Annotated in this window: 53 protein-coding genes (1 of these 53 cut by a window edge); 32 read left to right on the forward strand and 21 right to left on the reverse strand. The window is 65.5% G+C overall.

Features of this window, described 5'->3' with window-relative positions:
• Nucleotides 1-635: carbohydrate porin (locus AC0KUR_RS24390; RefSeq protein ID WP_473376518.1), on the reverse strand; the 635-nt coding region annotated here is incomplete at its 3' end.
• Between the two features lie 668 nt (nucleotides 636-1303).
• On the opposite strand from AC0KUR_RS24390, the gene groES reads away from it, so the two are divergent.
• On the forward strand, nucleotides 1304-1597 hold the full coding sequence (groES, locus tag AC0KUR_RS24395; RefSeq protein WP_004186661.1) for a co-chaperone GroES: 294 nt from the start codon (nucleotides 1304-1306) through the stop codon (nucleotides 1595-1597).
• 46 nt (nucleotides 1598-1643) lie between these two features.
• Nucleotides 1644-3284: a chaperonin GroEL gene (gene groL, locus AC0KUR_RS24400; RefSeq protein WP_021163332.1), complete on the forward strand. Its 1641-nt coding sequence runs from the start codon at nucleotides 1644-1646 to the stop codon at nucleotides 3282-3284.
• Nucleotides 3285-3470: 186 nt separating this feature from the next.
• On the opposite strand, the gene AC0KUR_RS24405 is transcribed toward groL, so the two are convergent.
• Nucleotides 3471-4337: a hydroxymethylpyrimidine/phosphomethylpyrimidine kinase gene (locus tag AC0KUR_RS24405; protein WP_034187260.1), complete on the reverse strand. Its 867-nt coding sequence runs from the start codon at nucleotides 4335-4337 to the stop codon at nucleotides 3471-3473.
• Between the two features lie 252 nt (nucleotides 4338-4589).
• Here AC0KUR_RS24405 and AC0KUR_RS24410 point away from each other — a divergent pair, with 252 nt between their 5' ends.
• The 8 genes from AC0KUR_RS24410 (at nucleotide 4590) to AC0KUR_RS24445 (ending at nucleotide 11193) form a co-directional block, all read left to right on the forward strand.
• A complete protein-coding gene (locus tag AC0KUR_RS24410; protein WP_004186709.1) occupies nucleotides 4590-4760 on the forward strand; it encodes a rubredoxin in 171 nt (56 codons plus the stop codon).
• Between the two features lie 104 nt (nucleotides 4761-4864).
• Nucleotides 4865-6166 carry a hypothetical protein gene (locus AC0KUR_RS24415; RefSeq protein WP_473376519.1) on the forward strand — a complete coding sequence of 434 codons (1302 nt, stop codon included), beginning with the start codon at nucleotides 4865-4867 and terminating at the stop codon, nucleotides 6164-6166.
• Between the two features lie 182 nt (nucleotides 6167-6348).
• Complete coding sequence (locus tag AC0KUR_RS24420; protein WP_034187262.1) at nucleotides 6349-6927, forward strand: YqgE/AlgH family protein; 579 nt, start codon at nucleotides 6349-6351, stop codon at nucleotides 6925-6927.
• Nucleotides 6924-7373 (forward strand): Holliday junction resolvase RuvX, encoded by a 450-nt coding sequence (gene ruvX / locus AC0KUR_RS24425; RefSeq protein ID WP_011351144.1) that lies wholly within the window; start codon nucleotides 6924-6926, stop codon nucleotides 7371-7373. Before AC0KUR_RS24420 ends, ruvX begins: the two co-directional genes overlap by 4 nt.
• On the forward strand, nucleotides 7360-7872 hold the full coding sequence (gene pyrR / locus AC0KUR_RS24430) for a bifunctional pyr operon transcriptional regulator/uracil phosphoribosyltransferase PyrR (RefSeq protein WP_034187263.1): 513 nt from the start codon (nucleotides 7360-7362) through the stop codon (nucleotides 7870-7872). Before ruvX ends, pyrR begins: the two co-directional genes overlap by 14 nt.
• A gap of 73 nt (nucleotides 7873-7945) precedes the next feature.
• Nucleotides 7946-8977 carry an aspartate carbamoyltransferase catalytic subunit gene (locus tag AC0KUR_RS24435; RefSeq protein ID WP_006476735.1) on the forward strand — a complete coding sequence of 344 codons (1032 nt, stop codon included), beginning with the start codon at nucleotides 7946-7948 and terminating at the stop codon, nucleotides 8975-8977.
• A 52-nt stretch (nucleotides 8978-9029) separates the two neighbouring features.
• Nucleotides 9030-10316 carry a dihydroorotase gene (locus tag AC0KUR_RS24440; protein ID WP_034187264.1) on the forward strand — a complete coding sequence of 429 codons (1287 nt, stop codon included), beginning with the start codon at nucleotides 9030-9032 and terminating at the stop codon, nucleotides 10314-10316.
• A gap of 19 nt (nucleotides 10317-10335) precedes the next feature.
• Complete coding sequence (locus AC0KUR_RS24445; RefSeq protein ID WP_034187265.1) at nucleotides 10336-11193, forward strand: lysophospholipid acyltransferase family protein; 858 nt, start codon at nucleotides 10336-10338, stop codon at nucleotides 11191-11193.
• 32 nt (nucleotides 11194-11225) lie between these two features.
• Here AC0KUR_RS24445 and AC0KUR_RS24450 read toward each other — a convergent pair whose 3' ends face one another.
• The gene (locus AC0KUR_RS24450; protein WP_473376520.1) at nucleotides 11226-12065 is read right to left on the reverse strand and encodes a symmetrical bis(5'-nucleosyl)-tetraphosphatase; all 840 of its coding nucleotides are present in this window, start codon (nucleotides 12063-12065) and stop codon (nucleotides 11226-11228) included.
• On the opposite strand from AC0KUR_RS24450, the gene AC0KUR_RS24455 reads away from it, so the two are divergent.
• From AC0KUR_RS24455 to AC0KUR_RS24520, 14 genes are all read left to right on the forward strand, one after another.
• Complete coding sequence (locus tag AC0KUR_RS24455) at nucleotides 12021-12272, forward strand: hypothetical protein (RefSeq protein ID WP_167361857.1); 252 nt, start codon at nucleotides 12021-12023, stop codon at nucleotides 12270-12272. The genes AC0KUR_RS24450 and AC0KUR_RS24455 overlap by 45 nt on opposite strands.
• A gap of 136 nt (nucleotides 12273-12408) precedes the next feature.
• Entirely contained in the window at nucleotides 12409-13470 is a 1062-nt protein-coding gene (rfbB, locus tag AC0KUR_RS24460; RefSeq protein ID WP_034187267.1) for a dTDP-glucose 4,6-dehydratase, read from the forward strand.
• 11 nt (nucleotides 13471-13481) lie between these two features.
• Nucleotides 13482-14375: a glucose-1-phosphate thymidylyltransferase RfbA gene (gene rfbA / locus AC0KUR_RS24465; protein WP_034187268.1), complete on the forward strand. Its 894-nt coding sequence runs from the start codon at nucleotides 13482-13484 to the stop codon at nucleotides 14373-14375.
• Nucleotides 14360-14911 (forward strand): dTDP-4-dehydrorhamnose 3,5-epimerase, encoded by a 552-nt coding sequence (gene rfbC, locus AC0KUR_RS24470; RefSeq protein WP_011544743.1) that lies wholly within the window; start codon nucleotides 14360-14362, stop codon nucleotides 14909-14911. Before rfbA ends, rfbC begins: the two co-directional genes overlap by 16 nt.
• On the forward strand, nucleotides 14904-15803 hold the full coding sequence (gene rfbD, locus AC0KUR_RS24475; protein WP_034187269.1) for a dTDP-4-dehydrorhamnose reductase: 900 nt from the start codon (nucleotides 14904-14906) through the stop codon (nucleotides 15801-15803). Before rfbC ends, rfbD begins: the two co-directional genes overlap by 8 nt.
• 1 nt (nucleotide 15804) lies before the next feature.
• Entirely contained in the window at nucleotides 15805-16704 is a 900-nt protein-coding gene (locus AC0KUR_RS24480) for a glycosyltransferase family 2 protein (protein ID WP_080287780.1), read from the forward strand.
• Between the two features lie 46 nt (nucleotides 16705-16750).
• On the forward strand, nucleotides 16751-17533 hold the full coding sequence (locus tag AC0KUR_RS24485) for an ABC transporter permease (protein ID WP_034187271.1): 783 nt from the start codon (nucleotides 16751-16753) through the stop codon (nucleotides 17531-17533).
• 10 nt (nucleotides 17534-17543) lie between these two features.
• On the forward strand, nucleotides 17544-18296 hold the full coding sequence (locus AC0KUR_RS24490; RefSeq protein ID WP_034187272.1) for an ABC transporter ATP-binding protein: 753 nt from the start codon (nucleotides 17544-17546) through the stop codon (nucleotides 18294-18296).
• 42 nt (nucleotides 18297-18338) lie between these two features.
• A complete protein-coding gene (locus AC0KUR_RS24495) occupies nucleotides 18339-20216 on the forward strand; it encodes a glycosyltransferase family 2 protein (RefSeq protein WP_034187273.1) in 1878 nt (625 codons plus the stop codon).
• Between the two features lie 97 nt (nucleotides 20217-20313).
• Nucleotides 20314-21756, forward strand: a complete 1443-nt coding sequence (locus tag AC0KUR_RS24500; RefSeq protein ID WP_034187274.1) for a mannose-1-phosphate guanylyltransferase/mannose-6-phosphate isomerase — start codon at nucleotides 20314-20316, stop codon at nucleotides 21754-21756.
• A 113-nt stretch (nucleotides 21757-21869) separates the two neighbouring features.
• Nucleotides 21870-22904, forward strand: coding sequence for a GDP-mannose 4,6-dehydratase (gene gmd, locus AC0KUR_RS24505; RefSeq protein WP_034187275.1), 1035 nt, complete (start codon nucleotides 21870-21872; stop codon nucleotides 22902-22904).
• Nucleotides 22905-22908: 4 nt separating this feature from the next.
• Nucleotides 22909-23799, forward strand: a complete 891-nt coding sequence (locus tag AC0KUR_RS24510; protein WP_034187276.1) for an NAD-dependent epimerase/dehydratase family protein — start codon at nucleotides 22909-22911, stop codon at nucleotides 23797-23799.
• The gene (locus AC0KUR_RS24515) at nucleotides 23796-23933 is read left to right on the forward strand and encodes a hypothetical protein (RefSeq protein WP_154233728.1); all 138 of its coding nucleotides are present in this window, start codon (nucleotides 23796-23798) and stop codon (nucleotides 23931-23933) included. The genes AC0KUR_RS24510 and AC0KUR_RS24515 overlap by 4 nt, the downstream gene beginning before the upstream one ends.
• Nucleotides 23934-23939: 6 nt before the next feature.
• Complete coding sequence (locus tag AC0KUR_RS24520; RefSeq protein ID WP_034187277.1) at nucleotides 23940-28874, forward strand: FkbM family methyltransferase; 4935 nt, start codon at nucleotides 23940-23942, stop codon at nucleotides 28872-28874.
• A 132-nt stretch (nucleotides 28875-29006) separates the two neighbouring features.
• Here the strand turns inward: AC0KUR_RS24520 and AC0KUR_RS24525 are convergent, their stop codons facing one another.
• Nucleotides 29007-30320: a sulfotransferase family protein gene (locus AC0KUR_RS24525; RefSeq protein WP_124607820.1), complete on the reverse strand. Its 1314-nt coding sequence runs from the start codon at nucleotides 30318-30320 to the stop codon at nucleotides 29007-29009.
• Nucleotides 30321-30917: 597 nt separating this feature from the next.
• On the opposite strand from AC0KUR_RS24525, the gene AC0KUR_RS24530 reads away from it, so the two are divergent.
• From AC0KUR_RS24530 to AC0KUR_RS24545, 4 genes are read left to right on the forward strand one after another with little or no spacing between them, the layout of a single operon-like run.
• Nucleotides 30918-31763, forward strand: coding sequence for a glycosyltransferase (locus AC0KUR_RS24530; protein ID WP_034187278.1), 846 nt, complete (start codon nucleotides 30918-30920; stop codon nucleotides 31761-31763).
• Nucleotides 31760-32725, forward strand: coding sequence for a UDP-glucose 4-epimerase family protein (locus AC0KUR_RS24535; RefSeq protein ID WP_473376521.1), 966 nt, complete (start codon nucleotides 31760-31762; stop codon nucleotides 32723-32725). The genes AC0KUR_RS24530 and AC0KUR_RS24535 overlap by 4 nt, the downstream gene beginning before the upstream one ends.
• Before the next feature lie 6 nt (nucleotides 32726-32731).
• The gene (locus AC0KUR_RS24540; protein WP_034187280.1) at nucleotides 32732-33748 is read left to right on the forward strand and encodes an MraY family glycosyltransferase; all 1017 of its coding nucleotides are present in this window, start codon (nucleotides 32732-32734) and stop codon (nucleotides 33746-33748) included.
• Between the two features lie 12 nt (nucleotides 33749-33760).
• The gene (locus AC0KUR_RS24545) at nucleotides 33761-35644 is read left to right on the forward strand and encodes a polysaccharide biosynthesis protein (protein ID WP_473376522.1); all 1884 of its coding nucleotides are present in this window, start codon (nucleotides 33761-33763) and stop codon (nucleotides 35642-35644) included.
• 95 nt (nucleotides 35645-35739) lie between these two features.
• Here AC0KUR_RS24545 and AC0KUR_RS24550 read toward each other — a convergent pair whose 3' ends face one another.
• Genes AC0KUR_RS24550 through AC0KUR_RS24570 form a run of 5 tightly spaced genes read right to left on the reverse strand, consistent with a single transcriptional unit; the run spans nucleotide 35740 to nucleotide 41168 of the window.
• A complete protein-coding gene (locus AC0KUR_RS24550) occupies nucleotides 35740-36846 on the reverse strand; it encodes an MraY family glycosyltransferase (protein WP_034187282.1) in 1107 nt (368 codons plus the stop codon).
• Nucleotides 36847-36873: 27 nt separating this feature from the next.
• Nucleotides 36874-37896, reverse strand: coding sequence for a UDP-glucose 4-epimerase GalE (gene galE / locus AC0KUR_RS24555; protein WP_034187283.1), 1023 nt, complete (start codon nucleotides 37894-37896; stop codon nucleotides 36874-36876).
• Between the two features lie 15 nt (nucleotides 37897-37911).
• Nucleotides 37912-39048, reverse strand: a complete 1137-nt coding sequence (locus AC0KUR_RS24560) for a glycosyltransferase family 4 protein (protein WP_124607818.1) — start codon at nucleotides 39046-39048, stop codon at nucleotides 37912-37914.
• Nucleotides 39049-39090: 42 nt separating this feature from the next.
• Entirely contained in the window at nucleotides 39091-39915 is an 825-nt protein-coding gene (locus AC0KUR_RS24565; protein WP_059557209.1) for a glycosyltransferase, read from the reverse strand.
• Complete coding sequence (locus AC0KUR_RS24570) at nucleotides 39912-41168, reverse strand: oligosaccharide flippase family protein (RefSeq protein ID WP_473376523.1); 1257 nt, start codon at nucleotides 41166-41168, stop codon at nucleotides 39912-39914. The genes AC0KUR_RS24565 and AC0KUR_RS24570 overlap by 4 nt, the downstream gene beginning before the upstream one ends.
• Before the next feature lie 255 nt (nucleotides 41169-41423).
• Here AC0KUR_RS24570 and AC0KUR_RS24575 point away from each other — a divergent pair, with 255 nt between their 5' ends.
• The 4 genes from AC0KUR_RS24575 (at nucleotide 41424) to waaA (ending at nucleotide 46293) form a co-directional block, all read left to right on the forward strand.
• Nucleotides 41424-42818 (forward strand): phosphomannomutase/phosphoglucomutase, encoded by a 1395-nt coding sequence (locus AC0KUR_RS24575; protein ID WP_049030306.1) that lies wholly within the window; start codon nucleotides 41424-41426, stop codon nucleotides 42816-42818.
• Between the two features lie 174 nt (nucleotides 42819-42992).
• Complete coding sequence (gene waaC / locus AC0KUR_RS24580) at nucleotides 42993-43988, forward strand: lipopolysaccharide heptosyltransferase I (RefSeq protein ID WP_034187288.1); 996 nt, start codon at nucleotides 42993-42995, stop codon at nucleotides 43986-43988.
• A gap of 24 nt (nucleotides 43989-44012) precedes the next feature.
• Nucleotides 44013-44897 (forward strand): Kdo hydroxylase family protein, encoded by an 885-nt coding sequence (locus tag AC0KUR_RS24585; RefSeq protein WP_473376524.1) that lies wholly within the window; start codon nucleotides 44013-44015, stop codon nucleotides 44895-44897.
• Between the two features lie 37 nt (nucleotides 44898-44934).
• Nucleotides 44935-46293, forward strand: a complete 1359-nt coding sequence (gene waaA, locus AC0KUR_RS24590) for a lipid IV(A) 3-deoxy-D-manno-octulosonic acid transferase (protein WP_473376525.1) — start codon at nucleotides 44935-44937, stop codon at nucleotides 46291-46293.
• Nucleotides 46294-46374: 81 nt separating this feature from the next.
• Here the strand turns inward: waaA and ureG are convergent, their stop codons facing one another.
• The 12 genes from ureG to urtA form a co-directional block, all read right to left on the reverse strand.
• Nucleotides 46375-47022, reverse strand: a complete 648-nt coding sequence (gene ureG, locus AC0KUR_RS24595; RefSeq protein WP_034187291.1) for an urease accessory protein UreG — start codon at nucleotides 47020-47022, stop codon at nucleotides 46375-46377.
• A 16-nt stretch (nucleotides 47023-47038) separates the two neighbouring features.
• Nucleotides 47039-47719 carry an urease accessory protein UreF gene (locus AC0KUR_RS24600; RefSeq protein WP_473376526.1) on the reverse strand — a complete coding sequence of 227 codons (681 nt, stop codon included), beginning with the start codon at nucleotides 47717-47719 and terminating at the stop codon, nucleotides 47039-47041.
• Nucleotides 47706-48353, reverse strand: a complete 648-nt coding sequence (gene ureE, locus AC0KUR_RS24605) for an urease accessory protein UreE (RefSeq protein ID WP_473376527.1) — start codon at nucleotides 48351-48353, stop codon at nucleotides 47706-47708. Before ureE ends, AC0KUR_RS24600 begins: the two co-directional genes overlap by 14 nt.
• Before the next feature lie 18 nt (nucleotides 48354-48371).
• Complete coding sequence (gene ureC, locus AC0KUR_RS24610; protein WP_034187294.1) at nucleotides 48372-50078, reverse strand: urease subunit alpha; 1707 nt, start codon at nucleotides 50076-50078, stop codon at nucleotides 48372-48374.
• A gap of 29 nt (nucleotides 50079-50107) precedes the next feature.
• On the reverse strand, nucleotides 50108-50413 hold the full coding sequence (locus tag AC0KUR_RS24615; protein WP_034187295.1) for an urease subunit beta: 306 nt from the start codon (nucleotides 50411-50413) through the stop codon (nucleotides 50108-50110).
• Nucleotides 50414-50421: 8 nt separating this feature from the next.
• Nucleotides 50422-50724, reverse strand: a complete 303-nt coding sequence (ureA, locus tag AC0KUR_RS24620) for an urease subunit gamma (protein WP_006406310.1) — start codon at nucleotides 50722-50724, stop codon at nucleotides 50422-50424.
• A gap of 236 nt (nucleotides 50725-50960) precedes the next feature.
• Nucleotides 50961-51836, reverse strand: coding sequence for an urease accessory protein UreD (locus AC0KUR_RS24625; RefSeq protein ID WP_034187296.1), 876 nt, complete (start codon nucleotides 51834-51836; stop codon nucleotides 50961-50963).
• Nucleotides 51837-52015: 179 nt separating this feature from the next.
• Complete coding sequence (gene urtE / locus AC0KUR_RS24630; RefSeq protein ID WP_059557193.1) at nucleotides 52016-52708, reverse strand: urea ABC transporter ATP-binding subunit UrtE; 693 nt, start codon at nucleotides 52706-52708, stop codon at nucleotides 52016-52018.
• Nucleotides 52709-52712: 4 nt separating this feature from the next.
• Nucleotides 52713-53570: an urea ABC transporter ATP-binding protein UrtD gene (gene urtD / locus AC0KUR_RS24635; RefSeq protein ID WP_049033579.1), complete on the reverse strand. Its 858-nt coding sequence runs from the start codon at nucleotides 53568-53570 to the stop codon at nucleotides 52713-52715.
• Nucleotides 53567-54754 carry an urea ABC transporter permease subunit UrtC gene (urtC, locus tag AC0KUR_RS24640; RefSeq protein ID WP_034187299.1) on the reverse strand — a complete coding sequence of 396 codons (1188 nt, stop codon included), beginning with the start codon at nucleotides 54752-54754 and terminating at the stop codon, nucleotides 53567-53569. Before urtC ends, urtD begins: the two co-directional genes overlap by 4 nt.
• 1 nt (nucleotide 54755) lies before the next feature.
• On the reverse strand, nucleotides 54756-56375 hold the full coding sequence (urtB, locus tag AC0KUR_RS24645) for an urea ABC transporter permease subunit UrtB (protein ID WP_473376528.1): 1620 nt from the start codon (nucleotides 56373-56375) through the stop codon (nucleotides 54756-54758).
• A 113-nt stretch (nucleotides 56376-56488) separates the two neighbouring features.
• Nucleotides 56489-56701 carry the final stretch of an urea ABC transporter substrate-binding protein gene (gene urtA, locus AC0KUR_RS24650; protein WP_049033581.1) on the reverse strand. 1095 nt of this gene lie beyond the right edge of the window, so only the last 213 of its 1308 coding nucleotides appear in the window; its start codon lies off the right edge, out of view; it ends in the stop codon at nucleotides 56489-56491.

The raw sequence follows: 56701 nt of genomic DNA on the forward strand, positions 1-56701 counted from the left end.
GCGGGCCAGCCGAACATCGTATTGACGAACGTGTTCGCATACGTGCTGACCATGAACTCCTGGTCCAGGCTCTGCTGGCCGATCTTCACGTCGACGCGCTTGTCGAGGAACGATTGCTGGTACCAGAGTTCCCACAGGCGCGTCGTGTCCTGCGCCTCGATGCCGCTCGCGGTGTTGAGCGTGCCGAGATTGCGCGCGCTCAGGTTGCTGCCGTGGATCTGCAGCGCGCTGACGTTGAAGGTGCCGCCGGGCAGGCCGATCGCCTTTTGCGTATCGACCGTCAGCGTCGCGGTCGTCAGCCCGTCATACGTGCCGCCGCGGTTCAGGCCGCCGCGCAGGTTCGCGAGGTATTCGCTGGTTTCGGTGATCTGCAGCGTCGCGCCGTACTTGCCGAGCCACGGGCGGATGCCGCCCATGTCGCCGAGCAGGCTCTGGCGCGTCCAGATGCCGGTCCACATGCCGGCCGGCTTCGCCTGGATCGCGAGGTCGGCCTCGGGCGCTTCGGGCTGCGCGTCGACCGACGCGGCGGCGAACGCAGCGCCGCTCGCGAACGATGCGCACGCGAGGACGGCCGCACAGGCGGCGGGGCGCATCCGGGTGCGGACGCGGTCTCCATGGAACGACGCAACCTTCATATCAAATTCCTGGTTCTAATTGGTTTGGAGTCCTGCTTGTCGGTCGCTGTCCCGACGCTCGGCACCGATCGGCCAGGGCATGAAGAAGAGCGCAACGCGGCGCATCGTAGGAGTGTCGAATGGGAATGTCAATGTAAACGAGAATGATTCGCATCTAAATTACTGAATGTAATGGGAGGGCTTACGGATGGGGGCCGACGGGTGTTTTTCGAAAGAAAAAACGTAAATATCGGCGTAATGAAAATGAATGCTTCGATGCGGGGCGATGGATCGCCGGCAGGGGGGGCGGGACGGGCACCGGGCGCGTTGTGGCTGACGGAATCGGCGCCTGCGCGGGTTTTTCGATGCGATGTCGCCGGTCGCAGGAACTCCGTGCTTACCCGGTGTCCAAACGGGGCTGGATGCGATTCGCGGGCCGCGCGGGCTCGCCCGCCAAGCCGGGTAGCGTGGGTCAGGGTTTTGTTTTAAAAGGATTTTTCGTGATTTTCGGGTATTTTCCCCGCTTCCGTGCCGCGTTGAAAATTCGTCCGGTTTCCCTTCTTGAATTTGTCAAAACCCGTCCATATAATTAGCACTCGCTGCACGAGAGTGCTAACAATTCTCTGCCGGGCGACAAGCCGGGCAGATTCCCTAAGCGTTCTTCAATCTCAGTCAAGAGAGGAGTGAATATGAACCTTCGTCCTTTGCACGATCGCGTGATCGTCAAGCGCCTGGATCAGGAAACCAAGACCGCCTCGGGCATCGTCATCCCCGACGCCGCTGCTGAAAAGCCGGACCAAGGCGAAGTCCTGGCCATCGGCCCGGGCAAGCGCGACGACAAGGGCGCACCGATCGCGCTCGACGTGAAGGTTGGCGATCGCGTCCTGTTCGGCAAGTACGCAGGCCAGACCGTGAAGGTCGACGGCCAGGAACTGCTGGTCATGCGCGAAGAAGACATCATGGCCGTGGTCAACGCGAAGTAAGCGTCCTCCGACGGTACATATTCCCAAGAATTCAAGGAGTTAGAAGATGGCAGCTAAAGACGTCGTATTCGGCGATTCCGCCCGTTCGAAGATGGTCGAAGGCGTGAACATTCTCGCCAACGCAGTCAAGGTCACGCTGGGTCCGAAGGGCCGCAACGTGGTGCTCGAGCGCAGCTTCGGCGGCCCGACGGTCACCAAGGACGGTGTGTCGGTCGCGAAGGAAATCGAGCTGAAGGACAAGCTCCAGAACATGGGCGCGCAAATGGTCAAGGAAGTCGCTTCCAAGACCAGCGACAACGCAGGCGACGGCACGACGACGGCAACCGTCCTCGCGCAATCGATCGTTCGCGAAGGCATGAAGTACGTCGCATCGGGCATGAACCCGATGGACCTGAAGCGTGGTATCGACAAGGCAGTCGCAGCGGCTGTCGACGAGCTGAAGAAGATCAGCAAGCCGTGCACGACGAACAAGGAAATCGCACAGGTCGGCTCGATCTCGGCGAACAGCGACACGTCGATCGGCGATCGCATCGCTGAAGCGATGGACAAGGTCGGCAAGGAAGGCGTCATCACCGTCGAAGACGGCAAGTCGCTGGCTGACGAACTCGACGTCGTCGAAGGCATGCAATTCGACCGCGGCTACCTGTCGCCGTACTTCATCAACAACCCGGAAAAGCAAGTCGCCGTCCTCGACAACCCGTTCGTGCTGCTGCACGACAAGAAGGTGTCGAACATCCGTGATCTGCTGCCGGTGCTCGAGCAAGTCGCGAAGGCTGGCCGTCCGCTGCTGATCATCGCCGAAGACATCGAAGGCGAAGCGCTCGCAACGCTGGTCGTGAACAACATCCGCGGCATCCTGAAGACCGTTGCGGTCAAGGCGCCTGGCTTCGGCGATCGTCGCAAGGCGATGCTGGAAGACATCGCGATCCTGACGGGCGGCCAGGTGATCGCCGAAGAAACCGGCCTGACGCTCGAGAAGGCAACGCTGGCAGAACTGGGCCAGGCGAAGCGCATCGAAGTGGGCAAGGAAAACACGACGATCATCGACGGCGCAGGCGAAGCCGTGAACATCGAAGCACGCGTGAAGCAAGTGCGCGCGCAAATCGAAGAAGCGACGTCGGACTACGACCGTGAAAAGCTGCAAGAGCGCGTGGCCAAGCTGGCCGGCGGTGTTGCAGTGATCAAGGTCGGTGCTGCGACCGAAGTCGAAATGAAGGAAAAGAAGGCACGTGTCGAAGACGCACTGCACGCAACGCGCGCAGCTGTGGAAGAAGGCATCGTGGCAGGTGGCGGCGTTGCGCTGATCCGCGCTCGCACCGCGATCGCAGGCCTGACCGGCGCGAACGCCGACCAGAACGCCGGCATCAAGATCGTGCTGCGCGCGATGGAAGAGCCGCTGCGCCAGATCGTCACGAACGGCGGCGAAGAAGCCAGCGTCGTGGTGGCGGCCGTTGCTGCAGGTACGGGCAACTACGGCTACAACGCAGCAACGGGCGAGTACGTCGACATGGTTGAAGCCGGCGTCGTCGACCCGACCAAGGTCACGCGCACCGCACTGCAGAACGCAGCGTCGGTTGCTGGCCTGCTGCTGACGACGGACGCAGCTGTCGCAGAACTGCCGAAGGAAGACGCACCGATGCCGGGCGGCATGCCGGGCGGCATGGGCGGCATGGGCATGGACATGTAATCGACCTCGGTCGATGGTGTCCGGGACGCGCAGCGATGCGCGTTCCAGCCAAAAGAAAAGACCCGCAGCGATGCGGGTCTTTTTTTATTGGTGCGAGGATCTTGATGTGCGTGCGGGGCGGCCGGAGGCGTTGCGCCCGCAGCGGCGCGGCAGGTGCGACGGCGGGGCATGCCCGCCGTGCTCGCGTTAATGCCGGTGCGACGTCCGCGATACCGGATCGGCCTTCACGGCCGGCGGCGTATCCGATTCTTCATTGCTGCGCGCCCAGAAGAACCGGTCGGGCAGGTAGGCGCCCATGCCGGGCCGGAACGCGTCGCGCACGGCCTGGTACAGGTACTCCTGCGCCTCGCGCACCGCTTCGGGCGGTTCCTGGCCGTTCGCGAGCAGCGCCGCGATGGCCGCGCCGAGCGTATCGGTGATGCCCATCAGCCGGTGCGGCGAGCGATCCCACATGTCCTCGCGAAGCTGGCCTTCCTCGCCGTACAGCGTGTTGACGAGCCGGTGCGAGCCCGTCTCCGACGACAGGATGTACTCGCAGCCCTGCGACAGCAGGTGCGACACGGCGGCGTCGAGATTCGGCGCCTCGGCGTCGCCGTCCGGCTGCGCGAGCGCGATCAGCGTGGCGTGATCGGCGACCAGCAGCGTGGTTTGCGGCGCCAGCAGGTCGGCGATCGACTCGCGCAGGTCGTCGGCCGCGAGCACGTGCTCGTCGTCGAGCGTGAAATCCGGCGCGAGCACGAGCGGCACGCCGTCGTAGTCGGCGACGACCTCGGCGATCGCACTGACGACTTCCGCGCGCGTTGCCGCGCCGATCTTGAACGCGGCGACCGGCATGTCCTCGAGCAGCATGCGCGCCTGGGCGGCGACGACTTCGGGGTCGAGGCCGGTCACTTCGTCGCAGGCGGCGGAGTCGCGCACGGTGTAGCCCGTCAGGACGGACACGCCGTGACAGCCCATGCTCGCCAGGGTCATCAGATCGGCTTGGAGGCCGGAGCCGCCGGTGGGATCGGACAGGCCGAAGGTGAGGACGATCGGAGGGGCGTTGCTGGACATGTAAAAATGGGGCAAGAGAAAAACGGAAAGCGACGGAGATGCGGACCGCGAGGCGAGTGGCCGTTTTCGGCCCTGTGTTGCCCGGCAGGCCGCACTTTTCAGCCATTATGCGGTGGAATCCGGCCCGCACGACGGATTTTTTAGCGCAGCGCAACGTAGTCGCCGTCCTCCAGCGCGATTGCTAGGCAGTCCGGCCCCGACACGGTACCATCATGGCTCCCGAATTTACCGACTTTTCCCGACGCGGCTAAGATGGAATACAAGAGCTGGATGTGCCTGATTTGTGGCTGGATTTACGACGAAGAAGCCGGGCTGCCGGAAGAGGGCATTGCCCCGGGCACGCGCTGGGAAGACGTCCCGATCAACTGGACGTGCCCCGAATGCGGCGCCCGCAAGGAAGACTTCGAGATGGTCCAGATCTGATCGGACCGCTGGCCCACGGACACTCCGCTCCGGCCTCGCATCGGCCCGGCGCTCGCGCGCCGCGGTTCGGGCGAGCGACTTGACGATGACAGGCGCGCGTGTCCATGACGTCCGATCCGGCGAACGTTCCCCACCCTGACGCACTGCCCAACCCGCGCGGCGGGGCCGTGCGCGCGGCCGACGCATGGCTTGCGGCGGCCGCCGACGCATTCGGGCGGCACGACGATGCGGCTGCGCCGCTGTCCGCCGCCGCGGCGGTGCTGGCGGAAGCCGGCTGGCTGCCGGCCGCGCGGTTCGCCGGGCAACTGGCGGCCGCCGCGCCGCTGGTCGCCGCCGAGCCGACGTCGGCCGGCTGGCGTGGCGCGCTGCGCGACTTCCGCGCGGCCGTCGGGCGTCACAACCTGCGCGAGCTCGCGTGCTCGCCCGTTCTCCTCGACCATTTCCGTGCACTGCGCGCGCAAAGCGCCGCCGACCTGCGTGCCAGCGCGCCGCCCGACGCGCTCGCGCTGGTCGGCCGCGCGGTGCCGCCGGCCACGTTGCGCGCGCTGCCCGACGCGTTAGCGGCCCGGTTCCGCGCCCGCTACGAGCAGGCGCTGCTCGGGCTGCTGCGCGCAGAGCGCGGCGCGCCCGACGCGGCGCTGGACGAACTCGATGCGATGCAGGTCGCGCTCGCCGACGACGGGCCATACGATTTCTGGCGGCTCGCGAACGCGTGCCTGCGCGCGCTGCGCGCAAGCGGCGCGCCCGAGCTGAAACGCTTTCTCGCGCGGACCAACCTGCTGCTCGCCGAACAGGTGCGGGGCCGGCGCAGCGCGCCGCCCGAGATCGTGCGAGAGACGGTGGCGCTGCTGTGGCGCGATTTCGCGCTGTTCGGCGCCGCGGCCGAGGACGTCGCGCTCGTCGAGGTGCTGCACGACTACGGGCTGACGGTCGACTGGCACGTCGCCGGCACGCCGGCGTCCGAGGCGTTGTGGGAAGCCGATGCCGCGCGGGCCGAGCACGATGCGGTCGCCGTCGCGCCGACCCGCGCGCTCGGCGTCGTGACCGTCAACGCGCATGCGTACGAGGATTTCCTGCAGACCGCCGATGCGTCGATGGCCGACCTCGCCGCCGATCCGGCCCGAGCCGACGCAGGCGCCGCCTGGCACGCGTCCGGCGCCGCCTACCGGGTCGGGACGGCCGCGTGCGCGCTCGGGCTCGGCCACGCGGCACTGCTGGCCGATACGCTCGGCCTCGCATGGCGCCGTGCCGCCCACGGCATGCCGCTCGCGGACGGCGGCCTCGACGCGCACGGCCACGCGTCCGACATGCTGCGCGCGGCGCTGCTGAAGATCGCGGCCGGCGTCGCGCCGCCGGACCTCACCGCGGCATCCGGCGCGCTCGGCACGGCGCTCGGCCGGACCTGACGAACGAGGGGACGGGCAGATGGCGGCGCCCCTTGTCGCGCGGGCCTGCAACACGCTGCCGACAGCACCCGCGCGCGTGTTAGAGTGCCGTGTGATCCGCGCGCGTCGTTGCCAGCGTGGCGCGGCGTTGCTTGTTGATCGCGGCCCGGTCAGGTCGCGGCGTCTTTGCTAAAATTCAAACCATGTCAAAGCCTTCCGATCGCATCAATCTCACCAACCAGTTCCTGATCGCCATGCCCAACATGGCCGATCCGACGTTCTCGGGAACGGTGGTCTATCTTTGCGATCACAGCGAGCGCGGTGCGCTCGGCCTCGTCATCAATCGTCCTACCGACATCGATCTCGAATCGCTGTTCAACCGTATCGACCTGAAGCTCGACATCGAGCCGCTGCTGCACATTCCCGTGTACTTCGGCGGCCCGGTCCAGACCGAGCGCGGCTTCGTGCTGCACGAGCCGGTCGAGGGCGCGAACTACAACTCGTCGATGTCCGTCGACGGCGGGCTGGAGATGACGACGTCGAAGGACGTGCTCGAGGCGGTCGCGACGGGCACCGGCCCGAAACGCTTCCTGCTGACGCTCGGCCATGCCGGCTGGGGCGCGGGGCAGCTCGAGGAAGAAATTTCCCGCAACGGGTGGCTGACCGTGGCCGCCGATCCGCGCATCGTGTTCGACACGCCGGCCGAAGAGCGCTTCGAAGCCGCCCTCGGCCTGCTCGGCGTCAGCTCGTCGATGTTGTCCGGCGAAGCAGGGCACGCATGAGCGGCGCGAGCGCGCGCGATGCGACGCTCCTGGCGTTCGACTACGGCGAAAAACGGATCGGCGTCGCGGTCGGCAACGCGCTGACGCGCTCGGCCCGTGCACTCGTCGTGATCCAGAACCTGAATCGCGAACACCGTTTCAAGGCGGTCGGCGACCTGCTGGCCGAATGGCGGCCGGACGCGCTCGTCGTCGGCCTGCCGATGCATCCGGACGGCACGCCGCACGACATGACGCAGCAGGCGAAGCGCTTCGGCAACCAGCTGAACGGCCGCTTCGGGCTGCCCGTCACGTGGGTCGACGAGCGTTATTCGTCGGTCGAGGCCGAGGCCGGGCTGCGCGAGCGCAACGTGCGCGGCCGCGCCCGCGCGGAGATGCTCGATGCCGAGGCCGCCCGCGTCATTCTTCAACAGTATCTCGATCAATTGTCCGATCATGAGCACCATTGATGCCGAGGCGCTTTACCGCGTCCTGCTCGACCAGATCCGCGCCGCGTACGGCACGGCGTTCGCCGAACCGGGCGGCCCGCGGCTCGCCGGCATTCACAGCGGCGGCGCATGGCTGGCCGAGCGTCTTGCACGCGATCTCGGCGCGCCGGCCTTCGGCGTCGTGAACGTCGCGCTGCATCGCGACGACTACGCGAAGAAGGGGCTCCACAGCCAGGCCAGCCCGACATCGCTGCCGTTCGAGATCGACGGCGCGCGCATCGTGCTCGTCGACGACGTGCTGTACACCGGGCGCACCGTGCGCGCGGCGCTCAACGAGCTGTTCGACTACGGCCGTCCGGCCGCGGTCGAGCTCGCGGTGCTGGCCGATCGCGGCGGCCGCGAACTGCCGGTCGCCGCACGCTTCGCGGGCGGCACGCTCGACGTGCCGGCCGGCGCGACGCTCGTGCTCGCGCGCGACGACGCGCGGTTCACGCTGCGCGTCGACCCGCACGGTGCCTGAACGACACGCGAACCGTATCCCGGGCCGCTGGTTTGCACCGCGGCCCGTTTGCATAGTTGGAATCACGCACACCATGACCACCGACACCACTGGCCGCACCGGCAATCCCGCCGCGGCCGCGAGCCCCGACCGGTTCCGCTACGGGTTCCTGAAGGGCAACCCGCAGCTCACGAAAAACGGCGAGCTGAAGCACCTGCTGTCGATCGAGGGCCTGCCGCGCTCGATCGTCAACCATATCCTCGATACGGCCGAGCAGTTCGTCAGCGTGACGGACCGGGAAGTGAAGAAGGTGCCGCTCCTGCGCGGCAAGTCCGTCTTCAACCTGTTCTTCGAGAACTCGACGCGCACGCGCACGACCTTCGAGATCGCCGCGACGCGCCTGTCGGCCGACGTGCTGAACCTGAACATCAACGCGTCGTCGACGAGCAAGGGCGAATCGCTGCTCGACACGATCAACAACCTGTCGGCGATGCATGCCGATCTGTTCGTCGTGCGCCATGCGTCGAGCGGCGCACCGTACCTGATTGCCGAGCACTGCGCGCCGCACGTGCACGTGATCAATGCCGGCGACGGCCGCCACGCGCACCCGACGCAGGGCCTGCTCGACATGTACACGATCCGTCACTACAAGCGCGACTTCACGAAGCTGCGCGTGGCGATCGTCGGCGACATCCTGCATTCGCGCGTCGCGCGCTCCGACATCCATGCGCTCACCACGCTCGGCGTGCCGGAAGTGCGCGCGATCGGGCCGCGCACGCTGCTGCCGGGCGGGCTCGAGCAGATGGGCGTGAAGGTGTTCCACAACCTCGACGAAGGGCTGAAGGGCGTCGACGTGATCATCATGCTGCGCCTGCAGAACGAACGGATGAGCGGCGCGCTGCTGCCGTCCGCGCAGGAGTACTTCAAGACGTGGGGCCTGACGCCCGAGCGCCTCGCGCTCGCCGCGCCCGACGCGATCGTGATGCACCCGGGCCCGATGAACCGCGGCGTCGAGATTGATTCGCAGGTCGCCGACGGCCCGCAGTCGGTGATCCTCAACCAGGTCACGTTCGGCATCGCCGTGCGGATGGCGGTGATGGGCATCGTTGCCGGCAACAGCGACTGAGCCCGCTTTCGCGCCTCCTTATTCACGCAATCAACGCATTCACTGACAGCGCATGAAGATTCATATCAAAGGCGGCACGCTGATCGATCCGGTCGCCGGCACCGAGCGGCAGGCCGATGTATTCGTCGCGGCCGGCAAGATCGTCGCGATCGCCGAGGACGGCAAGGCGCCGGCCGATTTCAACGCCGCGAAGACCATCGACGCCTCGGGCCTGATCGTCGCGCCCGGCCTCGTCGACCTGTGCGCGCGGCTGCGCGAGCCCGGCTACGAACACAAGGCGACGCTCGCGTCCGAGATGGCCGCGGCCGTCGCGGGCGGCGTCACGACGCTCGTGTGCCCGCCGGATACCGACCCCGTGCTCGACGAGCCGGGCCTCGTCGAGATGCTCAAGTTCCGCGCGCGCAACCTGCACCAGGCGAACGTGCACCCGCTGGGCGCGCTGACCGTCGGCCTCAAGGGCGAAGTGATCACCGAGATGGTCGCGCTGACCGAGTCCGGCTGCGTCGGCTTCACGCATGCGAACGTGCCGGTGCGCGACACGCAGGTGCTGCTGCGCGCGCTGCAGTACGCGAGCACCTACGGCTACACGACGTGGCTGCGTCCGCTCGACGCGTTCATCGGCCGCGGCGGCGTGGCCGCGAGCGGCGCACTCGCGTCGCGGCTCGGCTTGTCCGGCGTGCCGGTCGCGGCCGAGACGATCGCGCTGCACACGATCTTCGAGCTGATGCGCGTGACGGGCGCGCGTGTGCACCTCGCGCGGCTGTCGTCCGCGGCCGGCCTCGCGCTCGTGCGCGCGGCGAAGGCGGAAGGGCTGCCCGTGACCTGCGACGTCGGCGTGAACCATCTGCACCTGATCGACGTCGACATCGGCTATTTCGACTCGCAGTTCCGGCTCGATCCGCCGCTGCGCGGCGAGCGCGACCGCGAGGCGATCCGTGTGGCGCTCGCCGACGGCACGATCGATGCGATCTGCTCCGACCACACGCCGGTCGACGACGACGAGAAGCTGCTGCCGTTCGGCGAAGCGACGCCCGGCGCGACGGGCCTCGAGCTGCTGCTGTCGCTGACGCTGAAGTGGGCGGACGAGACGCGTACGCCGCTTGCGCAGGCGCTGCGCCGCATCACGTCGGCGCCGGCCGACGTGCTGCAGCTGCCGGCCGGCCGCCTCGCCGAAGGCGGCGCGGCCGATCTGTGCGTGTTCGATCCGCGCGCGCACTGGCGCGTCGAGCCGCGCGCGCTGAAGAGCCAGGGCCACAACTCGCCGTTCCTCGGCTACGAACTGCCGGCCACCGTGCGCGCGACGCTCGTGTCCGGGCAGGTCGCATTCGAGCGCCACTGAACCACGCCGGATCCTCGCCATGACCGCCCTTCGCAAGCTGCGTCTCGTTTTTCACCTGTTGCGCGGCATGGCAATCGTCGCGCTGCGTTTTTCGCATGTCACGCCCGCGCGTCGCGCCGAGCTGATACGTCGCTGGTCGGTCAAGATGCTGCGGATCTGCGGGATGCGCGTCGTCGTCCACAACGACGCGGCGCGCCTCGACGCGGGTGCGCTCGTCGTCGGCAACCATGTGTCGTGGCTCGACATCTACACCGTCAACGCGTGGCGGCCGACGCCGTTCGTGTCGAAGGCCGAGGTGCGGCAGTGGCCGGTGGTCGGTTGGTTGGCCGAGAAGCTCGACACCGTGTTTCTGCAGCGCGAGAAGCGCACCGAGGCAATGCGGGTGATGCACGAGATGGCGGAACGGTTGCGCAACGGCGGTGTGATGTGCGTGTTTCCGGAAGGGACGACGTCCGACGGCCAGGCGCTGCTGCCGTTCCATGCGAACCTGTTCCAGGCCGCGGTATCGGCCGGCTGCGCGGTGCAGCCGATCTGTCTGATGTACGAGGATGCGCAAGGGCGTCAGTCGGTCGCGCCGGCCTACACGGGCGACCTGTCGCTCGGCAAGTCGCTCGACATGGTGCTGCGTGGCGGGCCGCTCGTCGCGCATCTGTACGTGTGCGATCCGATCGCGCCGGGTGGTGACCGGCGGGCGACGTCCGCGGCGGCGCGCGATGCGATCGCGGCCGCGCTGGCGACGTTGCAGGAGACGGTCGGCAAGCCGTCGGCCGAGGCGCTCGCGGAGTTGCAGAAGCATGCGTATCCGGCGACCGAGCTCGGTGGCGGGGCGGCAGCCGATGCGGCGGCCGATGAGCCGGTGCCGGGGCGCGAGGGTTGACGCGCACCCCGTTTGCGCGAATCGGCGTGTCGCTACTCGCCGCCCGGTGAGCGGCACGCTTCGCACTGCACCTGCGTGACCGTACGCTGCGCGGGGTCGGCCGTCAGCCTGACGGCCGACAACTGGTTCCCCCATACGCATCCCGAATCGAGCGCGACGACGTTGTCGCGCAGCGTCAGGCCAAGCGCGGCCCAGTGCCCGAACACGACCGTCACGTCCTCCGTGCGGCGCCCTGGTACGTCGAACCACGGCAGGTAGCCGGGCGGCGCGCTGTCCGGGCCGCCGTTCGCCTTGAATTCCATGGCGCCGTCGGGCGTGCAGAAGCGTACGCGCGTGAACGCGTTGAAGGCGACGCGCATCCGGTCCCGCTTCTTCAGGTTCGGACTCCATTGATTCGGCTCGTTGCCGTACAGGCCTTGCAGCGTGTCGCGCCAGTCGGGCGCGTGCAGCGCACGCTGCAGTTCGTCCGCGAGTTCGAGCGCGAGCGTAGTGTCCCATTGCGGCAGTACGCCCGCATGCACGAGCAGCATTCCGTCCTCCGCATGGACGAACGGGCGGTGGCGCACCCAGTCGAGCAGCGCGTCGGCATCCGGCGCGTCGAGGATCTCGCCGATCGTGTCGCCCGGGCGCTCGGTGCGCAGCCCGGCGGAGACCGCGAGCAGGTGAAGGTCATGATTGCCGAGCACGACGGTCGCGCGTGGGCCGAGGTCCACGACCGCACGTAGTGTGGCAAGCGATCCGGGTCCGCGGTTGACGACGTCGCCGGCGATCCACAGCGGCGTGTCGGCTGGCGGCGAAAGCTTGTCGAGCAGCGACCGGAAAGCGGAATGACAGCCTTGGATGTCGCCGATGGCGATGGGGGGGAGGGTCATGGGGCGGCGGATTTTGCGTGTATCGATAACGCGGGAAAAATCATCCAATCAATGCAGCGTGGCGCAATTTACATTCTGCGACGGCGGGTTGATTTGGCAAGAAATTTCATGCTCGGAAAGGGTTCGAAGCGCTGTATCAAGTTGTTAGCGGCATGGCTTTTGCAGGGGGCGGCTCCCTATAATTATCATTTTCCCCAACAAAATTAGCATTTCATGACTTTGGAGGCCATGTCGACCGGTTAAAATTCCCGGTCTGACGTAGCAATCACAAGTTACTAGCATTTGCGAATCTGATGTGGCCGGCGCCTGATGACGCCTGCCACACATTATTTGAGGGAGCCTCATGATCCTGGTTACGGGCGGCGCGGGTTTTATCGGTGCCAATTTTGTACTCGACTGGCTGCGCGCATCCGACGAAGCCGTGCTCAACGTTGACAAGCTGACGTACGCAGGGAACCTGCGCACGCTGCAGTCGCTGGACGGGAACCCGAAGCACGTGTTTGCGCGCGTCGACATCTGCGACCGTGACGCACTCGATGCGCTCCTCGCCGAGCACAAGCCCCGCGCGGTACTGCACTTCGCCGCGGAAAGCCACGTCGATCGCTCGATCCACGGCCCCGCGGACTTCGTGCAGACCAACGTCGTCGGCACGTTCACGCTGCTCGAGGCGACCCGCCAGTACTGGAACGGACTGAACGACGCCGACAAGGCTGCGTTCCGCTTCCTGCACGTGTCGACCGACGAGGTGTTCGGTTCGCTGTCGGCCACCGACCCGCAATTCTCCGAAACGACGCCGTACGCGCCGAACAGCCCGTATTCGGCGACGAAGGCGGGTTCCGACCATCTGGTGCGTGCATACCATCATACGTACGGCCTGCCGGTGCTGACGACGAACTGTTCGAACAACTACGGCCCGTATCAGTTCCCCGAGAAGCTGATTCCGCTGATGATCGCGAACGCGCTCGCGGGCAAGCCGCTGCCGGTATATGGCGACGGCCAGAACGTGCGCGATTGGCTGTACGTCGGCGATCACTGCAGCGCGATCCGCGAAGTGCTCGCACGCGGCGTGCCTGGCGAGACGTACAACGTTGGCGGCTGGAACGAGAAGAAGAACCTCGAAGTCGTGCATACGCTGTGCGACCTGCTCGACAAGGCTCGTCCGAAGGCAGCGGGTTCGTACCGCGACCAGATCACCTATGTGACGGACCGGCCCGGTCACGATCGCCGCTACGCGATCGATGCGCGCAAGCTCGAACGCGAGCTCGGCTGGAAGCCCGCGGAAACGTTCGAGACCGGCCTGGCGAAGACGGTCGACTGGTATCTCGACAATCAGGTCTGGGTCGACGAGGTCGCATCGGGCGAGTACCGCAAGTGGGTCGAGACGAACTACGCGAAACGCACTTGAGGAGAGAAGCGATGGCACGTAAAGGCATCATTCTCGCCGGCGGTTCCGGCACGCGGCTGTATCCGATCACGCACGTCGTCTCCAAGCAGCTGCTGCCGGTGTACGACAAGCCGATGATCTACTACCCGCTGTCGACGTTGATGATCGCGGGCATTCGCGATGTATTGATCATCTCCACGCCGCAGGACACGCCGCGCTTCGAAGCGATGCTCGGCGACGGCAGCCAGTGGGGGATGAACATCCAGTACGCGGTGCAGCCGTCGCCCGACGGTCTCGCGCAGGCGTTCATCATCGGCAAGGCGTTCGTCGGCAACGATCCGTCGGCGCTGATTCTCGGCGACAACATCTTCTACGGGCACGATCTGGCGAAGCAGCTGGAGCGCGCGCATGCCCAGGAAACCGGTGCGACCGTGTTTGCGTATCACGTGCATGACCCGGAGCGTTACGGCGTCGTCGAATTCGACAAGTCGTTCCGTGCGCTGTCGATCGAGGAAAAGCCGGCGAAGCCGCGTTCGAACTACGCGGTGACCGGCCTGTACTTCTACGACAACCGCGTATGCGACATCGCGGCCGACATCAAGCCGTCGCCGCGCGGCGAGCTGGAAATTACCGATGTCAACTCGCGTTATCTCGACAGCGGTGCGCTGAACGTCGAGATCATGGGGCGCGGCTATGCGTGGCTTGATACCGGCACGCACGATTCGCTGATCGAGGCGGCCAGCTTCATCGCGACGCTGCAGAAGCGACAGGGCCTCGTGGTCGCGTGTCCGGAAGAGATCGCCTATCGCCGCAACTGGATCGATGCGGAGCAAGTGCTGAAGCTGGCGCAGCCGCTCGCGAAGAACGCATACGGTCAATACCTCAAGAACATTCTTACGGATCAAGTCGCATGGCCATCCAAGTAACGGCGACGGCACTGCCGGAAGTCAAGATCATCGAGCCGAAGGTGTTCGGCGACGCGCGCGGGTTCTTCTACGAAAGCTTCAACGGGAAGGAATTCGCCGAGCAGGTCGCACCCGGCGTCGAATTCGTGCAGGACAACCACTCACGCTCGTCGAAGGGCGTGCTGCGCGGGCTGCACTATCAGATCCAGCACGCGCAGGGCAAGCTCGTTCGCGTGGTCGAGGGCGAAGTGTTCGACGTGGCCGTCGACATTCGCAAGGATTCGCCGAACTTCGGCAAGTGGGTAGGGGTTGTCCTGTCGAACGACAACCATCGGCAGCTGTGGGTGCCGCCCGGTTTCGCACACGGCTTCGTCGTGCTGTCGGAGGCCGCGCAGTTCCTCTACAAGACGACCGACTACTGGTTTCCGGAACACGAGCGCAGCATCGTGTGGAACGACCCGGAGATCGGGATCGAGTGGCCGATCGATTTCGAGCCGCTGCTGGCGGCGAAGGACGCGGCCGGCAAGCGTTTGAGCGAAGCCGAAGTTTATGCGTGAGGTGGGTGTGACTCCAGAGCCGACGATCCTCGTGACGGGTGTGAATGGCCAGGTCGGGTTCGAACTGCTGCGCTCGCTGCAAGGTCTCGGCCGTGTGGTGGCGTGCGACCGCTCGATGCTCGACCTGTCCGATCTCGATCGGGTGCGCAGTGTCGTACGCGGGCTGAAGCCGTCGATCATCGTGAATCCGGCCGCGTATACGGCGGTCGACAAGGCCGAGACGGACGTTGACGCCGCGCGCCGGCTGAATGCCGAAGTTCCGCGCGCTTTTGCGGAGGAGGCGGCGCGTCTCGGCGCAGCGCTGATTCATTATTCGACCGACTACGTGTTCGACGGGACCAAAGACGGTGCCTACGTCGAAACGGATGCGACCAATCCGCAGAACGTGTACGGGCTGACCAAGCTTGAGGGCGAGCAGGCCATCGCGGCGACGGGTTGCGCGCACTTGATTCTGCGGACGAGCTGGGTGTACGGCCGTCGCGGCAAGAACTTCCTGCAGACGATGCTGAAGCTCGGCAGCGAACGTCCGGAACTGCGCGTCGTCGCGGATCAGGTTGGCGCGCCGACGTGGTCGAAGACGATCGCCACCGCGACCTCGCACATCGTCACGCAGGCGTTGGCGGCCGATGACGCGGGCTGGTGGGCGCAGCGTTCCGGCGTTTATCACTTCACGTCGGCAGGCGCGACGTCGTGGCACGGGTTTGCCGAGGCAATCTTCGCCCACGCGATGGGCGAGCGTGCGCCGAAGGTGTTGCCGATTCCGGCGAGCGACTACCCGGTTCCCGCCAAGCGTCCGTCCAATTCGCGACTGTCGCACGACAAGCTGACCGAAGCATTCAGGCTGCGGTTGCCGGACTGGGCCGATGCATTGAAGCTGTGCCTGAGTGAGTAACTTGAATCAGAATTCCGCGGTTCAGGAGCGGGCCGGTGTCGTCATCGTGTTCTATCGACCAGATAGCGGTTGCGTGGCTCGCGCGAATCGGCTCGCCCAAGTATGGCCCTGCGTGGTGGTGGACAACACGGAGAGCATCAGTGCGCCGGGCGTGCTCGGGCTCGACGCGCGTATCGACTATGTCGCGAACGGTGCCAATCTTGGGATCGCGACTGCGCTCAACCAGGGCATCGAACGCCTGGCTGCGGCGAACTGTACGTCGGTATTGCTGTTCGATCAGGATAGCGAGCCATCGGACGAACTGCTGATCGAACTGCCTCGGACAATGGCGACCGAGCGCATGCGCAATCGTCGCGTGGCACTCGTTGGCCCCGCGTACGAGGACGCACGGCTGGGCGGTGTCGCGCCGTTCGTTCGATTCGGGTACGTGAAGCTGCGCCGGGTTCAGCCGGAGGGTGTGCAGCCGGTCGAAGTCGACTTTCTGATCACGTCGGGGTCGTGCGTGAATCTCGATGTGTGGCGCGACATCGGTCCGATGGACGACTCGTTGTTCATCGACTTCGTCGATCTCGAATGGTGTGTCCGCGCTCGCTCGATGGGATATTCGGTGCTCGGCGCGCCAGCGTTGCGGCTGACGCACGAATTGGGCGGCGAACCGGTCAAGGTGTTCGGGCGAAGCTATCCCGGACACGGCCCGGTTCGGCATTACTATCTGTTCCGCAACGCGATCGCGCTGATCCGGCGCGCTTATGTTCCGTGGAGCTGGAAGTCGACGGAACTCGTCAAGATGCCGGTCCGGCTCGCGATCTATGCGCTGTTCATGCAGCCTCGCTTCGCGCACCTGCGGCTGTCGTTGCTCGGGATCTGGCACGGACTGACCGGTCGTACCGGGGCGCTTTGACGCGCCGGCACCCCATTTTTCAATCTCATTCAACTAGAAAGCTTGCATGCTGACTCTTTCACTTGCTGACCTCAAACAGAGCATTGCCTCGTGGCGGTTGTGGACGCTGCTGGGCTGGCTCGAAATCCGGCAGCGCTATGCCCGCTCGAGAGTCGGACCGTTCTGGCTCACGATCAGCATGGGCGTGATGATTACGTCGCTTGGCGTGGTCTACGGTACGTTGTTCGGACAAAAGATGAACGAGTACCTGCCGTTTCTCGCATCGAGTATCGTGCTGTGGGGGCTTTTCTCGCAGACGATCCAGGAAGGGAGCATCGCGTATATCAGCAGCGGCGCCTACATTCGCCAGGTGCCCACGCCGAAGCTGATCTACATTCTGCAAGTCGTATGGCGGAACCTGATCGTGCTGGCGCACAACTTCGTGATCGTCATCGGTCTTCTGATGATCTTTGGCGTCAAGAGCTGGGAGACGCTGCCGATGTTCATTCCTGGGCTGCTTCTGTATGTGCTGAATGCGATGTGGATCGCCATGCTGACAAGTCTGTTGTCGGCACGTTTTCGCGACCTTCCGCAAATCATTGGTGCGCTGCTTCAGGTCGCATTCTATGTGACGCCCATCATCTTTCGTCCCGACGCGCTGAATCGCTTTTCGTTCATCGTCGAATGGAATCCGCTTGCGTACCTGATCGATGTCGTTCGCGGTCCGCTGATCGGACAAATGCCGAGCGCGCTGACGTGGGGAGTGACCATCGGCATGGCGATCGTTGGATGGCCGATCGCACTGCTCATGACCGGTCGTTATCTGAAACGTCTTCCGTACTGGGTCTGAAGGGAGCGACATGGCACACATTGAACTGAAGAACGTGACGCTGGATCTGCCGATCTATGACGTCCAGGGCCGCTCGCTGAAGAAGCAGGTGCTTCGCATGGGGCGACGTAACCGGATTGCGGAGGGTAATGACGGCGTCATCGTCGTCCGTGCACTCGACGATCTGAGTTTCCGCTTCGATCGCGGCGATCGCGTGGGGCTCATCGGCCACAACGGCGCGGGAAAGTCGACGCTGCTGCGCGCGATGGCCGGCATTTATCCTCCGACGGCCGGCTCGCTGTCGCGAGTAGGCAAGGCCGTGCCGCTGCTCGACATCAGTCTCGGTATGGACGAGAACTCGACCGGCATGCAGAACATCCGGTTGCGCGGCCTGCTGCTCGGCATGACCGACGCGGAGATTCGCAGAAAGCAGAGCGATATTGCCGAATTCAGCGAATTGGGCGACTACCTCGATCTACCTATCCGTACCTATTCGAGCGGCATGAAGATGCGGCTCGCCTTTGCCGTTTCGACGGCGGTCGATGCCGAGATCCTGCTGCTCGACGAAGTCATGGGCGTGGGCGATGCGTCGTTCATGCACAAGGCCGAGGCCCGTCTCGAGGAACTGCACGACCGTGCCGAGATCGTTGTGCTCGCGATGCACTCGAACAAGGAAATCCGCAAGGTGTGCAACAAGGCGCTCTGGATGGAGCGCGGGCGAGTGCGTGCTTTCGGAGAGGTCGACGACGTCGTATCGCAATATGCTGCGTCGGTGGGGGAGTGATGGTTGTGAAGTCGAACGCCAGTATGGCTGGGTGCTGAACCGATGAAGTTGCGCAAAGCACGTTCGTTCGTGAACCGGGTGGCAGGTGACGGTGGATTGCGACTGGTCGTGCGCAAGGCTTACGGCATCTTCCGCCGGGAAGGGGTCGCCGGCGTCAAGAGCCGGATTGCATGGTTGCGCGCGGGCGCTCCGGGTGTCATCGACCCGGTTCTCTACGCAGAATGGGTGCGCCGTTACGATCAGGTTGACGATGCAACCCGGGTGGCCATTCGCGAGCGAATCGCTGGCTTCTCGAATCCGCCGCTGATTTCGGTAGTGATGCCCGTCTACAATCCCGATCCCGCGTGGCTTGCGGAGGCAATTGAGTCCATCCGCGGACAACTTTATCCGCATTGGGAACTCTGCATTGCCGACGACGTGTCGACGAATCCGGCCATCCGCCCGCTGCTCGAACGTTATGCTTCCCAGGACCCGCGGATCAAGGTCGCGTTCCGGCAGAAGAACGGCCATATTTCGGCCGCATCGAATTCTGCGCTCGAACTCGTGGCGGGCACGTGGGTCGCGCTGTTCGATCACGACGACCTGTTGCCGGAGCACGCGCTCTATTGCGTCGCGGATGCGATAGAGCGCGATCCGTCGATTCGGATGATCTATTCTGATGAAGACAAGATCGATGGCTCGGGCAAGCGTCGTGAACCGTACTTCAAGTGTGACTGGAATCCCGATCTGTTCCTTTCGCAGAATATGTTCAGTCATCTGGGGGTATTTCAAAAAGCCCTGCTCGACGAGGTTGGCGGTTTCCGCGAAGGGTATGAAGGGTCCCAGGACTATGATCTGGCCCTGCGTTGTGTCGACCGGGCAGGCGCTGCGGCAATTCATCATATTCCGAGGGTGCTGTATCACTGGCGCGTCCACGCGGAAAGCACCTCGTCAGGAACGGACGCAAAGCCCTACGCGGTGGTGGCCGGCGAGCGGGCACTCAACGACCACTTCGAGCGAACGGGCGTTCGCGGTGTGGCGGAGTACGCAGGAAACGGCTACCGTGCGCGTTATGCGATGCCGGATCCGGTGCCGCTCGTCAGCCTGATCATTCCGACGCGCAACGGGCTGAACCTGATTCGGCAGTGCGTCGCGAGCATCGTTGGCAAGACGACGTACGGAAGCTACGAAATCGTCATCGTTGACAACGGTTCGGACGATCCTGAGACGCTGAACTACCTCGCGTCGCTTGAGAATGACACGCGTTTCCGGGTGTTGCGCGACGATCGGCCGTTCAATTTCGCGGCATTGTGCAATGCGGCCGTCGAGGTTGCGAGCGGTGAGGTCATCGGACTGGTCAACAACGATATCGAGGTGATTTCTCCCGATTGGTTGACGGAAATGGTCAGCATTGCATTGCAACCCGGCGTCGGCGCGGTGGGCGCGAAACTGCTCTATCCGAACGACACTGTCCAGCATGCCGGCGTGGTGCTCGGGCTTGGCGGCGTGGCGGGACATGTGCACAAGCACGTTCCTCGCGGATCGTTCGGGTACTTCGGTCGCGCCAGCCTGATCGGCGCCTTCTCCGCAGTGACCGCTGCATGCATGATCGTGCGCAAGGCGGCCTATCGCGAAGTGGCGGGAATGAACGAACAGGATCTGGGCGTTGCGTTCAACGATATCGATTTTTGTCTCCGCTTGAAAAAGGCCGGCTATCGCAACGTTTGGACTCCGTATGCGGAGCTGTATCACCATGAGTCGGCGACGCGTGGTTACGAGGACGATCCCGTCAAACAGGCCCGATTCGATCGCGAGACCGAGTACATGCAAAAGCACTGGGGAGAACTGCTGCGGAATGATTCCTCATACAGTCCAAATCTGACGCTGAACGAAGAGGATATCGGTCTGGCCTGGCCGTCACGGGTGGGCGCGCTCGTCTGAGCGCATGCCCGGTGATACAGGCCGGATGTCGCTGGAATCAATGAGTCGTACTGATCTGGCGGGCGGAAAAATTGAAGGTATATCGAACGGAGTTGACGTGAACATCTTCCCTGTAGTCCTGTGCGGCGGTAGCGGCACCCGTCTCTGGCCATTGTCCCGGGGTGGTTATCCGAAGCAGTACCTCAAGTTGGCCGGAGAACACACGCTGGTTCAGCAGACCGTGCTGCGTCTGCAGGGCGTGCCCGGTGTCGAAGCGCCGATCATGATCACGAATGCGGAACAACGCTTCATCGTGGCCGATCAGTTGCGCAGCATCGACGTGACTGCGTCGGCGGTCGTCCTGGAGCCGGTCGGGCGCAATACTGCGCCCGCGGTTGCGGCGGCGGCGTTGCTCGCGATGGAGCAGTCGCCGGATGCATTGCTGCTCGTGCTGCCGTCCGACCATGTGATCCTGAGCGAGGCGGTGTTCGCAAATCTGGCCGAGAAGGCGCGCGTTATCGCCAACGGCGGGCATCTCGTCACGTTCGGTATCGAGCCGACCAAGCCGCACACCGGATACGGCTACATCCGCAGCGGCAACGCATTGACGTCGCATGACGACGCGTTTCGTGTCGATGCGTTCGTCGAGAAGCCGGATGCGGATACGGCGGCGCGCTTCGTGTCGGAAGGCGGTTACTACTGGAACAGCGGCATGTTCATGCTGAAGGCGTCGGTGTATCTGGACGAACTCAAGCGATTCGAACCGGCCGTGCTCGAACAGGTTGCGCTATCGGTCAAGCAGGCAAAGCGCGATGAGGATTTCGTCCGACTTGACGCCGATGCATTCGAGGCATGCCCGAACATCTCGATCGACTACGCGGTGATGGAGAAAACCGACCACGCGGTGATGGTCGCAGCAGCCGGCCTGAACTGGAGCGATATCGGCTCGTGGGCCGCGCTTGCAGATATTTCGGATACCGACGATACGGGCAATACGCTGTCGGGTGATGTGCTGACCGACGACGTTTCCGATAGTTATATCCGGGCCGATCATCGAATGGTCACGGCCATCGGCGTCAAGGATTTGATCATCGTCGAAACGGCGGACGCGGTCCTCGTCACGCATCGCGATCAGTCCGAGCGCGTGAAGAAGATCGTTGAGCGCCTCAGTGCATCGGGGCGGCACGAGTCGGTGACGCACCGGAAGGTCATTCGGCCATGGGGTTCATACGAGAGTATCGACCAGGGCGAACGCTTTCAGGTCAAGCGCATCATCGTCAATCCGGGCTCGTCACTCAGCTTGCAGATGCATCACCATCGGGCTGAACACTGGGTCGTCGTTCGCGGTACCGCGCGGGTCTTCAACGGCGACCAGGTCATTTTGCTGAGCGAGAATCAGTCGACCTACATTCCGCTGGGCGTGACACATCGGCTGCAGAACCCGGGGAAGATTCCGCTCGAACTGATCGAGGTTCAATCGGGCTCGTATCTTGGCGAAGACGATATCGTCCGTCTCGACGACAACTACGGCCGGGATGTCGTTGCTGCGACCGGCAAGTAACCACGATTGGAACGTCCGGCCTGGACTCAGCGTCGCATCGGTCGCCCGCATGGCGTGATCGCGATTGACGATTCGGGTCGGAGCTTCAACACTCTGAACAAACTGGAAAGAACATGACTGTTGCGATCATTACTGGCATTACGGGGCAGGACGGTGCGTATCTTGCGGAGCTTCTTCTCGAGAAGGGCTACACAGTTTACGGCACCTACCGGCGTACCAGCTCGGTGAACTTTTGGCGAATCGACGAACTCGGCGTCAGCAATCATCCCAATCTTCACCTCGTCGAATACGATCTGACCGATCTCGGCGCAAGCATCCGTCTGCTTCAGGCGACGCAGGCGACGGAGGTCTACAACCTGGCGGCTCAAAGTTTCGTCGGCGTGTCGTTCGATCAGCCGGCGACCACCGCGGAGATTACCGGGATTGGCGCGCTCAACTTGCTCGAGGCAATTCGAACGGTCAATCCTGCGATCCGCTTTTACCAGGCCAGCACGTCGGAAATGTTCGGCAAGGTACAGGCCGTTCCGCAGGTTGAAACTACACCTTTCTATCCGCGTAGCCCGTACGGCGTCGCAAAGCTTTACGCGCACTGGATGACAATCAACTATCGCGAGAGCTACAACATCTTCGGCTGCAGCGGCATCCTGTTCAACCACGAATCGCCGCTGCGCGGCCGCGAGTTCGTGACGCGGAAGATCACGGACAGTCTTGCCAAGATCCGTCTCGGCAAGCTCGATGTGCTGGAGCTCGGCAACCTCGACGCCAAGCGTGACTGGGGTTATGCGAAGGAATACGTTGAAGGCATGTGGCGCATGCTGCAGGCGGAACGCCCCGATACCTACGTGCTGGCGACGAACCGGACCGAGACGGTACGGGATTTCGTGTCGATGGCGGCACAGGCGGCAGGCATCGAACTCGCATGGCAAGGTGTTGGCGAGAACGAGACGGGCGTCGATACCCGAACCGGCAACGCCGTGGTCAAGGTCAGCCCTAAGTTCTACCGGCCCGCCGAAGTCGATCTGCTGATTGGCAACCCCGAGAAAGCGAGCAAGGAACTCGGTTGGGTGCCGAAGACGACGCTCGAGCAGCTTTGCCAGATGATGGTCGAGGCCGACATTCGTCGGAACGAAGCAGGCTTCTCGTTCTAAGGCCATGGCAAAAGTCTTCGTAACGGGCCTGGACGGATTTACCGGCCGCTATATGGCGGAGGAACTGATCCGCTCGGGTCACGAGGTCTGCGGGATCGTTCACAAGCCGATTTCCGGTGCTCCGTGGCGAACGCACGTGTGCGATCTGCTTGATCTCGACGCGCTGGTTCGTGTGCTGTCCGACGAAAAGCCGGATGCCGTCGTGCATCTGGCGGCCATTGCGTTCGTTCAGCACGGCGACGTCGGTGCGATCTACCAGACCAATGTAGTCGGGACGCGCAACCTGCTTGACGCGCTGACTCGCGCGGCATGCCGGCCGCAAGCCGTGTTGTTGGCAAGCAGTGCCAACGTCTATGGCAATTCCGACCGGGAAGTCATCGATGAAACCACTGCGCCGGCACCCGCAAACGATTACGCGATCAGCAAGCTGGCGATGGAAATGGTCGCACACACGTGGCAGGACAAACTTCCGATCGTCGTCGTGCGGCCGTTCAATTACACGGGTGTGGGTCAGGACGAGCGGTTCCTTCTGCCCAAGATCATTCGGCATTTCAGCGAGCGCGCGGTGCGCATCGAGTTGGGAAATCTGAATGTCGTACGGGATTTCTCGGACGTGCGCATGGTGGTCGCGGCGTATCGGAAGTTGATCGAAGGCGACTTCGCTGGACGGACGTTCAACGTCTGCTCAGGCGTCGGGTATTCGCTGCAGGACGTCTTGGCGACAGTGCAGGAACTATCCGGGCACGAACTGGAGGTGAAGGTGAATCCGCAGTTCGTGCGTGCGAACGAGGTCCACAAGCTCGTCGGAAATTGCCGGGCGCTCGAACATGCGATCGGTTCGACTCACGCGATACCGCTTCGTAACACGCTTGCATGGATGCTCGAACATCCATGAGCGAACTGACTGTTGACGGCATGTTCGGCGTGGCCGATATGCACGGCACGGTCATGGCCAGAAATGCAGGAAATCGGGGCGGTGCCGATGTTTTCCTCGATACCGACTCGAATTCTCATAGCCCAGGTAAGTGAAAATTTATGCCTCTTGTTTCCTACGCGCAAAATTTCGAAGACGTCATGCTGCATCGCGCGCTGCAGCATGTGATGGCCGGTTTTTACATCGACGTTGGCGCATGGTCTCCCGACGAGCATTCGGTGACTCGAGCGTTCAGTGAGATGGGGTGGAGTGGCATCAATGTCGAACCCAATCCCGTCTATTTTGCTCGACTCGAAAGCCGGCGTCCTCGCGATATCAATCTTCGGGTCGCGGTGGGTGATAGCGCAGGTACGGGGCGTATCCATTTGTTTCAAGACACTGGATTGTCGACGCTCGACGGCCAGATTGCCGGTGAACATGTCGCGGCAGGGTGGAGCGAGAATGTTCAGGACGTTGCGCTGACGACCCTCGACAACATCTGGCGAGAGCACGTCAGTGCTGGGCGAGAGGTTCATTTTCTGAAAGTCGATGTCGAAGGGGCTGAGCGCGCGGTGCTGGCCGGCAACGACTGGAAACGCAACCGGCCGTGGATCGTCGTGGTGGAGGCAACGCTGCCGCTAACCCAGAAGGAATCCCATCAGGAGTGGGAGAGCATTCTTCTGGGTGCGAACTACGTGCATGTCTATTCGGACGGTCTCAACCGGTTCTACGTAGCCGGCGAACGATCTGAGCTCATCGACGCGTTCAAGTATCCGCCCAACGTCTTTGACGATTTCGTGCCTGCAAGGACGGCCGAACTGGCTGGTCAGGTTGAGACCTTGACCGCCCAGGTCGTGGACGCGGAGCAGCGGGAACGCGATGCGGTGGAGTTTGTGCGGCAGACCGAGGTGGAAAAGGTACTTAAGGAGCATGAAGCGAAGTACCAGGAGCTCGAACGCCTGAACAAGGAGTTGATGCGCCAGGCAGCGGCGATGGAAAGCCGGCGGGCGGAGATGGAGCACGAGCACAAGCGTCGGCACAAGGATGCTGAAAACCAGATTGCCGAATTGCGTTCCGCGCTCTCCGGCCGCGACGTGATGGCACAGCAGGCCAGCCACCGGGCCGAACTGGTCGAGCAGCAGTATCAAGCCGTCACGCAATCGATGTTCTGGCGCGCGACGTCGCCGGCGCGCCGGATCGGGGCGATGATGCCTCCATCTGCGCGGGGGCGCGCGCGTCAGGTAGCCAAGGCCGCGTGGTGGCTGGCCACGCCGTGGCGGATGCCGGCACGGCTGGAGTTCTTGCGGCAGCGGCGGGCTACCCTTCTTCGCGAGCAGCAAGCCGTGAGCGATCAGGTCGAAGTCCTGCAAGACAGCGGTATTCCCGGTGCCGCGTCGTCGGGGCGGTACGCGGAATGGATTCGCACAGTCGAAACCCGGTCGAGCGCCGATGCCCGGATCAAGGTTGATGGGCCGCTCGTGAGCTTTTTGCTTGCCGATGTCGATTCGATCGAGAGCGCGTCGAGAACCGTCGGTTCGATTCGCGCGCAATCGTATCGAAACTGGGAAGCCATCGTTGTTCACGCTGACAACGATGCGGCGATGCTGAAACTCGTCGAAGAGTGGACGGGTGCCGATTCGCGCGTGATCGCTGTTGCCGCGTCAGGCGCGGCCCAAGGGCGGCCGGCAAACCTGGCAAGGGGTCTCGATCACGCCAAGGGCAAGTTCGTCGCCGTTCTGGATAGTGGCGATATTCTGGCGCCTAGTGCGCTGAACGATGTCGTTTCAGTACTCGCGAAGTCGCCGCAGGCAGACATCGTCTATGGCGACGAAGACGTGCAGTCGGCATCTCAAACGCGCGAGCGGCCGTACTTCAAGCCGACCTGGTCACCTGATCTTCTCTATGCGTTCAACTACTTCGGGCGGTTGACGTTGCTTCGCCGTGCATTGGTGACGCAGGCGGGGGGCGTGGACGTTGCTGCCGCGACGGCTGTCGAATGGGATCTCAACCTGCGTGTCAGCGACCTTGCGCAGAACATCGTTCGTGTTCCGAAGGTACTGTGCCATCGCAAGCCGGGCGCATGCCAGGAGCGACCTGCACCCGACACCATCGAAGCCGGTGATCATCGCGCGGCCATCCAGCGATATTGGGAGCGTCACGGCGTTAGCGGTGCGGTGACCGTTGAAACCCAATCAAACGGCACTCAGCATGCCACCTGGCAGATCGAGCAGGCGCCGCTGGTTTCGATTGTCATTCCCACCAAGAACAAGCCAGAGCTGCTCCGGATGTGCCTGGAGGGGCTACTGCATGCAACCGACTATCCGAACAAGGAAGTCATCGTCGTCGATACGGGATCGGATGAACCCGAGACGCTCGCATACTACGAGCAGCTGAAATCCGAGCCGCAGGTTCGAATCGTTCATTTCCGGAACAAGTTCAATTATTCGGCCGCATGCAATTTCGGTGCGGTGAGAGCGCGTGGCGAGTTTCTGCTTTTCCTCAATAACGATATCGAGATCATCAAGAGCGACTGGCTGCAGGAACTCGTCCGGTTTGCGATGCGTCCGGGCGTCGGTGTCGTGGGTACGAAGCTGATCTATCCGTCGCTGGAACTGCAGCATGCAGGCGTGTCGATCGGCATCCACCTCGCCGCATTGATGTACCGGAGCGGCGGCGGTATCGAATGGGATGTATTCGGCTCGCCGGATCATCCGCGAAACTGGCTTGCGATCATGGGCGCCTGCCAGATGGTGCGCAGGAGCGCCTTCGAAGAGGTTGGGGGATTCGACGAATCGTATCTGATTGCGATGAGCGACGTCGCGCTGTGCATGCGGATATGGCGTGCCGGCTATCGTACGGCCTATACGCCGTACGCCTGTCTTGTGCATCACGAAGGGGCGACGAGAGGGAACAGCAATCCGGTCGAGGATATCCGGCGCCTGGCAGACGACATCCGTCATTTGGGCATCGACGAGGATCCGTATCTTCACCCCGAACTGGATGGTCGCCATGCCATTCCGACCCTGCGTCTGCAGGATGGCATTTCCGTACGGGCGGAACTCGACCGGCAGCTTCGAGACTCGGGATCGCTCCCGTTGCCGGCGAGGGCGCTTCGTCTCGACGACGAAGGCATTTGCATGGAAATCGCAGGATTGGCGCGAGACGAAGTCGTGTGGCCCCCGCAACCCGCTCACAAGGTTTCCGATATCTGGAGCGCAGCGCGTTGGTGTCTGGATCTGTTGCGACGCCGGGCCGATCTTCGTGTCCGCTTCCCGCAGGCGCTTTCGGCCGGACGTAACGGCGCGTTTGCGCAATGGCTGCTTGCAGGAGGAGGGCGTGCCCTCGGCTTGACGGATGCGGGCGTCACGGCGATCGGGCAACTGTTCGAGCAGGATTTTGGCGCGCCGGCGCGACAGTTCTTCATGTTCCGTCAGGATGTCCGGGCGCTGATGCCGCACGGGTTGACGCCGGTCGGGCAGACGGATCTGTTCGAGTGGTTCATCCAGCATGGGCGTGTCGACGCGGACCTTCAACTCGAGCAAATCTGGTGGCTCTTCTGGCAAGCGTCAGAAGCGCCGGCTCGTGAACTTGTGGAAGCCTATCGCTTTACACCGGCATGGCAACGACTCCACCCGGACGGCTTGACGATTTTCGGGCGTGCCGCATTTGCTGCATGGTTTGCCGCAACATACAGGGTCCACGACTCGTGGGTGGTGCCGGAGACCTGGCCGATCGACTTGTCGCCTGCCGAGCAGATTCGAACGGCATACAACGCCCGTGAAGACTGGCGCGATCGTTTTCCCGCAGTGCTGCGTGACGCGGCCGATGCGCGAGCACTAATCGAATGGCTGCGAACGGACGAAGCCGCATTGCCGCACGACGTTCGCTCATGGTGCGAATCGCAGGAAGTCGATGCGGTGGCCGCTTCGCTGGCGAAGCCCGGCGTCAACGTGATCGCACACTTCTGCTATCCGTCGGGTCTGCGCGTCTCGGCGGAAGCATTGGTGAAGGGGATGCGCGAGGTCGAGATGCAGACGTCGTTGCGCGATCTTCGTACCGATCAGAGGGATGATCCGCATCACGTCGATTTTTCCGGTACGGAAGATTTCGACATCACGATCATTCACACGCAGCCGGAGCCGTTTTTCGACGATGCATACGGGCGATCCGATTTGCTCGAGCGCGCGCAACGAACCTACCGGATCGCATACTGGTATTGGGAATTCGATTCGATACCGGACAGCTGGCTCGATCAAGCCGCGCGCATCGATGAAGTCTGGACTGCGACCGAGTTTGTCGCCAAGGGGTTGCGCGAACGGTTGACCATACCGGTGAGGACGATTTTCCCGGGGGTGCAACTTGGCCAGTATCAGCGCCGGGATCGATCGTACTTCGGACTGAACGACGGCGAATATACGTTCCTCTTTACGTTCCACATGATGAGCGTCATGGAGCGCAAGAATCCGATGGGGTTGATTCGTGCATTCAGCAAGGCGTTCGGGCCGGACGATCCGGTCTGTCTGGTGCTGAAGACTTCGTTCGGCGATCGTCATCCGGCCCAGATCAAGGAATTGCGGCTTGCGGCCGAGATGTCGGGGGTGAAGATCAAGATCATCGACCAAGTGTATTCACCGGACGAAGTGCTGTCGCTCATGGATGCGTGCGACGCGTATGTGTCTCTGCACCGAAGCGAGGGATTGGGGCTTACGATGGCGGAGGCCATGCTGATGGGAAAACCCGTCATTGCGACGAACTACTCGGGCAACGTGGACTTCATGGACGACAGCAACAGCCTTCTCGTTCCCTACGATCTGGTGAAACTGGGGCGACCGATTCCTCCGTACGATGCGAATCTCCACTGGGCGGAGCCGTCGGTCGATGAGGCAGCGAAAGCGATGCGCAAGGTGTTCGAGAATCAGGAATGGGCGCGTGAGCTCGGCGCCCGTGCCCGCGAAAGTGCGCTCGTCAATCTGTCTCTGACCACGGCTGGTCACCATGCGACGGATCGAATCAATGAAATCCTCGGTGCAATGCCCGGGCAGTCCGGTAACCGGTAACGAGTGCGGTATGGCGTTGGCCTCGGTTGAGTGTCGACGCCATCACTCGATCCGAAGTCGCGCGGCGGCACTGCCGTGAGGCAGCGTGTCCGGCAGTGCCGCCGGATTCGGTCGCCGCTTGCAAGCGCGCCGTCAGTGTCTTGTCAGTCGTTGCTTGACGGCGCGCAACGGCGCCGTGATCCGCCAACTCGTCGACGACAACATTTCTGCGTTCAATTCACGCATGCTGACCACGTCCGATTCCAGCGCAGCGACCGCCGATCGGGTTGCGGACAGTTCGGTTTCGGCTTCATCCAGCCGGTTGTATGCGTCGGTACGATCGACGTTTGCCATGCGCAGCTCGTCGGACAATACATCCCGCTCGTGTTCCGATACGCGGACTGACTCGTTGAGCGAAGCGACCGATTCATTAAGGGATGCGACCGCCGCGTTCAGCGTCTTCGAATGGCAATCGAGTTCCCATTCGTATTTCAACAGCGGCGAGACGTCGGTGAGGTAGCGGCGCGCGCGCTCGACCGCCTGGTCGAGCATCGCGTTATCGGACGGAAGTCTGTTCCGGATGGTCTCGTCGAGCGCGGAGAACAGTTCCCGGACTTGCCGGGGAGATGAGCGAAGCGAGTCTAGATCCTGACGGGTAAATCTCGTATGGCGAAGACCGCCGTCGACGAACTCTTTCTCGAATGAATCGATTGCGGATTCGATCAAAGGCAGTCCCAACTCTGACGAGATGCGAGCCAGTTCCTGGCGTGGGGCGTCCAGCAACGTGTCGTAACCGATCAGCGTACGCGGGTGACTCGCAGTCATTTCGAGTGCGGAAACCGTGTAGGCAAGCCAGAGGATGTGTGATTTTTCTTCGGCGAAATTGTCGCGTTTCGATAATGAGCGTGCGACGCTGATCGGATTGCGAACGGCGATTGCGTAGACCACGCGAGACGGCAGGGCGGAGAAGATTGGTTGCCAGAACTGCGGCAGCCGAGCAATTCTCGGGTCCTTCAGTGCAAAGATCTTGCCGTCGCATTTGGTGCGCAAGACGCGCGATGCATTGGCCCGGAGTTGGTCCATGCGGTGCTCGTCGATCGAGCTCAAGTCGATCGAAGCCATGGTGTCCCAATCGAATCCTGCTTCGTGCAGGATTTCGATATTGACTTGATTGATATCCAGGTCCTCGAAAAACCCCTTGTCGTTATTGCCTGCGGCGGGAGGCATGAGTCTTTCGCCAAGGTCGGCGCCGATCGTTTCCATCGCGCGCGTGAGGACACTCGTCCCGCTACGATGCATGCCCAGGACAACGATCAGTGTGGGAGGTATTGCCGGCGGAGTGGGGAAAGTGTCGGGCATGACAAAAAATGCACTCTTTGATACGTGGAGAGCATCAATTCGATCGTTCATCGCTTCGTCGGTCGCTTCGATTGCGAAGCGGCCGACGGCCAATGGTGCAAATAGCATCGTGAAACGCGATACCGCTGCGCTACATGGCGGGGCAACGCGGCACGAACTGCATGGAATCGGAAGTGATGCGTCGATACTGCATTCTAAGCAGTCCAAACAGGAAGAGGGTGATTCGGATCGTTTCATTTGGCTGTCTGGCGTTACCGTGTATTACCGTCCCGAGCCGACGTTCGCATCAGGTGTTGCCGTGTTGTTCTGTTTCAGTGCAATGGACGGATGTGGGGTGGAGCATTGTGCGGATGTCGAGTCACGGTCGGCGTGCAGGCAATGATGCCGCTAGACGGTACGTGCGTTCGCGAGCGGGTTCTCACTTTGGATGAGACACAATGTGCGCGGTATCACGTCGCGGATTGGGACGTCACTTGCTCTGCTAGACGGCATGTGTCGCATGATGCCCACCGACGGCATCGAATGATGTGCGAGAGTAAAGGGTCAGCTTTTTCCGGCGACAACGACCATGCTGACGTTAGAATTGCACTGTCGGCACCGTGAAAAGCACGGCATGTTTGCCGGCCGGTCGGGCGAGGCCGCAACCTGCCCCTGCCGGACTTTCTAACCTGCGCTTCATCTGGCAAGCGCGTAGCCGAACTACGGATGAATGTAACAAGCCTGCAACCCCGTGATGCCGAAGGATTGTCGGTTTCCATCGTCGTTTATCAGCCTGACATTGCTCAGCTTGGGCAGACGCTGACCAGTCTGGGCGTAGCGTGCGCGCGTTTGTGTGCGGGCGCATCGGCCTATCCGGTCGATCTGTTTCTCGTCGATAACGGCGGGCTGGGCGACGTGGCCGCATTGATTGACGAGCTCGGTACGCAAGGCATCACAACCCGGATCCTGTCGGGCCACGGCAACGTCGGCTACGGACGGGGGCACAATCTCGCGATCGAATCGTCGACACGCCCGTTTCACCTGATCTTGAATCCCGACATCGATCTCGACGTAAACGCGCTTGTTGCCGCTCGTGCGTTTCTCGATTCGCGTCCCGACGCCGGTGCGCTCACGCCGTGGATCGGTGACGATGCGGGCGGCCAGCAGTATCTCTGCCGCCGTTACCCCGCGGTTCTCGATCTGCTTGTGCGGGGCTTTCTGCCGGTCCGGTTCCGGGCGCATTTTGCGAGGCGCCTTGCCCGCTACGAAATGCGCGATGTCATCAACGGCCAGGACGTCGTCTGGGATCCGCCGATCGTCAGCGGCTGCTTCATGCTGTTCCGCACTGAAGTCCTGAAGAAACTTGGTGGCTTCGATCCGCGCTACTTCCTGTACTTCGAGGACTACGACCTGAGCCTGCGCACGCACGAGGTCGCCCGCGTCGCGTATGTCCCGTCGGTGCGCGTGATTCATCACGGCGGTGGCGCATCCCGCAAAGGCTTCGCACACATCCGCATGTTCGCCGCATCGGCATTCAAGTTCTACAACCGCTTCGGCTGGAGGCTCTGGTGAGCCATCTCGTCGTCACCGGCGCGAACGGCTTCGTCGGCCGCGCGGTCTGCCGCCGCGCGCTGGAGGCCGGGCACTCGGTTACCGCCCTGGTGCGGCGTCCGGGCGGCTGCATCGACGGCGTGCGCGAGTGGGTGCACGACACCGCCGATTTCGATGCGCTGGCTGAAGCGTGGCCCGCCGATCTGGCCGCCGATTGCGTGATCCATCTCGCCGCGCGCGTGCACGTGATGCGCGACGAGTCGCCCGATCCCGACGTCGCGTTCGATGCCACCAATGTTGCCGGTACGCTGCGTCTCGCCGAGGCGGCGCGCCATCACGGCGTGCGCCGCATCGTGTTCGCGAGCAGCATCAAGGCGGTTGGGGAGGGCGACGGCGGGGTGCCGCTGTCCGAGGCTTCCAAACCCGATCCGCAGGATGCATACGGCCGTTCGAAACTGCGGGCGGAGCGGCAGCTCGCGCAGTTCGGCGCGTCGGCGGGGCTCGACATCGTCGTCGTTCGTCCGCCGCTCGTCTACGGCCCGGCGGTACGCGCCAACTTCCTGCGGATGATGGATGCGGTCGCACGCGGGATGCCGTTGCCGCTCGGCGCGGTTTCGGCGCGCCGCAGCATCGTCTACGTCGATAACCTCGCCGAGGCGCTGCTGCGTTGCGCAATCGACCCGCGCGCGGCCGGCGAATGCTTTCACGTTGCCGACGACGATGCGCCGTCGGTCGCGAGCCTGCTGCGTCTCGTCGGCGACGCGCTCGGCAAGCCGGCCCGGCTGATCGCGGTGCCGCCGGCGCTGTTGCGTGTGCTCGGAAAGTTGACCGGCCGTAGTGCGGCGATCGACCGCCTGACCGGCAGCCTGCAGCTCGACACGGGCCGGATCAAGCGCGTGCTGGGCTGGCATCCGCCCTATACGACCCGCCAGGGCCTCGAAGCGACCGCCGCATGGTATCGTTCGCGCGATACACGAAAATAAGACCACATGCTTCTCGCGAACCCCACCTGGCTCACCACGGCCGCGGTGGCCCTGGCCGCCGCATTCGCTTCGACGACGATTCTCCGCGTGCTGCTCGCCACCGGACTGGCCTGGCGCCTGGCGACCGACATTCCAAACGACCGTTCGCTTCATACGCTGCCCACCCCGCGCGTGGGCGGATGGGGCATCGTGCCGGTTTGTGTCGTTGCGCTGCTGGCGCTGGCACCGCGACTCTGGCTGATCGCCATCGCCGCTGCGGGCCTGGCCGCGATGTCGCAGATCGACGACCGGCGCGGGCTGCCGGCCCGCGTGCGGTTCTCGGCGCACCTCGCGGCCGTCGTCGCGCTGCTCGTCGTGTTCCCGGCCGATGCGCCCTGGTGGCTGCTCGCCGGTGTGGGTTTCGCGATGGTATGGCTGACGAACCTGTACAACTTCATGGACGGCGCCGACGGCCTCGCGGGCGGCATGGCGCTGTTCGGCTTCGGCGGATACGCGGCCGCGGCGCTCGGCGGCGCGAATACGTCGCCCGATCTGGTCGTGGCAGGCGCGGCGATCGCAGGCGCGGCGCTGGGCTTTCTTCTGCTCAATTTCCACCCGGCCAGGCTGTTCCTCGGCGACGCCGGCTCGATTCCGCTTGGGTTCCTGGCCGGTGCGTTGGGCTACTGGGGCTGGCGGACCGATGTCTGGCCGATCTGGTTTCCGGCGATGATGTTCGCGCCCTTTATTGCCGATGCATCTGTAACACTTTTGAGACGCCTGTTACGCGGAGAAAAGTTCTGGCAGGCGCACCGCGAGCATTATTATCAAAGGATGGTCCGATCGGGCGTGAGTCATGGCCGGACCGCCCTTTATTGGTACCTCATCATGCTCGCGGGCATAATTGTCGCCGTGTGGGCAAAGGGCCGCCCCGAACTGCAGCAATGGCTGTCGTTCCTCGCGTGGTATGGCGTCCTGGCATGTTTCGGATGGTTGATCGACATGCGTTGGCGCCGGTTTCAGTCGGCCGCCAAAAACAACTATTGAGGTTTCCCGCCGATGTTTCGATCCAGAGCGTCGTGGCTGTCGCTGAGTGCTTTCCTGTTCGACCTGACGGCGGTTGCCGCCGCATGGTTGTTCGCCTATCTCGTTCGTTTCAACGGCAGCGTTCCGCATGATTTCCTGAGCGGTGCGCTGATGGCGTTGACCTGGGCTCTTCCCGTCTACGCGCTGATGTTCCACGGATTCGGCCTGTATCGCGGGCTGTGGGTGTTCGCGAGCCTGCCCGACCTGATGCGCATCGCAAAGGCGGTGGCCGGCGGCGGCGTGATCGTGATGATCGGCGCCGTGATGTTTCAGCCGCAGCCGATCATTCCGCGCTCGGTGCTGCTCGTGTCGCCGCTGATGCTGTTCCTGGCGATGGGCGGCGCCCGCGCGCTCTACCGCGCGACGAAAGAGTACTACCTGTACGGCGGCCTCGTCGGCAAGGGCAAGCCGGTGCTGGTGCTCGGCGCCGGCACGGCCGGCGCGAGTCTCGCGCGCGAACTGTCGCGTTCCGGCGAATGGCGCCTCGTCGGCCTGCTCGACGACGACGTCACGAAGCAGGGCCGCGAAATCTACGGCTACAAGGTGCTGGGCTCGTTCAACGACCTCAAGCACTGGACTGATGCGATGAAGGTCGAGTACGCGATCATCGCGATTCCGTCGGCGTCGGTCGAGACCCAGCGTCGCGTGGCGACGCTGTGCGTGCGGGCCGGCGTGAAGGCGATGGTGCTGCCGTCGCTGACTGCGCTGATGCCGGGGCAGGGCTTCCTGTCGCAGGTACGGAACATCGATCTCGAGGACCTGCTCGGCCGCGATGCCGTGACGATCGACACGCCGCACGTCGAGGCGCTGCTGCGCGGCCGCGTCGTGATGGTGACGGGCGCGGGCGGTTCGATCGGCTCCGAGCTGTGCCGGCAGATCCTGCGCTTCGCGCCGGCGCAACTGGTTGCATTCGACCTGTCCGAATACGCGATGTACCGGCTCACCGAGGAGCTGCGCGAACGGTTCCCCGACCTGCCCGTCCTGCCGATCATCGGCGATGCGAAGGATTCGCTGCTGCTGGACCAGGTGATGTCGCGCCATGCGCCGCACATCGTGTTCCATGCGGCCGCCTACAAGCACGTGCCGCTGATGGAGGAACACAACGCGTGGCAGGCGTTGCGCAACAACGTGCTCGGCACGTATCGCGTGGCCCGCGCGGCGATTCGTCACGACGTGCGTCACTTCGTGCTGATCTCGACCGACAAGGCCGTCAATCCGACCAACGTGATGGGCGCGAGCAAGCGTCTCGCCGAAATGGCGTGTCAGGCATTGCAGCAGACGAGCGGGCGCACGCAGTTCGAGACGGTGCGCTTCGGCAACGTGCTCGGCAGCGCCGGCAGCGTGATTCCGAAGTTCCAGCAGCAGATCGCGAAGGGCGGTCCGGTCACGGTCACGCACCCGGAGATCACGCGCTTCTTCATGACGATCCCGGAAGCGTCGCAGCTCGTGCTGCAGGCGTCGAGCATGGGGCAGGGCGGCGAGATCTTCATTCTCGACATGGGCGAGCCGGTGAAGATCGTCGATCTCGCGTGCGACCTGATCCGCCTGTACGGGTTCTCGGAAGAGCAGATCCGGATCGAGTTCACGGGGCTGCGGCCTGGCGAGAAGCTCTACGAGGAGCTGCTCGCGGACGACGAGGCGACGACGCGCACGCCGCACCCGAAACTGCGGATCGCGCGGGCGCGCGAAGTACCTGACAATTTGCTCGACGAGCTGCTGCCGTGGCTGATGCAGCACCGCGTGCTGTCGGACGACGAAGTGCGGCGCGACCTGCGGCGCTGGGTGCCGGAATACCAGACGGCCGTTGCCCCGACCTTGCAGAGCGTGCCGTCGGGGCGCGCCGCGTCGAACAAGTGACGCGGCGGCGCGAAGCCCGAACGGGGCTCGGCGATGCATGAAAAAAGCGCCCCGCGGGGCGCTTTTTCTTTGTCCGGAAGCCGATGCAACGACGTTCAGTGGCTGCGCCGGTGTTTGCGTACCACCATCCACCGCGGCGCGCGAAACCGCACGATGCTGAGATAAAGCCACACGTAGGTCAGTGCGAACAGCACGACGAACACGAACAGGTGCAGCGTGTGTCGCCAGAACAGCGTCGCGGGAATCACCGCGACGAGGCACAGCAACCACAGATACGGCGACGTGAGCGAATTCCGCCGCGTCAGGTCGTGCGCGTGCTTCGTCCCGACGGCCCAGCGCATCAGCCGCTTGTACACGAGCATGTGCAGATGCACGCCGTCCGGAATCCCCGGCGACATCCCGCGGATGAACTTCTTCCGGTAGATCGAGAAACAGGTCTCGAAGATCGGGTACATGAACAGCAGCACCGGATACCACGCGGACACCTCGCGGTTGCGCATCACGAGCATGATCGCGAGTTCGGCGAGCATGAAGCCGATGAAATACGCGCCGCCGTCGCCGAGGAAGATCAGCCCGGCAGGAAAATTCCACAGGAAGAAGCCGAGCACCGCACCCATCATGATGATCGACGCGGACATCACGACCGGGTCGTTGACGTGGAACGCGACGTACGCAAGCGACGCGAACATCATGAAGCTGACCATCGACGCGAGGCCGTTGAAGCCGTCGATGATGTTGATCGCGTTCGCGAGCGCCGCGACCGCGAGCACCGTGATGAACGCCGAGATGGCCACGTAGCCGAGCAGGAAGTCGAGCGGCGGCACGCTGATGCGCTTGACCGCGATGCCCAGCAGCCAGAACGCCAGCGCGGCCGCGCCCATCGTGCAGAGCAGCCGCGCGCGCGGCGACACGCGTTTGGTCAGATCCTCGACGAGGCCGGACAGGAACGCCGGCAGCCCGCAGGCCGCGATGCCGAGAATGCTGCCCGCGATCGTCGGATAGCGCCGCGACAGGATCAGCGCGGCCACGACGACCCCGGCGAGGATCCCGATGCCCCCCACTCGCGGCACGGGCCGCACGTGGAATTTCTGCACGCCGGCCAGATCGCTGTCGATCGAGAATTTCTCGTGAAGGTGCGCGTAGCGCACGATGAACAGCGTGACGAGCAGGGAGACGATGAAGCCGGACGCGAAGCTGAGCATGGGATCGCTCGAAAAATGGACAGCGGATTATACAAAACCGCGCGGGTTCCCCTCCTGCCATCGCCAGTGGTCGGCACACATGTCCTCGATCCCGAGCGTCGCGCGCCAGCCGATGATGTCGGCCGCGGCCTGCGGATTCGCGTAGCACTCGGCGATGTCGCCCGGGCGGCGCGCGACGAGTTCGTACGGCACCGGGCGGCCCGACGCCTTCTCGAACGCACGCACGACTTCCAGCACGCTGTAGCCCTGGCCGGTGCCGAGGTTCACGACAAAGCTCGCGTCGCGCTTCGCGAGCGCGTCGAGCGCGGCGATGTGTCCTTTCGCGAGATCGACGACGTGGATGTAGTCGCGCACGCCGGTGCCGTCCGGCGTCGCATAGTCGGAGCCGAACACGCGCAGCTTTTCCAGCTTGCCGACCGCGACCTGCGCGACATACGGCATCAGGTTGTTCGGGATGCCGGCCGGATCCTCGCCGATCAGCCCGCTTGCGTGCGCGCCGACCGGGTTGAAGTAGCGCAGCGTCGCGATGCGCCACGAAGGATCGGACACCTCGAGATCGCGCAGGATCTGCTCGGCGATCAGCTTCGACTGGCCGTACGGGTTCGTCGCCGACAGCGGGAACGATTCGTCGATCGGCGAGCGCTCGGGCACGCCGTACACGGTCGCGGACGAGCTGAACACGAACTGCCTGACGTTGCGCTCGCGCATGACCTTGAGCACCGCCAGCAACCCGCCGATGTTGTTCTGGTAGTACTCGAGCGGCTTCGCGACCGATTCGCCGACGGCCTTGAGCGCCGCGAAATGGATCGTGCCGGTGATCGGGTGCGCGTCGAACACCTTCGCGAGCGCGGCTTCGTCGCACACGTCGACCTGATGGAACGCGGGCGTCTTGCCGGTAATCCGCTCGATGCGGCGCACGGACTCGGCCTTGCTGTTGACGAGGTTGTCGACGATCACGACATCGTAGCCGTTGTCGAGCAGCTCGACGGCCGTGTGCGAGCCGATATAGCCCGCGCCGCCGGTAACGAGGATGGTGCCTTTAGCGGTCATTGCTGATGCGCTCCTTCAGAGAGTGATGCCGGTCAACGAACGAATGGTCTGCCGGTAGCGTTCGACGACCTGCTGCTCGTCGAATTCCGCCGTGACTTTCCGCCGGCCGCGCGCGCCCATCGCGTCGCGCCCGGCCGTTCCGAGTTCGATCATGCGGAGCAGTTGCTCCGCGAGGCTTGCGCTGTCGCGCACGCGGCACAGGAAGCCGGTTTCGCCGTCGGCGACGACGTCGCGGCAGCCCGGCACGTCGGTCGCGACGATCGGGCGGCCCATCGCCGATGCTTCCATCAGCGTGCGCGGCACGCCTTCGCGGTACGACGGCAGCACGACGCAGTCGGTCGCCGCGATATGCGGGCGGACATCGTGCGCCTCGCCGAGATATTCGACGATGCCTTCGCCGACCCATGCGTCGACGTCCGCGCGCCCGATTGCGCTCGGATTGTCGACGCCGAGCGGCCCGAGCAGCTGGAAGCGCGCGTTCGGGAAGCGGCCGCGCACGATGCGCGCGGCTTCCACGTATTCGCGCACGCCCTTGTCCCACAGCAGCCGGCCGATCAGGATGAAGACGGGCGCGTCGCCGGCGGGCAGCGGCACGGGCGCGAACTGCTCGAGATCGACGCCTTCGCCGTGCAGCAGCCGCGCGCGCTCGGGATGCGCGAGCAACTGTTCGTCGGTGAAGGTCGCGAGGTCGTCGCGGTTCAGGAACCACACTTCACGCGGGAAGCGGAACGCGAACCGGTACAGGCGCTTCGCGACGCTCGCCGCGCGGCTTTTCTGGATGAAGACGTAGCCGAGTCCGGTCGTCACCGCGATCGACGGCACGCGCGCGAGCCACGCGGCGACCGACCCGTAGATGTTCGGCTTGATCGTGTAATGGAACACGAGATCGGGCTTGAGCGCGCGGTAGTGGCGCACCAGCGCCGCGAGCGTGCCGAGATCCTCGCGCGGGCTCGTGCCTTTCGACGCGACCGCGAGCTTCACGTAGCGGCAGCCCATCTGCTCGAGCAACGGCACCGTGCGGTCGTGCGGCGCGATCACGACGACCTCGGCGCCGCGCGCGACGAGCGCACGGATCAGCCCGTGGCGATACGTGTAGATCGCCCAGGCCGTGTTGCAGACGAGCGCGATGCGCAGCGGGGAAGTGGCGGACATGAAAAAAGAAAAAAATAAAGCGTCGTAAATGCCGGATCGGCGTCAGGCGGACGGCCGCGCGGCGAACAGCGTCTGCTTGATCCGCTGCAACGTCCGGTACGGCGTCACGAAATGCAGCAGGTTCTTGGCGAGGCCGGCCCAGTCGTACGGGTTCAGCGCGTTGAAATGGCTCAGCAGCAGCGTGAGCGTCGACACCAGCTGGCGCCGGCGCTTGGTCGCACTGATCCCGCCCTCGTTCAGTTCGTAATACAGGCCGAGTTCCGGCAGGTTCGCGCAATCGTAGCGTTGCATTAACCGTAAAAAAAGATCGAGATCCTCGGCCGCGCGGTATTTCTCGCGATAGTTGCCCACTTCCCGCACGGCGTCGATGCGCAGCATCACCGAAGGATGCACGAGCGGCGAGCGCAGGAAGCGCGTGCGGCGCAGCGTGCGCGGATCGGCGGGCGGCGTCAGCATGAAGCGCGGTTCGCCGGCGCGCGACACGACCTGCGTCCACATGCCGACGCAGGCGACGTTCGGGTGGGCGCCGAGATACGCACGCTGCTTCGCGAGGCGCTGCGGCACGGCCAGGTCGCCCGCGTCGATGCGGGCCGCATAGCGGAAGCCGCGCGCCGCGAGCGCGTCGATGCCGGCCGCGAGCGCGCGCTCGATGCCGCCGTTCCGCGGCATGCGCAGCACCTCGATCGCGAGGCCCGGCAGGTCGGGCGCGACGATCGGCGGCGTGCTGCCGTCGTCGACGACCAGCACGTGCACGGGCGCATCCTCGCGAAACGACGCAAGGGTCCGGACGACGTCGTCGTGCCCGTTGTAGGCCGGCATCAGCACGGCCACGTCGTCGAGCGGGGGCGGGCAATCAGGGGACGTCATGTTCGCAGCTTGAAACGGATGTAATAAAAGTTGACGGCGGCCGCGGCCAGGTAGCCGGCCGCCAGCCCGACGAGCGCGCCGTACAGGCCGAGCCGCGGGATCGCGAACAGGTTGACGACCGCGGCGATCGCCAGCGCGAGCAGCCATTTCGACAGCAACACGAATTTTGCTTGATATTTGAGAACGATAAGATTGCCTATCGCCTCGATGCCGGCCGGCACGGACAGCCAGACGGCCCAGCGGAAGATGTCGACCGATGCCTCGTAGCCGTGGCCGAACACCTTGCCGACGATCAGCGGGGCGGCCGCGTCGAGCACGAGCGCGCCGGCCGTCATCAGGCCGGCCGTCATCGCGATCAGGCGGACGATGTTGCGGCGCAGCCGCGCGACGTCCTGCACGCGGTAGACGAACGCGGGCGCGATGGTCTGCGCGAGCATCAGCGCGAGCGTGATCCAGTTTTCGTTGAGCTGCTGCGCGGCCGAATAGCGGCCGAGATCGGCGAACGACACGTGACGCTCGAGCATCAGGCGGTCGAGTTTCAGGAACAGGTACATGCAGATCAGGCCGAGCCAGAACACGGTGCCGGCCGTCGCAAAGTGCCTGAACAGCGGTTTATCGAACGTCCAGCCGAGCGCGCCGCCGTTACGATGCCGGTAGTACAGCAGCAGCGCGAAGCCGATCGCGGCGGCCTCGAGCGCCCACAGCCACGCGAAGCGGGCGGGGCCGGCGGCCGCGCGGACCAGCAGCCACACGAGCAGCGCCTTCGCGAGCGCCGTGACCATGCTGGTGACGAGCTGCGGCTTGCTGTGGGTCATGCTTTGCAGCCACGCGTTGATCACGCCGACGAACGGTTCGCGGAACACCATCGTGACGGCGAGACCCGTGAGCATCGCACCGACCAGCGGGTCGAACGCGCCCGCGGCGATCGCGATCCAGGTCGCGACGAGCGCGGCGACCGAGACGGCGATGCGCAGCGCGAACGCACTGCCGAGCACCGCGCCGAGCTGGGCGGGCGGGCGCTGGACGATGGTCGGGACGAGGATTTCCGCGCCGCACACCCAGGTGAGCGGCGCGAGTACCAGGAGAAGCGTATTCGCATACTGCCATTTGCCGAACACATCTGGCCCGAAATAACGGGCCAGCAGGCCGCTGATCGCGATCGCGACGCCGATCTGCGTGAGCCGTTCGAGCCCCAGCCAGACGAGGTTCGCGACGGCTTTCGCGACGTCCGGGTTGCCGAAGCGCTTCAGCATGCGGCGCGGCGGCGCGCGTGCGGGGCGGCCGGCAGGGCGCCCGAAGGCTGCGGATTGGCGGCGGCGGGACGGCTAGGCATTAAAATGGGCGGTATGCGCGTCATCGAAACCCGCGATTATAAGTGGGATCGCGACCGCTCCAGCCGTTCCGTTCCTTGTTTTGCGGGGCCGCATGTATCATGCGCGGCACCGGCGAGAGGCGGCCAGCCAAGCCAGACAATTTTCCATGCACGCAACTGAGAGAGAAGAGAATCGATGATCTCCCAATCCATCTTCAAGGCATATGACATCCGTGGCGTGGTCGGCAAGACACTCGACGTCGATACGGCGCGCGGGATCGGCCGCGCATTCGGCAGCGAAGTGCGTGCGCAGGGCGGCGACGCGGTCGTCGTCGCGCGCGACGGCCGCCTGTCCGGGCCGGAGCTCGTCGGCGCGCTCGCCGATGGCCTGCGTGCGGCCGGTGTCGATGTCGTCGACGTCGGCATGGTGCCGACGCCGGTCGGCTATTTCGCGGCAAACGTGCCGCTGGCGCTGAAGGGCGGCGAGCGCCGCGTCGATTCGTGCATCGTCGTCACGGGCAGCCACAACCCGCCCGACTACAACGGTTTCAAGATGGTGCTGCGCGGCGCCGCGATCTACGGCGAGCAGATCCAGGCGCTGTACCGCCGCATCGTCGACGAGCGCTTCGAGACGGGCAGCGGCACCTATGAGGAAGTCGACGTCGCCGATCAGTACATCGCGCGCATCGTCGGCGACGTGAAGCTCGCGCGGCCGCTGAAGCTGGTCGTCGACGCCGGCAACGGCGTCGCGGGCCCGCTCGCGACGCGCCTGTTCAAGGCGCTCGGCTGCGAACTCGTCGAACGTTTCACCGACATCGACGGCACGTTCCCGAACCACCACCCCGATCCCGCGCACCCGGAAAACCTGCAGGACGTGATCCAGGCGCTGAAGGACACCGATGCCGAACTCGGCTTCGCGTTCGACGGCGACGGCGACCGCCTGGGCGTCGTCACGAAGGACGGCCAGATCATCTATCCGGACCGCCAGCTGATGCTGTTCGCGGAAGAAGTGCTGTCGCGCAACCCGGGCGCGCAGATCATCTACGACGTGAAGTGCACGCGCCACCTCGCGCAGTGGATCAAGTCGAAGGGCGGCGAGCCGCTGATGTGGAAGACGGGCCACTCGCTCGTGAAGGCGAAGCTGCGCGAGACGGGTGCGCCGCTCGCCGGCGAAATGAGCGGCCACGTGTTTTTCAAGGATCGCTGGTACGGCTTCGACGACGGCCTCTACACGGGCGCGCGCCTGCTCGAGATCGTCGCGAAGACGGCCGACCCGAGCGCGCTGCTCAATGCGCTGCCGGACGCGATGAGCACGCCCGAACTGCAGCTCTGGCTCGACGAAGGCGAGAACTTCAGCCTGATCGACAAGCTGCAGAAAGAGGCGAAGTTCGACGGCGCCGAGGAAGTCGTGACGATCGACGGCCTGCGCGTCGAGTACCCGGACGGCTTCGGTCTCGCGCGTTCGTCGAACACGACGCCGGTCGTCGTGATGCGTTTCGAAGCCGAGACGCAGGAAGGGCTCAAGCGGATCCAGGAAGACTTCCGCCGTGTGCTGACGGCCGCGAAGCCGGACGTCAAGCTGCCGTTCTGAGCGCCGGCGGCCTGCGGGCCGCCCGCGGTGCCGCGGCAGCTTCGTCGGCCGCGATTCTCCCGAAAAGCGGCGCACGCCACGGGCGTGCGCCGCTTTTTGTCTGTCCGCCCCGCCGGGCGAGATAAAATCCCCCCTTTATGCCTGTCGCCGGCTGCCAGCCGGCGTTTTTTCAGCGTGCAAAAGATCCTGATCGTGCGCGTGTCGTCGCTGGGCGACGTCGTGCACAACATGCCGGTGATCGCCGATATCCGGCGCCGCCACCCCGACGCGCAGATCGACTGGCTCGTCGAGGAAAGCTTCGTCGACCTCGTGCGGCTCGTCGACGGCGTGCGCAACGTGCTGCCGTTCTCGCTGCGCCGCTGGCGCAAGAAGCCGTTCTCGGGCGCCACGTGGCGCGAGATCCGCGCATTCCGCAAGCGTCTCGCGGCCGAGCAGTACGATCTCGTGATCGACTGCCAGGGCCTCATCAAGACGGCCTGGGTCGCGAGCTGGGCGCGCGGCCCGCTGGTCGGGCTCGGCAACCGCACCGATGGCGCCGGCTACGAATGGCCGGTGCGCTTCTTCTATGCGAAGCGCGTGCCGATCGCGCCACGGACGCACGTCGTCGAGCGGTCGCGGCAACTCGTCGCGGCCGCGCTGAACGACCCCGCGCCGACGCCGGCCGATCCGGTCGACTTCGGTCTCGACACGCGCGCGGCGGCGCTCGCGGTGGCCGCGCTCGGCCTGAACCTGCCGGTGCCGTACGTGGTGTTCGTCCATGCGACGTCGCGTGCCGACAAGCAGTGGCCGGACGCCGCGTGGATCGAACTCGGCCAGGCGCTCGTGCGGCGCGGCGCGTCGCTCGTGCTGCCGTGGGGCAACGACGCGGAACGCGCGACCAGCGAGCGGCTCGCGAAGGAATTCGGCGATGCTGCGATCGTGCCGCCGAAACTGTCGCTGCCGGCCGTGGTCGGTCTGATCGACGGCGCGGCCGCGACCGTCGGGGTTGATACAGGTCTGGTTCACATCGCGGCCGCGCTGAAGCGTCCGACGGTCGAACTGTACAATTTCGCGACGGCCTGGCGGACCGGCGGCTACTGGTCGCCGAACGTCGTCAATCTCGGCACGGCGGGGCAGCCCCCGTCGATCGCGCAGGTGAAGTCGGCGCTCGCGGGCTTCGGTCTCCTGTAACGCTGTCCCACACGCGAACCGATCATGAGCGAATCCCAGATCATCGAAGTCTCGTCCGCCGACTGGAGCGGGCACAACCTGTCGGCGCCGCGCGAGCAGCTGCTGGCCGCGGTCGAGGAAGGCAAGGTGCTGTATTTCCCGCACCTGCGCTTCGTGATCGAAGGCGGCGAGGAAGCGCTGCTCGATCCGGCGCTCGCCGATCCGAAACGCAAGAACATCAGCCTCGCGCCGAACGGCGGCACGCTCGCCGGCGTGCTCGGCGACAGCGTCACGCAGTCGGCGGTGCGCGCGCTCGTCGCGCGCTTCCAGCAGCAGGCCGGCACGCTGGTCGACGGCCTCTTTCCGGAATACCGCGGCAAGCTGCGCGTCGCGCCGACCAGCCTGCGGCTGATGCAGGTCGAGACGCGCCAGACGTCGTGGCGCAAGGACGACAGCCGGCTGCACGTCGACGCGTTCCCGTCGCGGCCGAACTACGGCGAGCGCATCCTGCGCGTGTTCACGAACGTGAACCCGGCCGGCGTGCCGCGCGTCTGGCGCGTCGGCGAGCCGTTCGAGGACGTCGCGAAGCGCTTCCTGCCGTCGATCAGGCCGCAACTGCCGGGCGCCGCGTGGCTGCTGAACCTGCTGCACGTGACGAAGTCGCCGCGCAGCGCATACGACCACCTGATGCTGAACCTGCACGACAGCATGAAGGCCGATCTCGACTACCAGAAGACGAGCCCGCAGGAGACGATGCCGTTTCCGCCGGGTTGCGTGTGGATATGTTTCTCCGATCAGACTTCGCACGCTGTGATGTCCGGCCAGTTCATGCTCGAACAGACGTTCTTCCTGCCGGTCGACGCGATGGTCCGCCGCGAATGCGCGCCGCTCGGCATTCTCGAACGCCTGACGGGCAGGGCGCTGGTTTGAGCGCGCACCTGCTTCGACGCAACACGAGGGCCGCCGCATGCTGAGGGTGATCTATCGCGCGCTGTGGTGGCTCGTCGCGCCGGCCGCGGTCATCCGGCTCTACGTGCGCTCGCGCAAGGAGCGCGGTTATCGCGAGCATATCGGCGAACGCTTCGGTCACGTTGCGGGCCGCTTGCGCGACGACCGCGCGCCGCTGATCTGGGTACATGCGGTGTCGGTCGGCGAGACGCGCGCCGCGCAGCCGCTGATCGACGCGCTGATGCATGCGCGCCCCGATGCGCGCATCCTGCTCACGCACATGACGCCGAGCGGCCGCGCGACCGGCGAACAGATCTTCGGCGATCGCGTGCTGCGCTGCTACCTGCCGTACGACATGCCGGGCGCGGTGCGGCGCTTCCTGCGCGCGTGGCGGCCGACGCTCGGCCTCGTGATGGAAACCGAGGTGTGGCCGACGCTGATCGACGAGTGCCGCCGCGCGGACGTGCCGCTCGTGCTGACCAATGCGCGGATGTCCGCGCGTTCGTTCCGGCGCGCGGCGAAGTTCGGCGCGGCGACGCGCGATGTGTTCGGCGGCTTCTCGCGCGTGCTCGCGCAGAGTCCGGCCGACGCGGAGCGGCTGACGTCGCTCGGCGCGCGCAACGTGACGGTGCTCGGCAACCTGAAGTTCGACATGACGACGCCGCCGGAACTGGCGGCACGCGGCCATGCGTGGCGCGATGCGATCGGCGCGCGGCCCGTGTGGGTCGCCGCGAGCACGCGCGAGAACGAAGAGGCGCTGGTGCTGCAGGCGTTCGCGGAAATGCGTACGCCCGACGCGCTGCTGGTGCTCGTGCCGCGTCATCCGCAGCGTTTCACCGAGGTCGAGGCGCTCGTCGCGCGCAGCGGGCTCAAATGTGTACGGCGTTCCGTCTGGGCGGCGGACGCGGCCGCGCTCGCGGCCGGCCGGCCGGCTGCCGAACCGCTGCCGGGCGACGTGACGGTCCTGCTCGGCGATTCGATGGGCGAACTCGGCGCGTATTACGCGGCCGCCGATATCGCGTTCATCGGCGGCAGCCTGCTGCCGCTCGGCGGCCAGAACCTGATCGAAGCGTGCGCGGTGGGCGTGCCGGTGCTGATCGGGCCGCACGTGTTCAACTTCACGCAGGCGACCGCCGACGCGGTCGCGGCCGGTGCGGCGATGCAGGTCGCGGATCCGCTCGATCTCGCGCACGTGCTCGATGCGCTGTTCGCCGACAAGGCGCGGCGCGTCGCGATGGGCGCGGCCGGCGCGGCTTTCGCGTCGCGTCACCGCGGCGCGACGGCGCGTACGGTCGACGTGCTCGCGGCGCTGCTGCCGCCTGCCGAGCGCGGCGCGCGCACGCCGCAGGACGCGCCGGGCACGTCGGACGACGAATAGAACGAGTGGGACGAATCGACGAAGGGCGGCGCAAGGCCGCCCCGGTGCGCGTGGCGGCGTCGAGTGTCGCCGCGACGCTGCTCAGACCGTCAGCAAACCCTTCTTCTCGATGAACGCGATCACGTCCGCGACGCCTTCGAGCGCCTTCAGGTTCGTCATCACATAAGGCCGTTCGCCGCGCATCTTCCGCGTGTCGGACGCCATCACGTCGAGGTTCGCGCCGACCAGCGGCGCGAGGTCGGTCTTGTTGATCACGAGCAGGTCGGACTTCGTGATGCCGGGGCCGCCCTTGCGCGGAATCTTCTCGCCGCCCGCGACGTCGATCACGTAGATCGTCAGGTCGGACAGTTCGGGGCTGAAGGTCGCCGCGAGGTTGTCGCCGCCCGATTCGATGAACACGATGTCGGCGTCGGGAAAGCGCGCCAGCATCCGGTCGACGGCCTCGAGGTTGATCGACGCATCTTCGCGGATCGCCGTATGCGGGCAGCCGCCCGTCTCGACGCCCATGATGCGCTCCTCGGGCAGTGCGCCGGCCACCGTCAGCAGCCGCTGGTCTTCCTTCGTGTAGATGTCGTTGGTGATCGCGACGAGGTCGTAGCGCTCGCGCATCGCCTTGCACAGCATTTCGAGCAGCGTGGTCTTGCCGGAGCCGACGGGGCCGCCGATGCCGACGCGCAGCGGCGGCAGTTTCTTCGTGCGGCGGGCGGAGGAGGGAGCAGGTGCGTTCATGGTCTGGCGAGAGGGTTCAGGAGCGGAACAACCGCGAGTACTGGGTCTCGTGCCGCGCGGACAGGATGCCGAGCTGCGGCGCGAACGTGTTGATGGCGTCGGGCGGCGTCGCGAGCGCCCGGCGCACGGCCGCGTCGATCGCGCCGCGCAGCGCGACGATGATGCGTTGTCCGGCGAGCTGGCCGAGCGGCACGGCCTTCAGCGCGGCGGACGTCTGGTTCTCGACCCAGCCGAATGCGTATGCGGCGAGCGTCGCGTCGGCGCTGGCGTCGTGCGTGGCGGCCGCGTAGGCGAACGCGGTCGGCAGCGCGACCGGCGACAGCGACGCGAGCGTCGCGCGGCGCGCGGCATCGCCCCATTCGAGCGCTGCGCACAGCTGCGCGAGCGACCAGCCCATCTGTTCGGTTTCGCGGCGCAGTTCCGCCGATTCGCGGCTCGCGACGAACCACGCGTTTTCGGCGGCGAGCGCGCGCGTGTCGTGCGCCTGCCAGCGCGCGAGCTGGTGCGCGAGGAACGGCAACTCGCCGTGCGCGAGCACGTCGGTCAGGCCGCTGGCGATCCAGTCGCGCGCGGAATCGGCGTCGCGGATCAGGTTTGCGTCGAGTGCCGCTTCGAGGCCCTGCGAATAGCTGTACGCGCCGATCGGCAGCGCCGGCGACGCGAGGTGCAGCAGCGCGACGAGTTCAGTGGTGGTCATGGCCGTGGCCGTGCGTGCATCCGGGACCATGCTGATGATCGTGATCGTGATCGTGATCGTGATCGTGATCGTGATCGTGATCGTGATCGTGATCGTGATCGTGATCGTGCGAGTGCCCGTGATGTTCGCCGAATACCTGCTGCGCGAGCGCGTAATCCTCGGCGAACGTCGCGTCGTGCCCGTGCTTGTGGCCGCCGCCGTACGCGCCGGCTTCCGGCTGGAACGGCACCTGCGTCTCCTCGACCTGCGTGCCGAGCCGGCGCAGCATGTCGGCGAGCACCGGGTCGGCTTCGAGCTTCAGGTAACCGTCGCCGATCTCGACCGGCGTGTGGCGGTTGCCGAGGTGATACGCGGCGCGCATCAGCGTGAGCGGATCGGCCGCGCGTACGAGCAGCACCGTCTCGGGGGCGGCGGCGATGCGCACGAGCGCGCCGTCGTCGGCGACGAGCACGTCGCCGTCGCGCAGGACCGTGCCGCGCGGCAGCAGGACCGCGACGTCCTCGCCGGTGTCGAGCGTCGCCGCGAGGCGGCTCTTGCAGCGGGCGTCATAGGCGAGCGTGAGCGTCGGCGCGCGCGCGACGAGCGACGCGGCGAGTTTCACGTTCGGGGCAATGCGTTTGTCGAGGGTGCGCATGAAACGGAAAACCGGCAATCAGAACAGGAAATAGCGTTGGGCCATCGGCAGCACCGTTGCCGGCTCGCAGGTCAGCAACTGGCCGTCGGCGATCACGTCGTAGGTTTCGGGATCGACGCTGATCGACGGGCGCCACGCGTTGTGGATCATGTCGGCCTTCGTCACGTTGCGGCAGTTGCGCACGGGTACGATCCGCTTCGCGAGGCCGTAGCGTTCCGCGATGCCCGCGTCGGCCGCCATCTGCGACACGAAGGTCAGCGACGTGCGCGCGAGCGCCCCGCCGCGCGTCGCGAACATCTCGCGGTAGTGGACCGGCTGCGGCGTCGGGATCGACGCGTTCGGGTCGCCCATCTGCGCCATCGCGATCATCCCGCCTTTCAGGATCATCGACGGCTTGATCCCGAAGAACGCCGGTTCCCACAGCACGAGGTCGGCCCACTTGCCGGGCTCGATCGAGCCGACTTCGTGCGCGATGCCGTGCGTGAGCGCCGGGTTGATCGTGTACTTCGCGACGTAGCGCTTCGCGCGGAAGTTGTCGTTGCGCGCGCCGTCTTCCGGCAGCGCGCCGCGCTGCACCTTCATCTTGTGCGCGGTCTGCCACGTGCGGATGATCACTTCGCCGACGCGGCCCATCGCCTGCGAATCGGACGACAGCATCGACAGCGCGCCGAGATCGTGCAGGATGTCCTCGGCCGCGATCGTCTCGCGGCGGATCCGCGATTCGGCGAACGCGAGATCCTCGGCGATCGACGGATCGAGGTGATGGCACACCATCAGCATGTCGAGATGTTCGTCGAGCGTGTTGATCGTGTACGGGCGCGTCGGGTTGGTCGACGACGGCAGCACGTTCGACTCGCCGCACACCTTCAGGATGTCGGGCGCGTGGCCGCCGCCCGCGCCTTCGGTGTGGTACGTGTGGATCGTGCGGCCCTTGAACGCGGCGACCGTCGATTCGACGAAGCCGCCTTCGTTCAGCGTATCGGTATGGATCGCGACCTGCGTGTCGGTGTCGTCGGCGACCGACAGGCAGTTGTCGATCGCGGCGGGCGTCGTGCCCCAGTCCTCGTGCAGCTTGAGCCCGATCGCGCCGGCCGCGATCTGCTCGACGAGCGGCTCCGGCAGGCTGGCATTGCCCTTGCCGAGGAAGCCGAGGTTGATCGGCCAGCCGTCGGCGGCCTGCAGCATCCGCTCCATGTGCCACGGGCCCGGCGTGCAGGTCGTCGCGTTGGTGCCGGTGGCCGGCCCGGTGCCGCCGCCGAGCATCGTCGTGACGCCCGATGCGAGCGCCTCGTCGATCTGCTGCGGGCTGATGAAGTGGATGTGCGTGTCGATGCCGCCGGCCGTCACGATCAGCCCTTCGCCGGCGATCACTTCGGTCGCCGCGCCGATCGCGATCGTCACGCCTGGCTGAATGTCGGGGTTGCCGGCCTTGCCGATCGCGGCGATGCGGCCGTGCTTGATCGCGATGTCGGCCTTCACGATGCCCCAGTGATCGAGGATCACCGCGTTCGTGATGACCGTGTCGGGCACGTCGGCGGCCACGCGCTGCGACTGGCCCATCCCGTCGCGGATCACCTTCCCGCCGCCGAACTTCACTTCCTCGCCGTAGGTCGTGAAGTCGCGTTCGATCTCGATCAGCAGTTCGGTGTCGGCGAGCCGGACGCGGTCGCCCGTCGTCGGCCCGAACATTTCCGCGTACGCGCGGCGGCTCAAGCGTAGTGTCATGTTGCTGTTCCTGAAGAGCGGGGCGCGGCTTACAGCGGCCCCATCACCTTGCCTTGAAAACCGTAGACGGCGCGCGCGCCCGCGAGCGCGACGAGCTCGACGGTGCGCGTCTGGCCCGGCTCGAAGCGCACGGCCGTGCCGGCCGCGATGTTGAGCCGGAAGCCGCGCGCGGCCGCGCGGTCGAACGACAATGCGTCGTTGACTTCGAAGAAGTGGTAGTGCGAGCCGACCTGCACCGGGCGGTCGCCGGTGTTCGCGACGACGAGCGTCAGCGTCGCGCGGCCCGCGTTCAGTTCGTGTTCGCCGTCGTCGGTGAGGATTTCGCCGGGGATCATGCGGGGCCTCACGGAATCGGGTGATGGACGGTCACGAGCTTCGTGCCGTCGGGGAAGGTCGCCTCGACCTGGATGTCGGGAATCATCTCCGGCACGCCGTCCATCACGTCGTCGCGCGTGAGCAGCGTCGTGCCGTAATGCATCACTTCGGCCACCGTCTTGCCGTCGCGTGCGGCTTCCATCAGCGCGGCGGTGATGAAGGCGACCGCCTCCGGATAGTTGAGCTTCAGGCCGCGCGCGCGACGGCGCTCGGCCAGCAGCGCTGCCGTGAAGATCAGCAGCTTGTCTTTCTCGCGGGGAGTCAGTTTCATGAAGGCAAACGTTCGGGAAAACGTAATTTTTATCGGTGTACAGGCGACCAGGCGGACGCGCGAGTCATCGTAGCACCGCGCTGTTTTGCGTGCGTCGTGTATCGACTATGTAAGGAGCAAGGCGCGTGCCATGCCTGTCGCATGGTGCGCGATGCGCGTTCGTGGTGCGTCGTGCATGACGAACGTGCAGTGTCCGAGGCGGCCTTGCGCCGAAACGGTGCGCGGCGCGGACGCGCTCAGGTTTGCCAGAGGCGCAGCGGCCGTGCGTCGACGCCGTGCACGATCGGCCGCAAGTGCAGCCAGCAGTCGGTGAAGTGGCGCTGCAGCGCTTCCATCGAGGTCGACAGCGCGCGCACGAGCACGACCCCGGGCGTCACGCAGGTGGCGCCCGCACGCAGCGTGTCGTCGAACGGCATCCGGGCGGCGAGCGATTCGGCCAGCGCGGCGTCGCATGCGGCGCCGACGGCCCACAGCGTGCCGTATGCGGGAAAGCCGGCGAGGCCCTGCAGCGCGCCGCGCAGCGGATCGTGCGCGTCGAGCAGCGCGCGTTCGGTCCAAAGCGGCCGGCCGTCGGCATCGACGAGCGCCGAGGTCGACGCGATGCGTCCCGCCGCCCAGGTTTCGCCGGCCGCCTGCCGGCCGAGCTGCGTCGCGTCCCAGCCGATCGCACTGGCACCCGCGCCGAGCGTCACCGTGAAATCGAGCGCTGCGTGCGCCGCGTCGAAGAACAGGTTGTTCTGGGGCAGCCAGTCGAGCTTCGCGTCCCGGCCGACCGTGATGCCGATGCGCTGCGTCGCGTCGAGGCCGTTCGACTTGTACCACTTGGTCGCGCCCGGCGTCGTCAGCACCGCGTGCGTGCCGTCGCCGAGCGCGATGTCGATGTCGAGCCGGTCGCCGCCCGCGACGCCGCCCGGCGGGTGGACGATCACCGCGTGGCAGATCGCGTCGCCTTCCGGGTACAGCGGCCGCTGCACGCGCAGCGGGCCGTCGTGCAACCGGTGCGCGAGCGTCGTGCGCGCACCGTGCCGCTCGAAACCGAGTTCGAGGCGGCCGCGCCACGACTTGGCGACGGCGGGGCGGGACAGCGGGGCGTGCGAATCGGAGGCGGACATCGGCGGCAAACGGGAACGGGAAACGAAGGAAACGGGCGCGAGGAACGTGGATGCTACCGGAACAATAATGCAGTTGCCGCGTTCGGTGGAAGCGCCGCGTGCCACGGCCCGGCCAGCCAGCCGTTCTCGCCGCGGTGCCTACGCCGTGCCTGCCGCGGTGCCTACCGCCGTGCCGCGCATCACACCGCGATCAGTTCGCGCACGCCGTTCGCCGCCATGTCGCGCGCATCGCCGCCCGCGACGATCTCGCCGCGGCTCATCACCCAGTAGCGGTCCGCGATCGATTGCGCGAAATCGTAATACTGTTCGACGAGCAGCACCGTCATCCTCGATTCGTCGACGAGCTGGCGCAGCGTGCGGCCGATGTCCTGGATGATCGACGGCTGGATGCCTTCGGTCGGCTCGTCGAGGATCAGCAGCTGCGGCTCGCTCATCAGCGCGCGGCCGATCGCGAGCTGCTGCTGCTGGCCGCCCGACAGGTCGCCGCCGCGCCGCGCGCGCATGTCCTTCAGCACGGGGAACAGGTCGTAGATGCGGTCCGGCACTTTCGACGGCGCCTTGCGGCTGGCCGCGCCGACGAGCAGGTTTTCCTCGACGGTGAGCCGCGGAAAGATGTCGCGGCCCTGCGGCACGTACGCGAGCCCGGCCGCGACGCGCGCATACGGCGGCAGCGCGCCGAGCGCCGTGCCGCGCCACGACACGCTGCCGCTCTTCGCGGCGACGACGCCCATCAGGCAGCGCAGCAGCGTGCTCTTGCCGACGCCGTTGCGGCCGAGCAGCACGGTGAGCTTGCCGTCGTCGGCGGCGAGATTCACGTCGCGCAGGATATGGCTGCCGCCGTAGTACTGGTTCAGTGCTTCGATCTTCAGCATCGCATCATCGTCCGAGGTATGACTCGATCACGGCGTCGTCGCGCTTGACCTGGTCGAGCGTGCCTTGCGCGAGCACCGCGCCTTCGGCCATCACCGTCACGCGGCCCGTGTCGCCCGCGAGCGCCGCGACGAATTCCATGTCGTGCTCGACGACCATCATCGAGCAGGTGCCGCGCAGCGTGTTCAGCAGCTCGGCGAGCTCCATCGTCTCGTGGTCGGTCATCCCGGCCGCCGGCTCGTCGAGCAGCAGCAGGGCAGGGCGCTGCATCAGCAGCATGCCGATCTCGAGCCGCTGTTTCTGGCCGTGCGACAGCTCGCCGGCCGCGCGGTAGGCGTGACTTTCGAGGCCGATCAGCGCGAGCGTCTCCTCGATCCTGGCTTGCGCCGAGCGGTCGAGCCGCGCGCGCAGCGAGGCGAGCCAGCCCTTGTCGGTCTGCATCGCGAGCTCGAGGTTTTCCCACACCGGATGCTGTTCGAACACGGTCGGCTTCTGGAACTTGCGGCCGATGCCCGCGCGCGCGATCTCGGGCTCGCTCATCCGCGAAAGGTCGAGCGTCTGGCCGAGAAACACGCTGCCGGCATCGGGGCGCGTCTTGCCGGTGACGACATCCATCATCGTCGTCTTGCCCGCGCCGTTCGGGCCGATCACGCAGCGCAGCTCGCCCGCGTCGATCGCGAGCGACAGCTTCTTCAGCGCGCGAAAGCCGTCGAAGCTCACCTCGATATCCTCGAGATAAAGGATCGTGCCGTGCGACGTGTCGATGCCTTGCGGCACGACGCGGCCCATCGATGCGGCGCCGCTGACGGCGAGCAATTCGTCCTCGGGCGGCGGCGTGAACTGGTACAGGGCCGTTCCGTTCATGCGCGTTTCCCCTTCGCGAGCAAGGTTTCGACGAGGCCCATGATGCCGCGCGGCAGCAGCAGCGGCACGAGCACGAAGATCAGGCCGAGGAAGAACAGCCAGTATTCGGCGAAGTACGCGGTAAACAGGCTCTTCGCGCCGTTCACCGCGAATGCGCCGACGATCGGCCCGATCAGCGTGCCGCGCCCGCCCACCGCGACCCAGATCGCCATCTCGATCGAGTTGCCGGGCGACATCTCGCCGGGGTTGATGATGCCGACCTGCGGCACGTACAGCGCGCCGGCGATCCCGCACAGCACGGCCGACACGGTCCACACGAACAGCTTGTACGCGAGCGGGCTGTAGCCGAGGAACATCAGCCGGGTCTCGCCGTCGCGCACGGCCGTGACGACGCGCCCGAGCTTGCTCGTGACGATCGCGCGCGCGGCGATGAACGCCAGCACCAGCGTCGCGAACGTCAGCAGCAACAGCACCGTGCGCGTGCCGGGCGACGTGATCGCGAAGCCCGCGATGCGCTTGAAGTCGGTGAAGCCGTTGTTGCCGCCGAAGCCCGTCTCGTTGCGATAGAACAGCAGCATCGCGGCGAACGTCAGCGCCTGCGTGATGATCGACAGGTACACGCCCTTCACGCGCGAGCGGAACGTGAAGAAGCCGAAGACCCAGGCGAGCACGGCCGGCACGAGCACCACGAGCGCGAGCGCCCACGCGAGATGCTGCGTGCCGCTCCAGTACCACGGCAACTGGTGCCAGTCGAGAAACACCATGAAGTCCGGCAGGTCGCTGCCGTACTTGCCGTCGCGACCGATCTCGCGCATCAGGTACATGCCGATCGCATAGCCGCCGAGCGCGAAGAACAGCCCGTGGCCGAGGCTCAGGATGCCGCAGTAACCCCACACGAGATCGAGCGCGAGCGCGGCGATCGCATAGCACATCAGCTTGCCGGCGAGCGTCATCGCGTACGCGGACAGATGGAACGCGCTCGCTTCGGGCGCGACGAGCGCGGCGAGCGGCACGCCGATGCCGATCGCGACGCACAGCGCGACGAGCGCGAGCCATGCGCGGCGCGACAAGAGCGCGGGGCGCGGCGGCAGGCCGAGCGCGAAGCCGTCGGCCGCCCGTCCGGCGGCGGCGGGCGTCGGTGCGCCGGCGACCGGGTTCGACAGCGAATCGCTGATTGAAGTCACGTCAAGCCTCCGCGCTGCGGCCCTTCGGGGCGAACATGCCCTGCGGGCGTTTCTGGATGAACAGCACGATCATCACGAGCACCGCGATCTTCGCGAGCACGGCGCCCCAGAACGGCTCGATCGCCTTGCTCGCGAGGCCGAGCCCGAAGCCGCCGAGCACGGTGCCGGCGATCTGCCCGACGCCGCCGAGCACGACGGCCATGAACGAATCGATGATGTAGTTCTGGCCGAGGTCGGGGCCCACGTTGCCGATCTGCGACAGCGCGCAGCCGCCGAGGCCCGCGATGCCCGCACCGAAGGCGAACGCATAGGCGTCGACGCGTGCGGTCTTCACGCCGACGCACGCGGCCATCCGGCGGTTCTGCGTGACCGCGCGCACGAACAGGCCGAGCCGCGTCTTCGTCAGCACGGCCCACGCGACGAACACCACCGCGAGCGCGAATGCGAGGATCGCGAGGCGGTTGTACGGCAGGATCAGGTTCTGCATCACCGTCACGCCGCCGCTCATCCACGATGGATTCACGACCTGCACGTTCTGCGCGCCGAACAGCATGCGCGTCGCCTGGATCAGGATCAGGCTCACGCCGAACGTCGCGAGCAGCGTTTCGAGCGGGCGGCCGTACAGGTGCCGCAGCACGAGCCGCTCCAGCACGATGCCGACGAGCGCGGCCGCGACGAACGACGCGGGCACGGCGACGAGCGGATACCAGTCGAACGCGCCGGGCGCGTAGCGCTGGACCAGCGTCTGCACGACATAGGTTGCGTACGCACCGATCATCAGGAACTCGCCGTGCGCCATGTTGATCACGCCGATCAGCCCGTACGTGATCGCGAGGCCGAGCGCGGCGAGCAGCAGCACGCTGCCGAGCGACAGGCCCGCGAACAGCGTGCCGACGATCTCGCCGCGGCGCTGCAGCGAGTGCAATGCGTCGAGCCCTTGCAGTGCGGCGTCGCGCACGCGGGCGTCGGGTTCCGTGTAGCTGCCGTCGGCATTCTTCGCGACGAGCGGGCGGAGCTGTTCGATCATGTCGAGATCGCGGCGCGCGGCCACCACCTGCACGGCTTCGAGGCGCTTCGCCGGATCGGCGTCGTGCAGCGCGGAGATGGCCCACAGCGCGTCGAGGCGGCGCTTCAGTGCGGGGTCGGTTTCCTTCGCGCGGGCACGGTCGATCATCGGCTTGAGCGCCGGATCGGGCGATTTCAGCAGCGCATCGATCGCGTCGCGTCGCGCGGCGACGTCGGGCGATGCGAGCGCGAGGCCCGACAGCGCGCCCGCGATCTTCGTGCGCAGCAGGTTGTTCAGCATCACGGGCTGCGCATCGCCGGCCGGCGTCGCGGCCTGCGTGAGCGCATCGTGCGCGGTGTCGCCGGTCTGGATCAGCAGGCGGCCGTCGCCGGTCGCGAGCGCGTCGCCGCTCGACAGTGCGTTGAGTACCGTAACCGCGCGCGGATCCGTGTCGGCGGCGAGGCGTTCGATCGCGGCCGTCTTCGCGTCGAAGTCGTCGCCGGCGAGCGCGGCGGTATCGGCCGCCGTCAGCGCGAACGCGGCGCGCGGCAGCATGCCCGCGAGGGCGGCGCACGCGACGATCGCGACGGCGGCTCGGCGAAAGCGTGTAGGCATCGGGAGATCCTGTCGGCGTAGGGAGGCGGATTCACGCACCGATGGGCCGGCCGGCGCATCGGTGCATGCGTGCGAGCGGGGCAGCGCGTCGGCGTGCGTGCCCCTGCATCGCGTCAGGCCAGCGCCGTGCGCTGCCGGCGCAGGAACGCCGGGATCGAGCTGACGACGTCGGGCTTGCCCTGGTTGCCGGCGATGAACGGGCTCCACGGCTGCGCGCGCACCGCCGTCTTCGTCTTCCACACGACATTGAACTGCCCGTCGCCGCGGATCTCGCCGATCATCACCGGCTTGTGCAGGTGATGGTTGCCGTCCATCGTGAGCGTGAA

The sequence above is a fragment of the Burkholderia sp. YHN3-13 genome, assembly GCF_055810675.1.

Bases quoted from the DNA above. Each gene is read 5' to 3' on its own strand.
- AC0KUR_RS24520 (WP_034187277.1), top strand. From the start codon at position 23,940: ATGCCTCTTGTTTCCTACGCGCAAAATTTCGAAGACGTCATGCTGCAT.
- AC0KUR_RS24510 (WP_034187276.1), top strand. From the start codon at position 22,909: ATGGCAAAAGTCTTCGTAACGGGCCTGGACGGATTTACCGGCCGCTAT.
- rfbB (WP_034187267.1), top strand. From the start codon at position 12,409: ATGATCCTGGTTACGGGCGGCGCGGGTTTTATCGGTGCCAATTTTGTA.
- AC0KUR_RS24435 (WP_006476735.1), top strand. From the start codon at position 7,946: ATGACCACCGACACCACTGGCCGCACCGGCAATCCCGCCGCGGCCGCG.
- AC0KUR_RS24560 (WP_124607818.1), bottom strand. From the start codon at position 39,048: ATGTCCGCCACTTCCCCGCTGCGCATCGCGCTCGTCTGCAACACGGCC.
- AC0KUR_RS24485 (WP_034187271.1), top strand. From the start codon at position 16,751: ATGCTGACTCTTTCACTTGCTGACCTCAAACAGAGCATTGCCTCGTGG.
- waaA (WP_473376525.1), top strand. From the start codon at position 44,935: ATGCTGAGGGTGATCTATCGCGCGCTGTGGTGGCTCGTCGCGCCGGCC.
- AC0KUR_RS24570 (WP_473376523.1), bottom strand. From the start codon at position 41,168: ATGCTGAAGCGCTTCGGCAACCCGGACGTCGCGAAAGCCGTCGCGAAC.
- AC0KUR_RS24540 (WP_034187280.1), top strand. From the start codon at position 32,732: ATGCTTCTCGCGAACCCCACCTGGCTCACCACGGCCGCGGTGGCCCTG.
- AC0KUR_RS24440 (WP_034187264.1), top strand. From the start codon at position 9,030: ATGAAGATTCATATCAAAGGCGGCACGCTGATCGATCCGGTCGCCGGC.
- AC0KUR_RS24585 (WP_473376524.1), top strand. From the start codon at position 44,013: ATGAGCGAATCCCAGATCATCGAAGTCTCGTCCGCCGACTGGAGCGGG.
- galE (WP_034187283.1), bottom strand. From the start codon at position 37,896: ATGACCGCTAAAGGCACCATCCTCGTTACCGGCGGCGCGGGCTATATC.
- ureC (WP_034187294.1), bottom strand. From the start codon at position 50,078: ATGACACTACGCTTGAGCCGCCGCGCGTACGCGGAAATGTTCGGGCCG.
- urtE (WP_059557193.1), bottom strand. From the start codon at position 52,708: ATGCTGAAGATCGAAGCACTGAACCAGTACTACGGCGGCAGCCATATC.
- AC0KUR_RS24625 (WP_034187296.1), bottom strand. From the start codon at position 51,836: ATGTCCGCCTCCGATTCGCACGCCCCGCTGTCCCGCCCCGCCGTCGCC.
- AC0KUR_RS24575 (WP_049030306.1), top strand. From the start codon at position 41,424: ATGATCTCCCAATCCATCTTCAAGGCATATGACATCCGTGGCGTGGTC.
- groL (WP_021163332.1), top strand. From the start codon at position 1,644: ATGGCAGCTAAAGACGTCGTATTCGGCGATTCCGCCCGTTCGAAGATG.
- ureE (WP_473376527.1), bottom strand. From the start codon at position 48,353: ATGCGCACCCTCGACAAACGCATTGCCCCGAACGTGAAACTCGCCGCG.
- AC0KUR_RS24615 (WP_034187295.1), bottom strand. From the start codon at position 50,413: ATGATCCCCGGCGAAATCCTCACCGACGACGGCGAACACGAACTGAAC.
- AC0KUR_RS24410 (WP_004186709.1), top strand. From the start codon at position 4,590: ATGGAATACAAGAGCTGGATGTGCCTGATTTGTGGCTGGATTTACGAC.
- ruvX (WP_011351144.1), top strand. From the start codon at position 6,924: ATGAGCGGCGCGAGCGCGCGCGATGCGACGCTCCTGGCGTTCGACTAC.
- AC0KUR_RS24565 (WP_059557209.1), bottom strand. From the start codon at position 39,915: ATGACGTCCCCTGATTGCCCGCCCCCGCTCGACGACGTGGCCGTGCTG.
- AC0KUR_RS24445 (WP_034187265.1), top strand. From the start codon at position 10,336: ATGACCGCCCTTCGCAAGCTGCGTCTCGTTTTTCACCTGTTGCGCGGC.
- AC0KUR_RS24405 (WP_034187260.1), bottom strand. From the start codon at position 4,337: ATGTCCAGCAACGCCCCTCCGATCGTCCTCACCTTCGGCCTGTCCGAT.
- gmd (WP_034187275.1), top strand. From the start codon at position 21,870: ATGACTGTTGCGATCATTACTGGCATTACGGGGCAGGACGGTGCGTAT.
- groES (WP_004186661.1), top strand. From the start codon at position 1,304: ATGAACCTTCGTCCTTTGCACGATCGCGTGATCGTCAAGCGCCTGGAT.
- AC0KUR_RS24525 (WP_124607820.1), bottom strand. From the start codon at position 30,320: ATGCTATTTGCACCATTGGCCGTCGGCCGCTTCGCAATCGAAGCGACC.
- AC0KUR_RS24415 (WP_473376519.1), top strand. From the start codon at position 4,865: ATGACGTCCGATCCGGCGAACGTTCCCCACCCTGACGCACTGCCCAAC.
- ureA (WP_006406310.1), bottom strand. From the start codon at position 50,724: ATGAAACTGACTCCCCGCGAGAAAGACAAGCTGCTGATCTTCACGGCA.
- AC0KUR_RS24490 (WP_034187272.1), top strand. From the start codon at position 17,544: ATGGCACACATTGAACTGAAGAACGTGACGCTGGATCTGCCGATCTAT.
- AC0KUR_RS24420 (WP_034187262.1), top strand. From the start codon at position 6,349: ATGTCAAAGCCTTCCGATCGCATCAATCTCACCAACCAGTTCCTGATC.
- rfbD (WP_034187269.1), top strand. From the start codon at position 14,904: ATGCGTGAGGTGGGTGTGACTCCAGAGCCGACGATCCTCGTGACGGGT.
- AC0KUR_RS24545 (WP_473376522.1), top strand. From the start codon at position 33,761: ATGTTTCGATCCAGAGCGTCGTGGCTGTCGCTGAGTGCTTTCCTGTTC.
- AC0KUR_RS24515 (WP_154233728.1), top strand. From the start codon at position 23,796: ATGAGCGAACTGACTGTTGACGGCATGTTCGGCGTGGCCGATATGCAC.
- urtD (WP_049033579.1), bottom strand. From the start codon at position 53,570: ATGAACGGAACGGCCCTGTACCAGTTCACGCCGCCGCCCGAGGACGAA.
- rfbC (WP_011544743.1), top strand. From the start codon at position 14,360: ATGGCCATCCAAGTAACGGCGACGGCACTGCCGGAAGTCAAGATCATC.
- AC0KUR_RS24550 (WP_034187282.1), bottom strand. From the start codon at position 36,846: ATGCTCAGCTTCGCGTCCGGCTTCATCGTCTCCCTGCTCGTCACGCTG.
- AC0KUR_RS24530 (WP_034187278.1), top strand. From the start codon at position 30,918: ATGAATGTAACAAGCCTGCAACCCCGTGATGCCGAAGGATTGTCGGTT.
- AC0KUR_RS24450 (WP_473376520.1), bottom strand. From the start codon at position 12,065: ATGACCCTCCCCCCCATCGCCATCGGCGACATCCAAGGCTGTCATTCC.
- rfbA (WP_034187268.1), top strand. From the start codon at position 13,482: ATGGCACGTAAAGGCATCATTCTCGCCGGCGGTTCCGGCACGCGGCTG.
- ureG (WP_034187291.1), bottom strand. From the start codon at position 47,022: ATGAACGCACCTGCTCCCTCCTCCGCCCGCCGCACGAAGAAACTGCCG.
- AC0KUR_RS24455 (WP_167361857.1), top strand. From the start codon at position 12,021: ATGACAGCCTTGGATGTCGCCGATGGCGATGGGGGGGAGGGTCATGGG.
- AC0KUR_RS24495 (WP_034187273.1), top strand. From the start codon at position 18,339: ATGAAGTTGCGCAAAGCACGTTCGTTCGTGAACCGGGTGGCAGGTGAC.
- AC0KUR_RS24600 (WP_473376526.1), bottom strand. From the start codon at position 47,719: ATGACCACCACTGAACTCGTCGCGCTGCTGCACCTCGCGTCGCCGGCG.
- pyrR (WP_034187263.1), top strand. From the start codon at position 7,360: ATGAGCACCATTGATGCCGAGGCGCTTTACCGCGTCCTGCTCGACCAG.
- urtB (WP_473376528.1), bottom strand. From the start codon at position 56,375: ATGCCTACACGCTTTCGCCGAGCCGCCGTCGCGATCGTCGCGTGCGCC.